We start from the raw sequence: 56,172 nt of genomic DNA, 5'->3' as shown, positions 1-56,172 counted from the left end.
ATGAAGAATCAGCCAAGACCCTCATGGATAACTATCTCGATAATGTCGAAGCGTACTGCAACAAAGCGAAGCTCCATGATCCGCTCACCGGTGAAGAAATCAATCCGGATGAAAAACTCATGCGCTCCATCGAAGAACAGATCGGGATCTCTGAAAATGCGAAAAAAGCGTTCAGGGAAGAAATCCTCATCAGAATTTCCGCCTATGCCCGTAAAGGGAAGAGATTCGACTATAATTCCCATGATCGCCTGCGGGAAGCCATCCAGAAGAAACTTTTTGCCGATCTGAAAGACGTTGTGAAGATCACGACATCTTCCAAGACGCCTGATGAGCAACAGTTGAAAAAGGTCAATGAAGTCGTGGCAAGACTCATCGATGAACACGGATATAATTCAACCAGTGCCAATGAGCTCCTCCGCTATGTAGGAAGTCTCCTTAATCGTTAAAAGGTGAGCCGTCGGTCAGGTGCCGTCGGCTTTCTTGATTATCCGGATGTACACCTCATCGGTTTAGAAACCACCATTACGGGAAATTTAGTAATAGAGGTGAAAACGGATGAAAAAAAATCATGAACAAGAACCTGAGAATGGTTCAATGGCCGGTAACATGGAAGAGATGGAGCAGCTCGGGAAGCAGATGGAGCGTCTACGTACGAATGAAGAACTGAAAGAAGATAAGAAGCAGCCCGATCCCGTACAATTCAAAGAAGAAGATAAAAGTTGAAAGAATAATCAGAATATAGTAAGCTGAATTCAAAGCCGGTATTCTTCGAAGGAAGGTGAAGGGATGTCCACACATGACAAACCGATCTTGCAGGAAGAACCTTTTAACGGTACGATGGCCAACAATCTGGATGAAGTCATACGACTTGGAAAACAGATGGAAAAGCTCCGTTCAAGTGAAGAACTCAAGCTGAATAATCGTCAGTCAGACCCGGCTCAATATGAAGAAGGATGAACAGGTGTGAATTCACACCTGTTTTTTTATTGTGCGGTGGTAGGGCTGCTGGGGATAGCATAAGTATGGACTAGGGGTTTGTACGTAGGGCTGGTCAGGTCCTGCCGCCTCCGCTTTTCTCGATGTCCAGCTCCAGGGGCTTGAGGCTCGAGGTCATAAGCTGCTCTGGTCAAAAAGGCAAAGAACGCCTTTCCGCCCAGCTCATCTTATGCTTGTCGCCTCAGAGCGAGCCCCTTCCGCTTTTCGTGATGTCCAGCTCCGGCGGGTTGACCCTCGAGGTCATAAGCCAAGCAACCCAAAAAGGCAAAGAACGCCTTTCCGGGTTCCTCGTCTTATGCTTGTCGGGTCAGATCGACCCGCCTCCGCTTTTCTAAATGTCCAGCTCCAGGGGCTTGAGGCTCGAGGTCATAGGCTGCTCTGGTCAAAAAGGCAAAGAACGCCTTTTCGCCCAGCCCATCTTATGCTTGTCGCCTCAGAGCCAGCCCCTTCCGCTTTTCGTGATGTCCAGCTCCGGCGGGTTGACCCTCGAGGTCATAAGCCAAGCAACTCAAAAAGGCAAAGAACGCCTTTCCGGGTTCCTCGTCTTATGCTTGTCGGGTCAGATCTACCCGCCTCCGCTTTTCTATCATTGTCGAAATTATTTGTAAATTTATCGATGCTTTTGCATAGGATAGAGTAATCCCCGTTTCTTTATTGACGGGAAAAATGAGTGCGGGCAGCCATCATAGTGTATGCACCGATACCGATACATGTGAAAAAAGATAAGGAGGGGAAACGTTTGAGCCAGATGGATAATCATCAATTTGTCATTTCCAAAGAAGATTGGGCCCTCCACCGCAAAGGTCATGACGATCAACAGCGTCATCAGGAAAAGGTACAGGATGCAATCAGGAATAATCTTCCGGATTTGATCACAGAAGAAAACATCGTCATGTCAAATGGAAGAGACGTTGTGAAGATACCGATCCGGTCATTGGATGAATACAAGATCCGCTATAATTATGATAAAAATAAGCACGTTGGCCAGGGGGACGGGGAAAGCCAGGTGGGGGATGTTGTCGCCAGGGATGGGAATCCCCAGCAGGGACCCGGAAAAGGGAAAGGAGCAGGGGACAAAGCCGGTGAGGATTACTACGAAGCCGAGGTCTCCCTCATGGAAATTGAAGATGCCCTTTTTAAACAGCTGGAACTGCCGAATCTGAAGAAGAAAGAGCAGGACGTGCAGACGGTTGAGCATATCGAGTTCAACGATATCCGCAAGACGGGCCTGATGGGCAACATTGATAAAAAGAAAACGATGATGTCGGCTTTTAAGCGGAATGCCATGACGGGAACACCTGGATTCCATCCGATTACAAGGGAGGATCTGAAGTTCAGGACGTGGAATGAAGTGCTGAAGCCGGAATCCAAAGCTGTCGTACTGGCAATGATGGATACAAGTGGATCCATGGGGGTATGGGAAAAGTATATGGCCAGAAGTTTCTTTTTCTGGATGACGCGCTTCCTCAGGACGAAATATGAGACGGTGGAGATTGAGTTCATCGCCCATCACACAGAAGCAAAGGTTGTCTCTGAAGAGCATTTCTTTTCCAAGGGGGAAAGCGGCGGGACGATTTGCTCGTCCGCATATCGGAAGGCTTTGGAGCTCATCGACTACAAATATGCACCGAGCAGGTACAACATCTATCCATTCCACTTCTCCGACGGAGATAATCTCACATCTGATAACGTGAGATGCGTCAAACTGGTGGAGGAGCTTATGAAAGTATCGAGTATGTTCGGATATGGGGAAGTGAATCAGTACAATCGCCATTCTACCCTGATGTCGGCATATAAAAATATTAAGAACGAAGATTTCCGCTATTATATCTTGAAACAAAAAGCGGATGTGTTCCATGCCATGAAAAGCTTCTTCCATAATTCAGGTGACAAAGCAGCACTTGCATGACCGAAGACCAGCCGGGCTGGTCTTCTTTCTTTTGGTGTAACTTTTATATCGTCAGTAGAATTTTTCCAGAGATCCCGGAACATTTGGATAGAAACTTTACATAGGGTAGTGCTAAACTAGTCATAGCGTAAAAAATATGTTCATGTGAGGTTACAGTATGAGTGTGGAGACACAGGAAATCGTTCAGTTAAAAGAAGAGGTCCAGGAACTGAAAAGAAAGCTGGTGGAAGCGGAACGCGAGATTGCGGATATTTCTGCCCCGGTCATTCCCTCCATCGTTCCTGAAACCATCCTCATTCCAATCATGGGTAGGTTATCTCAGGAAAGATTCGAGGCGATCATCACCAAAATCCTGGATGTATCCTATAATCAGGACATCAATACGATCATCGTTGATTTCTCCGGTATAAGGGAGAAGGACATCGGTGAGACGGACGTGTTCGGCATGAATATCAATAATATGGCCAAAGCGGTACAGCTTATGGGAATCGAAATCCTTTTCGTCGGGTTCACTCCGTCCCTGACCCAAATCGTGATTCAATCAGACGTAAGGGAAGTCGGACAGGTGAAAAGCTTCCTCAGTTTCAAGACGGCTCTTCAGTACTTGATGAGCGAAAAGAGTCTTTCATTCCAGAAAAAGTGATGCGAATCAGCCGAGGCTGGTTCTTTTTTTAGCGGATGGATTCCCTAAGGTTCCGGGACAATAATAAAAATGGATAAGAAAGAAGGGGATTCTGCATGAAACGATTTTTTAAGTGGGCAGGAATTCTCCTCCTCGCCTTGATTGTCATAGGAGGTCTATCCTTTTATGTTTGGTCACAGCAAACCTACTCAGCCACTTCATCGCTTGAGGAAAAAGTGGATCTCCAAAAAGCCGAGGCAAAGGATGGCAAGTGGCTGGTGTTTGAAGGAGATGGAGAAAAGGGCGTGATTCTTTACCCAGGGGCAAAGGTGGAAAAGGAAGCGTACGCCTATATTGGACAGGAGCTGTCTGATCGGGGATACACCGTGGTGATTCCAGATGTACCATTGAACCTTGCATTCTTCGGGGTGAACGTACCGGATGAAATCATGAAAGAATATAAGGGTGTGAAGGAATGGTACCTGTCGGGTCATTCTCTTGGAGGAGTGGCGGCATCAAGCTATGCTGCTGACCATCCGGACAAGGTCAAAGGGATCATTTACCTTGCATCGTACCCTGCGGAATCCACGGACTTTTCTTCCTCAGACCTATCATTTCTGAGCATCTGGGCAGAGAATGACGGACTCGCAACTAAGGACAAGATTGACAAAAGTAAATCTCTTCTTCCTGCAGATACGGGGTTTCATGAAATCCAAGGCGGAAACCACGCAGGATTTGGTGTGTACGGTGCTCAAAAAGGAGACGGGAAAGCAACCAAATCAGTCTGGGATCAGCAGGATGAAGTGATTCAAACGATTGATGAATGGATTAAGGGAAGAGCCGGATGATCGGCTCTTTTTCTATTGGGCAGGAAAAACCGCAGGTACAGACGAAATAGTAGTGGAGGAAACAGTACTGCATACAGGAGGAAACATGATGGAATCTTGGATTGACGCACAATGGACAAAGGAAAGATTGAAAGAAGCGGCCGGGATGTTTGAGTGCGATGCATCGGACGCCCGAAAGCTTGGTGATTTTGAGAACTATGTGTACGAAGTGAAAAAGGAAGGGGCTCCCTTCATCCTGAGGATCACCCATAGCTCCCACCGCACGCAAATCGAGTTGGAAGCAGAAATGAAATGGATCAACTTCCTCCATCGGCATGGATTGAACGTGTCCCTTTCCCATCAATCCAGTACAGGTAGACTTGTTGAAGAACTGCCTGGGGAAGACGGATGCTTTTTTGTCAGCTTATTCGATAAAGCACCGGGAGTAGCTGTAAAGGTGAACTCCGATCACTTTGGAGAGGAGCTCTTCGAAAAGTGGGGAAGTCTCACAGGTAAGATGCATGCCACCACAAAACACTATCGAGATCCTTCTTCAAAGGCAAGAATGGCGTGGGATGAAGATGACATCCTGAATTTCGACCGGTATCTTCCCCGGGAGGATGAAGAGATCATAGAACTTGGAAAACGGACAATCGAGGAAATCAGGACATTTCCACAATCCGAGGATACATACGGTTTGATCCACTCTGACATCCACCACGGCAATTTCTTCTACGATCAGAGGGATGGGGATCTTCATGTCTTTGATTTTGATGATAGTATGTGGTTTTACTTCGCCAGTGATATCGCCATACCACTATATTATTCAAGCTGGTCGAAGCATGGAGGTGATCCTCTTCATGTGCGTTCCGCCTTCGGGGATGGGTTCCTTCGTTCCTTCCTGCGTGGATATCAAAGCGAATGCCCGGTTTCGAAAGAATGGTTCCTCCGGATCCCACAGTTCCTCCTTCTAAGGGATTTGACCCTCTACTCCGTTTTCCACCAGAAGTGGGACCTGGCCAATATTCTTCAGGGAGAAAAAGAGCTACTTGATGGATTGAAGAAGAGACTTGAACAAAAGGAACCTATGGTCGACCTCGATTGGGAGGCCATCTACGACAACCGCTAAAATCGATTGAGGCTGGGACAAACGTGTTCTAGTCATAGTAAAACCCGAATTCATTTGCCTACGATCAGGCAAAGTTCGGGTTTTTCATTTGTTTCATGACCATTACGATTTCATTGTGTCCAGCGGTTGATTGGAGTGCAAGACGAAGACTCCTGGGGGAAAGTAGCGTATGTAAGACCCATGCCAAGTAGGCTCACGGGCCACCCGCGGAAATCTAAGTCTTGCACGGAAATCATGACCGGTACAAAGAACCTGCACTGATCGTGTTCATCATGAAATGGTACCATGGATGTTTTGTCCCAACCTTGGTTTTTGATGTGAACCATTTTTCCTTTCAGTGGTTTTTTGATATGATTCATAGGTGGAAGAAGAGGTGTAGAGAATGAAACAATCAATCGGCTTTATCGGCTGTGGAAATATGGCGCAGGCCATCATAGGCGGCATCGTCAGCTCCGGACTGGTGGATAAGACATCTGTCATGGCGAGCGCCAAAACCCGCGGAACCGTCGAGAGAATAGAAGAAAAATACGGAATCCATACCACGTTGGACAATGGAGAGGTAGCGGCATTTTCTGACTTGTTGTTCATCGCAGTCAAACCGGATCAACACCAGGAGATCCTCTCCTCCATCAGGGAGAACTTGAAGCCGGATACCATCGTCATCACGATGGCCGCAGGTATTACGCTTCATTGGATGGAATCGGTTCTATCTCCGGACTCTAAAATCGTCAGGACGATGCCGAATACGCCATCCCTTGTAGGAGAAGGGATGACAGCGTATTGTATTAATGGCAGGGTAGGAGAAGGCGAGCGTGAGATAGTCCATGCCGTTCTTGAGAGCTTCGGCAAAGCAGAAGAGTTGGACGAAAGCCTCATGGACGCCATTCCTGCCGTCAGCGGCTCGTCACCGGCTTATGCCTTCATGTTCATGGAAGCACTGGCAGACGGTGCGGTGAAAGAGGGCATCCCCAGAAAGCAGGCATATAACCTGGCAGCCCAGGCGCTCCTCGGAGCAGCAAAGATGGTGCTTGAAACGGGCAGCCATCCTGGAGAGCTGAAGGATGCGGTCTGTTCACCGGGAGGGGCTACCATCGAAGCCGTCATTGAACTTGAAAAGAGTGGCTTCAAGGGAAGCATCGTAAGGGCAATGGATGCCTGTACAAAAAAAGCAAAACAGCTGGGAAGGGAAGATTGAACATGAACGTATTGGTAATCGCTGCACATCCGCGAATGGACGAATCAATCGTCAACAAAGCCTGGGTAAAGAGGCTGGAGGAAGAGGGCGATGTGACGGTCCACGACCTTTACCGCGAATATCCGGATTTCCAAATTGACGTAACACGTGAGCAGAAGTTGGTCGAAGAACACGATAGGATCGTCCTGCAGTTCCCTTTCTACTGGTACAGTGCCCCTGCGCTGATGAAGGAATGGATCGATGCCGTGTTGACCTATGGTTGGGCATACGGCAGCCAAGGTACGAAGCTTCATGGCAAAGAACTTCTGATTGCGACGTCTACGGGTTCACCGGCAGAGGCCTACCAGGCTGGAGGAAAGAACCATTATTCCATGAGCGAGCTATTGAAGCCGTTCCAGGCAACATCGAATCTGATCGGAACGACGTTTCTTCCGGCATTCATCGAGCAAGGCGTCAGGATGCTGGATGAAGAAGGAGTGGCCCGGTCTGCCGAGAGGCTTGCGGATTATATTAAAAAGTAATAAAAAAAACGGCTCCTGGAAGCCGTTTTTTTGTGAAATCAATGCGTAGTAAACGTAACGATGAGTGAAGCCTTAACGGATATTTCACCCGGCAGGATGGCAGATTCCTGAACTGCGAGCTTCATAGGGGAAGGGAACTCAACGGATTGACCTTCTTTGATAGAAAGCGGATCAGGCACCAGCTCCTGACCAGACTGCCTGGCAAGGACCGTGGCCTTTGCCAGGGCATCCTGAAACGCTTGTTCAAGGGCATGCTGATAAAGGGCAGTGGAATGGGAGGAGAGGAACTGGATCCCTTCCACCCGGTTTGCTCCGGCCTTCACGGCGTCATCGATGATCTTTCCCGCCCTTTCAATGCTTCTAAGGTGGATGCGCAGAATATTCACGACTTCATATCCGTTAAAGATCTGCTTTCCATCTTCAAAGGAATAGCGGGGGATGATCTGATAGTTTGCCGTCTGTATATCACTTTTTGAAACTCCGTTTGCTTGAAGCGTCCCGACTATGTTCTTTATGTTTTCGTTATTTTCCTGCTGGGCTTTTTGCAGATCGGGGCCTTCAGTCATCACCCCTAATGTGAGCAGGGCTTCATCAGGCGCTCCATAAGAGGTGTGTTCTCCTGATACGGTGATGGTCCCACGGGAATCGGTCACGCGCATGTATGGAAACATCGTGTTATACACATGTGAAGGATTCGATTTTATCGAGATCGATTCCGAAATACACCCATGTGAATCCGATCCATCTCCACCCTGCTATGGACCTTCTGCCGAGGAAGACAGGGTAGAACCAGAAAGCATCCCGGTTGAGCCAGATATAGGTATAGCGGAACAGGCATCTCCGGATTGAACCCGGGTCCACGGCAAACGTCGACGTTCCTCCAGGGCCGCCCTGCATGACGGTCTTCTGAGGCTGGAAGTTAGGTGGAGGTCCAGGTGGCGGCTGATTTTGTCCACCGCCCTGAGAAGGCGATGGGGGCCCGCTGCTGCCCCCTTGCCCAGGTGGCGGGGATGGCGGGAATACATTTGGAAGTCCGGGGATGGAAGGGAAGCCACTGCCTCCGGAACCTCCTCCACCGGGAAAACCGGGTAGGAATTGTCGCTGATCGTACATAATAGAACCTCCTCCATTCATGTTGGTATCATTGTATGAGGAGGAGGTTCGTGTGTGCGTGTCTATAAATCAGAAGGGAAACCGGTACTCATGGCGTGCTTCAACGTATCAATGGATCTCTTGAATTGCTTCTGCTCCGTTTCATCCAGGGGAAGTTCGACCACCTTCCTGATGCCTTGTCGATTGATGATGGCAGGCACCCCGGTATAGAGACCGTGCTGCCCATACTCCCCATCCAGGAGAGAAGAGATGGTAAGGATGCTGTTCTCATCATTCAGTATAGCTTTGGTGAGACGGGCCAATCCCATGGCAATCCCGTAGTAGGTGGCCCCTTTTTTCTCAATGATATGGTAGGCAGCATCCCTGACGTTTTCAAAAAGGTCCTGAAGATCGCTCTGGACCTGTGGATCCGTAAGATCGACCAGGTCACCAAGGGCGCTGGCCCCGATGGTGGCGTGACTCCAGACCGGAAATTCGGTGTCGCCGTGTTCGCCCATGATATAGGCATGGATGTTCCGCGTATCAAGGTGAAAGTATTCACCCAGCAGGTAGCGTAGCCTTGCGGTATCAAGGATCGTCCCTGAGCCGATCACCCTTTCCTTTGGGAGCCCGGAGAAAGTCCAGGTGGCATAGCTTAATAGATCGACGGGATTGGTGGCCACGAGGAAGATACCATCAAAGCCGCTCTCCATCACCGAATCGACAATGGTTTTAAAGATCCGGACGTTCTTATCAATAAGATCCAACCTCGTTTCACCGGGTTTTTGATTGGCCCCAGCGGTGATCACGACAAGATCTGCATCGCGGCAGTCGCTGTAGGCTCCTGCACGTATCTTCATTGGGGAAGAGAATGCGAGGCCATGATTAAGGTCCATGGCGTCTCCCATGGCTTTTTCGACGTTCATGTCGATCATCACGAGCTCATGGACAAGATTTTGATTGAGAAGGGCAAAAGCATAGCTTGAACCGACAAAGCCTGTTCCGATCAATACGACTTTATTTGTTTTCATCTGTCATACTCCCTTTTTGATTGGATTTATGAAAGTGGTAAGTTGATGTTGATAATGTGAAGTATTTCACAAACTTATAATAGCATACTCCAAATTGAATTTCCAACACGAAATTTCGACAACTTTAAAGGGATTCCCCGAAGCTGCGGGGAATAAGTCCATAGGAGGGATGCACGATGCGTTATGAGAAAGGTGATATCAAGGTCCGGCCGCTGAAGGAAGAAGATGCCGAATTTCTTTATAACTGGCTGAACGATCCGCGGATCCTTGAGTATTACGAAGGAAGGGACAAACCCTTTACCCATGAGATGGTGAAGGAAGCTTTTTATAATGACGATAAAGAGAAGGTCGCCTGCATCGTTCAATATAAAGGGGAGAAGGTCGGTTATCTCCAATACTATCCATTGGACGATGAGACCAAGCAGCGCTATGGATATACGAATCTTGATGAATTCATCTACGGGACCGATCAATTCATAGGAGATTCACGGTACTGGAATAAAGGCGTGGGCACCCTGATGATCAAGGCCATGGTGGAATATTTTATGCTTGAAAAAGGCCTGCACCGACTGGTGATGGATCCGATGACATGGAATCGAAGGGCAATCAGATGCTATGAAAAATGCGGCTACAGCAAAGCACGGATCCTTCCTCAAAATGAGCTGCACGAAGGTGAATGGCACGACTGCTGGCTGATGGAATACATACCGGATTGAAATGGATGGGTGGATATGGAAGATGCAATGAAAAAAGCGATTGAAGCAAGACGATCAGGGAATACAGGGGAGTCGATCAGAATACTGAAAGAGCTGATCGCCCAATACCCCGACAGTGGAATCCTGCACTATCAATGTGCCTGGAGTCATGACGCATCAGGGCTTGAAGAGGAAGCCGTAGAGTATTATGAAAAAGCATTGAAATATGGGTTGGATGAGGAAGAGTCGATCGGTGCTTACACGGGACTCGGGAGCACCTACCGTGCCCTCGGGAAGTATGAAAAATCAAAAGAAGTGCTTGAGGAAGGTATTGAACGGCACGGAGACCGGGCAATGACTGTCTTCTACAGCATGACGCTGTATAACCTTGGAGAGTCGAAGAAGGCAATGGAACTGCTGTTGGGACAGCTGTGTGACACTTCTTCCGATGAATCGATTCAATCATATGCAACCCCGATCAAGTACTACAGCTTGGACCTTGATCGTACGTGGTAAAGCAATCAAACCAAAAAAGGCAGCTCCCGTCGTGGGAGCTGCCTTTCCTCTTTAATGAGGGATGAATGCCAGCTGATAGAAGAACAGCACGGCAAAGATATACACAAGGGGATGGACTTCACGCCATTTTCCTTTGGCCACTTTCAGGAGAGGGTAAGAGATGAACCCGAGTGCAATCCCTGTAGCGATGCTCGAAGTAAGAGGCATGCTTAGAATGATGAGGAATGCCGGGAAAGCTTCATCGAGCTCGTCCCATTTGATGTGGGAAATGCTTCCGATCATCAGGCTTCCTACGATGATCAAAGCTGGAGCCGTGATGGCGGATAATCCCGAAACGGCACTCACAAGAGGACCGAAAAACGCTGAAACGATGAATAGTACAGCCACTGTAAGAGAGGTCAATCCTGTACGTCCTCCTGCTGATACCCCTGCGGATGATTCAACGAAGGCACTGGTAGGACTCGTACCGAACATAGCTCCGACAGTCGTCCCGAGTGAATCAGCAAGGAGTGCTTCGCGGGCACGCGGCATTTCATTGTTTTTAAGGAGCCCGGCCTGCTGGGCAACACCGACCATCGTACCCGTCGTATCAAAGATGGTCACAAGCAAGAAGGAGAATACGACAGCGTACAAGCTGTGCTGAATCACATCGGTGAATGCAGTGATCGGGTTAGAGATGATCAGCCCTTCAGGCAGATGAGGCATGGCGACGAAGCCTTCCTTGAACGACAGGTCACCAGTGAAGAATGCAACAATGGCCGTGATGATCATCCCGATGAACAGCGCCCCATGTACATTTAGGACCATGAGGACGAGGGTGACAGCCAGTCCGATCAGAGCAAGGATGGCAGACGAAGAATGCAGGTCCCCGAGTTTAACGAGATTGGACGGATCAGCTTGGATCAGTCCGGATAAACGAAGACCGATAAACGCGATGAAGAGACCGATACCGGCTGTGATCCCATGTTTAAGGTTTTGCGGTATGGCTTCGATCAATTTCTTACGGAACGGTGTCAGCGAAAGGATGATGAAGATGATACCGGCTACGAATACTGCTGCAAAGGCAACAGAGTACGAAATATCTTCATGCCCTCCGACAACGGAATATGTAAAGTAGGCATTCAATCCCATTCCTGGGGCGATGGCAATCGGATAGTTGGCGAACAGTGCCATCCAGAGCGTACCGACAGCTGCCGAGATGATGGTGGCCATGAATACCTGGTCGAACGGCACCCCTGCATCGGAAAGGATGATCGGATTGACGACGACGATGTAAGCCATTGTTAAGAACGTGGTCAGTCCGGCAAGGATTTCTGTCTTGGTTGACGTGCCGTTTTCCTTTAATTTAAACATTAGTGTAATACCTCCAATAAAAACGAACGATTAAAAAGCACAACTACTATAATATTCGGTAATACATCGTTTTTCAATAGGTATCGACAAATTTTTTATATTTTTGTGTTGGTTCTGAAGGGGGTGGGTATTGATTGGATCTGCACATGGACGTTCCGTTCCGCTGCGGCCGGCCGCTTTCCGTGGGGAGGGAGTCTAGCCTCCTCGTGCCTGCGGGGTCTCGATCATCCCTCTATTCCCATCGGAGTCGTCCGGCCTCCGCTGCACTGCACTTTTGGTGGTAGGGGAGATGGTGATTTCCACACATTTCTCCTTATGGTTTGTGAGAGTGAGTGCTAGTCATCACAGCATTTCTTTTTGTGTGTGAATTTGCATATGGACGTTCCGTTCCGCTGCGGCCGGCCGATTTCCGTGGGGAGTGAGTCTAGCCTCCTCGTGCCTGCGGGGTCTCGATCATCCTTCTATTCCCATCGGAGTGGTCCGGCCTCCGCTGCACTGCACTTTTGGTGGTAGGGAGATGGTGATTTCCACACATTTCTCCTTATTGTTTGTGGGAATGAGCGCTAGTCATCACAGCATTTCTTTTTGTGTGTGAATTTGCATATGGACGTTCCGTTTCGCTGCGGCCGGCCGCTTTCCGTGGGGAGGGAGTCGAGCCTCCTCGTGCCTGCGGGGTCTCGATCATCCCTCTATTCCCATCGGAGTCGTCCGGCCTCCGCTGCACTGCACTTTTGGTGGTAGGAAGATGGTGATTTCGCACATTTCTCCTTATTGTTTGTGAGAGTGAGTGCTAGTCATCACAGCATTTCTTTTTGTGTATGAATCTGCATAAGGACGTTCCGTTCCGCTGCGGCCGGCCGGTTTCCGTGGGGAGGGAGTCGAGTCTCCTCGTGCCTGCGGGGTCTCGATCATCCCTCTATTCCCATCGGAGTCGTCCGGCCCTCGCTGCGCTGTGCTTTTGGTGGTAGGAAGATTGTGGTTTTCACACATTTTTACTTGTTGTTTATGAAAGTGAGTGCTACTTATTACAGCATTTTGTACTTGAATTTGGGCGTTCCGTACGGTTCTGTTTGTCCAGCACATTCGAGTTATCACCACTCTGCTGATTGGGTTCGATTAGATGCAGCGTTAATAGTATCTCCAAGTGTTGGGTATCCATGTAGGTGCCTCTTTAATTTGTGAAAAGGGTACGGGTTTCGACTTCTGAGAAGATGAAATGGGTGACGGTGTGGGCGAAGGGATTGATGTAGTCTATGAAGGCTTCGGCCTCGGTGAACGATGCAAAGTGGAGCTTGAGCATGAAACAGGCTTGCCCTGCGATCCGGTAGCAGAAGTCCACGTTTGGAAGCTCAACGATTTTTTGCTTGAATCCTTTGTAGTCCCCGTTTTTCACTGTGGCTTCGATGATGCACTGAATGTCGTTGCCGAGTTTTCCTAGGTTGACCTTCGTAGTATAGGACTCGATGACACCATGGGATTCCATCTGCTTCACCCTTTCGGAGACGGATGGGGAAGAGAGGTTGATCCGCCTTCCGAGTTCACTCATGGAAAGCCTGCTGTCCCGCATAAGTTCGTTCAAAATCTTCCTGTCGATGTCGTCAATTTTCATACGTAATGATCTCCTTCGTATTTGGGTTTAATTATTAAAGTTAAACGAGTGAATTCTTTTTGATCTGAATGTAAAAGAGTTAATTAGATTGATATGATTATTCTATAAGGAGGAGATGAAAATGACAAGGATTGCTTCAGCTGAGATAGGCGCAACACCGTTCATGCGCCTGCTTGGACATCATGAAGGGGTAATGGAACGATGGGGGCAGCTTTCTGAAGAATTGGAGGGTGACGGTCATTTGACGAAAGAGCTGAAGGAGCAGGTGAGGCGGGTATTGGCATTTCAAAATGGATGCTTATACTGCCAGGCAAAGGGAAGACCGGATCCTGGGGTGTTTGATGAAAAAACATCAGTGGCCGTCGGTTTTGCAGAAGTGTTCGGTGTGCAGGGGAGCAGGGTTCAGGATGGTCTGTTCAATGTGCTGAAGGAATCGTTCAGCGACGAAGAAATCTCGGAACTTATTGCCTTCATCAGTTTCACCTCTGCTTCCCAGACATTTGGAGCCCTCATGGATCTTCGTCCGGAAGAAAATTAAATTGCAAATATTTTGCGAATCTGGTATGATCAGTTCAATTTAACACATGTAAAGCGATGAGAGGAAATCCAGTAGCAACGATCTCCATGTTTAAGAGAGCCGGTGGGTGGTGCGAACCGGTACAAAGGTCGGGTGAATTACAATCCTTGAGCGTCCCTGCATTCGTGGGGAACGGACGAACCGTTATTCGATTGAGTGGAAGAATCATTGTCTTCAAGAAGGGTGGTACCGCGTGAGCAATCACGTCCCTTTTTGAAGGCAATTTTTTTATTTCATCATGTGTTAGAAATGATTAAGGGAGGTAACATCAATGCAAAAGCTGACAGATCAACAAGAACAAGAAGTACAGGAGCAGCTGGCTGTCTACCGGCAGGGTGTACAGGAGATCATCCCTCTCAAGGAACTTGAAAGTAAAATCAGGACATCCGTCATTGAAAATAGACCCTTGAAAATCAAACTGGGGCTTGACCCATCTGCACCGGACGTCCATCTAGGACATACGGTCGTTCTGAATAAGCTTCGCCAGTTCCAGGATCACGGCCATATCATCCAGCTGATCATCGGCGACTTCACGGGGAAAATCGGGGATCCAACGGGGAAATCCGCCGCTCGTAAACAGCTCACCGAAGATGAGGTGAAACATAATGCTCAAACATACTTTGAGCAATTCTCTAAAGTCCTGGACATGGATAAGGTGGAACTCCACTATAATTCCAAATGGTTGAGCGAGATGAAAATGGAAGATGTCATTGGATTGGCGGGGAAAATCACAGTGGCCAGACTGATGGAGCGCGATGACTTCGAAGCGAGGATCAAGGAAGGCAAACCGATCTCCCTTCATGAATTTTTTTACCCGTTGATGCAGGGATTCGACTCGGTGCAGCTTGAATGTGACATCGAGCTTGGCGGAACGGACCAGCATTTCAACGTGCTCATGGGCCGTCATTTCCAGGAGAAATTCAATAAGGAGAAGCAGGTTGTCATTCTTATGCCCCTTCTTGAAGGTCTCGATGGAGTCGATAAGATGTCAAAGTCAAAACATAATTACATTGGAATCGACGAGAGCCCTGAAGAAATGTTCGGAAAGACGATGTCACTGCCCGATCACCTTATGATGAAATACTTTGAGCTCATCACGGATCTTGCTCCTGAGAAAATCCATGAAATCAAAGCCTCTTTGGCAGCAGGACAAATGCATCCCCGTGATGCCAAGATGCTCCTCGGCAGGACCATCGTCAGGATGTACCATGGCAACGGGGCTTCCGAGCGGGCACAAGAGCAGTTCATCTCTGTTTTCCGAAAGGGAAGTATGCCCGATCAAATTCCAGAGCTGCAGTGGAACGGTATTGAAGAGATCAACATCCTCGAGCTGCTCGTCATGACTAAACTTCTCCCTTCCAAAAGCGAAGCGAGGAAGATGATCATGAACAAAGGAGTAAAGCTTGATGGAGACAGGGTGGAAGATCCACATCTTACCGTGAGGGTACAGGAAGGAATGACTCTGCAGGTCGGCAAGCGGAAATTCATCAAGCTCCTGGTTGATGGGGAATGAAGAATCAGTTTACCATCGGACAAATGTCAAAGCTCTATGATATACCAGTGAAAACCCTGAGGTATTATGATGAAATCGGGCTATTCACTCCGTATCATACGGATGGGGTAACAGGTTATCGGTATTACCGCGCCGAGCAGTTCCAGCAGCTCGATATGATCAGCTTTTTGAAAGACTTGGGAGTCCCACTGAAGGAAATCAAGCAAAAAATGGAGCACAGCACGCTGGATCAGTTTTTACACACCCTGGAGAAATACGAGGAAACCACAAGAAGGAAAATGAATGAGTTGCAAACCACTCATCGGCATCTCACCCAAAAAATTCAGCAGCTTCAGCTTGCAAAAACAACGGAACGGGGTCCTATGCTCTCCTCTTTGCCAAAGAGAAGCATCTGGAAAGAAGAGCGGTCCTTTTCTTCCCTGGGAGATATGGAAGTGCTTCTCAGGGAAATCAAGAAAACCGTCAATCATATGACGCCCATCATGGTCGGTTCCGTCGGTTTGTTTGTATCACCGGACCATATCAGCGGAGAAGAGGCGTTTGCCTATGACGGGTTGTATATCCTTCTTGAAGATGCAGAATCCGGATACGATACTTTACCCGAAGGAACGTATGCCACTGTCTACTCGGTGGAGGATCGGAGAAAGGATTCCTTCTATTATAATGAGCTGGTGAAGTTTGTATCAGGGCTGGGCCTTGAAACGGAGGGACCACTCTATACAAGGCAGATTGTCGATTCGTTCATTTCCCACATGAAGGATGAACGATTGATTGAGTATCAGATCAAAGTTCGTGATTGATTCCTATTGACCCTCCAGTTACTGGAGGGTTTAAAATGATGATGGCTATACAACATAAAGGAGAGTCATCCATGAAGGAATTAGCACACACGCAATCAAAAACGTATTTATTCATTTTTATCCTCATCATGGGCTGCCTCAGTGCATTCGGGCCCCTGACGATCGATATGTATCTTCCAGGTCTGCCTACTCTTGCCACGGATCTTGGCACCAATGCATCTACGGCCCAGCTGAGTTTGACAGCCTGCCTGATCGGGCTTGCCGCGGGACAGCTCATCGTCGGTCCCTACTCGGACATGGTGGGAAGGAAGAAACCGCTGATTGCAGCTTTGATCCTTTTCACCATTTCATCGATCCTGTGCATGTTCACCGGATCGATCTGGGGGCTTATTGTTCTCCGGTTCATCCAGGGACTTACAGGTGCTGCGGGAATGGTCATTTCAAGGGCTGGCATGCGCGACCGCTTTTCCGGTCAGGAACTGACGAAGTACTTCGCCATGCTGATGCTCGTCAATGGATTGGCGCCCATTGCAGCTCCTATAGCCGGGGGACAGCTTCTTCAAATCATGTCATGGAGGGGCATCTTCGGTGTCCTCGCCCTCATCGGGGGGATCATGCTCCTCGCCGTCTGTTTCGGATTGAATGAAACCCTTCCGGAAGAAAGACGGAAGACCGGGGGGATTTCCAGCGTTTTCAACACCTTCGGCCGTTTGATCAGGAACCGGGTTTTCATGGGCTATGTCCTGGTGCAGGGATTCGCCATGAGTGCCATGTTTGCCTATATTTCAGGATCTACCTTCGTCTTGCAGGATATTTACGGGCTTTCTCCGCAAATGTTCAGCATGATTTTCGCCTTGAACGGTCTTGGTCTCATCATTGCCACCCAGGCAACAGGAAAGCTCACTCCCGTATTCGGTGAAACGTCGCTGCTGCGGTATGGGATCCTTCAGGGGTTGACTGCGAGCGTGCTGCTCATTGCCAGCATCACGATGGAGGCATCGGTCGTATTCATTTGTATCTTCCTGTTCCTGACCGTATCCACCGTCGGAATCGTCAATACCACCGTATTCTCCCTTGCAATGAATGATCAGGGTGATAACGCAGGGAGTGCAGCTGCCCTCCTGGGACTGTTGCCATTCATTCTGGGAGGCGCTGCGGCACCCCTCGTCGGACTGGGCGACGGGGCTTCAGCGATCCCCATGGCTGTCGTCATTGCCATTTGTGAAGCGGTGGCAGTGATATCTTACTTTATCATGGTAAGAAAATCGGGATGAACCCAAGAAAGAGGTTGGGGTAAAACAAACGAAAACGATTAGTGTAGGTTCATAATACAGCTCATGATTTCCGTGCAAGACTTTGCTTTCCGCCCGTGGCTCGTGAGCCTCCCCGTCAAGCCTGCGGGATGTGAGACCCCGCAGGAGTCTTCGTCTTGCAATCGATTCAACCGCTGGAAACAATCGCAATGGTCACGAAACAAAGTAAAAACCCGAATTCATTTCCTGATCCCAGGCAAATGAATTCGGGTTTTACTATGACTAAAACATTTTTGTCCCAGTCTCTTTTTTCTTCCGTTTATACTTTAAGTATACCATGTCCATGTGGAAAGTATCAGTCTGTTTTTCCTTAAAATCCCTGCTAAAATGAGCTAGAGAAGGGGGAATGACCGTGATTGATTACAGGATTACAAGCAAAGAAGGATTTGACCCTAAGATTGGTGAACTGATTTCCATGCTCGAGCATACCAGGAGCGTGACAATGGAAGAATTAAGTGGAATCAGCCGGGAAGAGCTGGATTATGTGGACGGTCCCGGTGGAAATACCATCGGCAGTCTGCTCATGCATATAGCTGCGATCGAACGGATCCATCAGATTCTTTCTTTTGATGAGAGGGATCTGACACAGGATGAAAGTGATACATGGGGGAAGGCCCTCAACTTGGGGGAAGAGGCCAATAAGCAGTATCATGGATTGGAGGCGGCGGCCTATCTTGAGGCGCTACAAGAGGTTCGGAGTGTAACACTCGCGTCCTTTTCCCGGTTCTCGGATCAATGGCTCCAGGAAGAGAGGAAATGGGGGAATGGGGTTTCGCATAACTTCCATTATATTTGGTATCACGTCATGGAGGATGAAATCAATCATCGGGGACAGATTCGCCTTTTGAGGAGGAAGTATAGAGCGTGTTCAAACTAGTTGGATCGATGGATAACGGGCGTGGTTCCTTGTAGGGTCGCTGTGCAGGGTACTTCGTTTTCCCGTTGCGTCCTTTGTCTTTAATTTGTCAAATTCAATTCGGTGAGAAGAGGGGGAAGTGATGGTATAATAGACGTAGATTAATTTGTGAAGTATTTCACTAACTTTCGGAACGGGAGTGAAATCAGTAATGAAAGAACTACATTCACTGGTAAAAGGCAGCAGGTCGTTCATGATGACTTTATATAGCTCTTCCACTCTTTTGGGTCTCGCCATTGTAGCGCAGGCTTACTTGATTGCGGGGATTGTTGATCGGGTTTTCCTGAAGGACGCCTCTCTGACAGATGTCTGGCCCCTTTTGGCCGCATTACTCGTAGCATTCGCATTCAGGGCAATCTTCAGTTGGCTGAACGGCCGGACAGGGATCCGACTTGCATCATCTGTCAAAGGCGAAGTCAGGAAAAAACTTTTGAATAAATGGGCGCACCAGCCACTGACTGCTTCTGTTGGCAGTCAAGCGGGGAGAAAGGTCTCCGTCATCATGGATGCAGTGGACGGGCTTGATGGCTACTACAGCAAGTATGTACCGCAGCGGATCGAAACAACGCTCGTCCCATTGATGATTTTGCTCGTCCTTTTCAAAGAGCACTGGTTCACTGGCATGATCATCCTGATTACGGCCCCATTCATCCCCATCTTCATGGCCCTCATCGGAGTCAAAACGAAGGAAAAGTCAGAAGACCAGATGGAGAAGCTTGAATCGTTCTCCGGCACGTTCCTCGATGTCCTTCAGGGGTTGACGACATTGAAACTTTTCGGAAAAGGAAGGGAGAAGGGTGGAGAGATCAAGGAAAGCTCCCTGAACTTCCGCGAGGCCACGATGGAGGTGCTGAAGACGGCCTTTCTATCCTCCTTGATGCTTGAGTTCATCTCCATGCTGAGCATCGGGCTGATTGCCCTCGAAGTCGGTCTGCGTCTGATTGTATTCGACAGCATCTCATTTTACACTGCCTTCTTTGTACTCATCCTGGCACCGGAATTCTACCTTTCCATGAAGCAGCTCGGCAGTGCCTTCCATACGGGAAGGGGAAGTTCGGGTTCCGTGAAGGCGGTGAAGGATGAGCTTGAACGGGATGATGGAAAGATTGTATGGGGGGAAGACACTATCGATGCCCAGAGTGGACCACCCGTCATTGGTCTAAAAGGGGTCGGCCATTCTTATTCGGAAGGCACATTTCATCTCCAGCCCCTGACCGTTCACATCGAACCGTTCAGCAAGGTGGCCATCATCGGTGAAAGCGGCTCTGGCAAAACGACTCTCTTGCATATCCTTTCGGGATTGATTGATCCATTGGAGGGAGAGGTGGTCGTGAATGGAAAATCGAGAAGACAGGTTACAGAAAGCTCCTGGTTTGGGCTTATCGCTTATATCTCGCAGAATCCGTATATTTTTGCCGGGACGATTGAAGAGAACATGGCGGCCGGATCCCTTCACACAGCAAAGGAACTCGAGGATGCAGCTGAAAAGGCTGGACTGTCGGAACTGATCTCTACTCTGGAGGATGGATTCCAAACCGTGATCGGCGAAGGGGGCAGGGGACTGTCGGGTGGAGAGAAGCAGCGGATCGCCCTTGCTAGGGCCTTTTTGCGGAAGCCATCCATCGTCTTGCTTGATGAACCGACCACCGGACTCGATCTGAAGACAGAATCCATTCTTCAACAGTCGATCAAGGAATTATCACAGTCTTCAACAATTGTAACGGTTGCCCACAGGTTGCACACGATCCGCCATTCCGATCAGATTCTTGTGTTGAAAAAGGGAAGACTCATCGGAAAAGGTACCCATGAGGAGCTGCTCAAAGAACTGCCTGAATACGAGCGCATGATCACGGTACAAAAAGGAGTGAAGATCACATGAGAGAGTTGACTGAGATCATTCGATTAACACTGAAAGAGAAAAAAGATGTCGTCCTTTCTGCTGTCTTCGGTGCGGTGGCCGGTCTGACATCCGTCGGGGTTTTCGCTTTGAGTGGATATATGATTTCCCAGGCGGCACTTGAAGTGCCCCTTTATGTCCTGACCATCATGATTGCTCTTATGAAGCTTTTAGGCATCCTGAAGGCAGTGACAAGATATGCGGAACGATATTATTCCCACCGTGCGACGTTTACGATCCTTGCCAACTTGAGGGCATCGATCTTTGAACGGTTGGAAACCATTGCGCCGACGATTTTTCAGCGATACAAAAGCGGTGATCTCCTTGCTCGGATTGTAGGGGATGTGGAGAGCCTGCAGAACTTCTTCCTGAGGGTCTTCTATCCGCCCCTTGTCATGGTGATTGTATTCATGGCCACGATTCTCTTCACCCTCTTCTACTCAATGCCGACGGGAATCTTGCTGATCGTGGGTGTCCTGCTCACCGGTTTCTTGATTCCATCCATGGTCACCCTCAAACAAAGGAAAATTGAATCACGGGTGAGGGATAGCCGAAGTGAGCTATCTGCCGGCACGACAGAATTCCTATACGGCTTCAGGGAACTGAAGATCCATCAGCAATTGTCCCATCAGGAAGAGGCGCTCGGCGGTGCTTCCTCTACGTATGTGGAAGAGCAGGATTTGGAAAGTCGCCACTCCTTATTCAGTCATACCATCAACCTTCTCGTCTCCCTGCTGATCACGTGGTTCGTATTGGTTGCTGGAGTGTACGCCGTCGGGGAAGGGACACTCGATGGTGTCCTACTCGCGATGCTCGTCATGATTTCACTGACCGTCTTTGACGAAGCGATTCCGATGGCGACCCTTCCTTACCACTTGGAAGATTCAAGGAAGGCTTCCAAACGCCTCGGAGAAATCCGAGGGGCAGAGCTTAAGGAGCGGAGGAGTGAAGAGGCTCCTGATCATGCGCCATCCTTCAGAATGGAAAAGGTGGGATTCACGTTTGAAGGAGGGGAGAGGCCATCGATCTCGGGTGTTGATCTGTATATACCGGAAGGGTCGAAGACGGCTGTCATCGGTGCATCGGGTTCCGGGAAATCGACGCTACTGAATCTGCTTCTAACCTTCCACACACCGGATGAAGGTCAGATCCTGTTGGATTCCCACCCCCTTGATGCCATTAAACAGGAAAGCCTTTGGCAAAGAGCGGCCGTCATCCTTCAGGAAAACCACTTCTTTCATGGATCGATCAGGGATAATCTGTTGATTGCCGGGGAGGTCGATGATGAAGAGTTGGAAAGGGTACTTTCAAAAGTGAAGCTTCCATTCGGGTTGGAGGATACTGTGACTGAAAAAGGCGGTAACCTATCAGGAGGGGAAAAGCAGAGGATGGCCATTGCGAGGGCGATCTTGAAAGGCGGCCCACTTTGGATAATGGACGAGCCGACTTCCTCCATCGATCCCATGCTCGAAGCTGAACTGATGGACGTTATTCTCCAAGAGGCGGAGCATAGCACGCTTCTTCTCATCAGTCATCGACTGACAGGGCTTGAAGAAATGGATCAGATCGTGGTGATGGAAGAAGGAGAAATAGCGGAAATCGGCAACTATCGGGAGCTGATGGACCAAAAAGGGTATTTCTATCACATGAAGGAAATTGAGAAGAACGTAATCTTCCAGTAGAAGCAATCCATCCCACAGATAGTCGAATAGAAAAAAATCCGAACGATCATGCAGCATTCCGTGAAGGAATCGAGATCGTTCGGATTTTTATGTTAGAGTATGCGACAAAATGCCGTGCGCAAAATGATCACTCAGCCCACTGAATCAGATTCATAGGCTCAAGACGATCAGATTTTCTCGCTTCTTGAAGCGGCTTGCCGACAGTGATCAGCATGATCGGAATATAGCGCTGTGATACATTGAATTCTTTTGCGAGGGCGGCAGGGTCGAATCCGCCGATCGGACATGTATCCCAGCCTTTGGCTTTTGCTGTAAGCATCAGCTGCATGGCGGCAAGTGAAGCGTTGCTGAATGCTGCATCGCGTGCGTACCCGGGACGTGTATATGCACCGTCGATCTGTCCTTTCAAAACATCTTTGATTTCCTGTGTCATTTCCCCTTTGGCAACAGCCGGATCGAATACTGGATCAACATTGCGATTCGCTTCCAAATCACCAAGGACAGCGATCACGGCAGAAGCATCGAGTACCTGCTGCTGGTTGAATGCAATCGGAAGAAGTCTCTTTTGAACCTCTTTAGAGTCGAAAACAAGGAAATTCCAGTGTTGCAGATTCCATGCAGATGGAGCTTTCCCTGTTGTTTCCAATAGGTGTAGAAGTTCTTCACGGGGAATTTCTACTGTTGGGTCATATACTTTGACTGAGCGGCGCTCTTCAATAACCTTAAAGAATGAATCCATCTTTTATCCTCCTTGATGTAAACCATATATAGTATGATAGAAAGCAATACTGCTACTATATCGAACAAACGCTCAGTCAGTCAAGATAAGGTCTGCAGCATGGGTCTACAGGAAGAAATCGGAGATGGGTTCAATCACCTCCCGTTCCTCCTTATCCAACGCGAAGTATGAGCCGCAAATGATGATGACGCATAAAAGTGGTAAATACAGGACTCCAAGCATGCAATCAGCTCCTTTTGATTGGCGGTGAATTCAATATATGTGATGAAACGCGTTTCAGAGCAAGTGTTTATTTTCATGAAAGGGTGAAAACCTTTGACCAATATTCGCAAAGTGGCCGAGACGGCCGGTGTATCTGTATCCACCGTATCCCGCGTGCTGAACGGGCATCCGTATGTAAGGGAGGACAAACGCCGCATCGTCCTTGAAACCATCAAAGCCCTCAACTATACACAAAATGCCAATGCAGTCCATCTTTCAAGGGGGAAGACGAACAGCATCGGCGTCGTCCTTCCATACCTGAATCTTCCCTATTATGGCGAGATCCTTCAGGGGATTGCAGAAGAAGCCCTCAAAGCAGACTACCATCTGCGCCTCTATCAGACGAATTATGAAGCGCATGCAGAACTTGATGCGTTTGAAGCACTGCGCATGAAGGAAGTCGACGGGTTGATCATTGCATCAAGGACGAATGGCCTCGAAGAATTGAAGGGCTTCATGGAGGGAGATCGTCCGATTGTCTTTTGTGAAAATCTCGAATCGGATTCCCTCCGAAGCGTGTATATCGATCACTATCAGGCGATGGGCAGGGCCCTGTCCTATCTTCAGGAAAAAGGCTACCGGAAGATCGGTCTATGCATTCACCGTTTAAGCGGTAAGAATAGCGAAGACAGGATGCGTGCCTTCAGGGAGCATCCGGGGATCGAGGTAAGGAATGAATGGATCTTTACGGGTTGCTATCACATGGAGGACGGCTGCAGGGTCTTAGGGGAATGGGTGAATCTCAAGGAGCGTCCGGAGACACTTGTGATCACGAGCGATCAGGTGGCGGCTGGTCTTCTCAGTGAGGCGGGGAGAAAGGGTGTGAACATCCCTCGGGAGCTTGCCATCCTTTCGTTCGACAATCACCCCATCAGCGAGCTCATGGGGATCACCTCGTTTGACGTTCCTTCCAGATCCCTTGGGAGAGAGGCGTTCCGGATGTTCCTGCAGGAAGGAGCGGCGCGGACCGGTTTACAAACGACTCTATTCGAACGGGGCACGGTTTAAAAGGAATGTGACCATAACCTGCCTGATGCCATATGTTATAGATAGGACGCAAGAGGAGGAATGAACATGATGCGGGCGGTGAAACTGCTCATGGAGCTTGTGGCAGTAGCTGTAGGTGTGGGGTTGGTGATGACCATGCTTTCAGTGGAGCGTACCCGGACGGAAACTCCGAAGGCAGGGAGGGACGTAACGGCGTTTCCCGTTACACGGTTTGGGATGAAAGTGTGGATGCGAAAATCGCGTGAATCAAGCATGGAACGTTAAATCCTACTTTATCGGTAGGATTTTCTGTGTTACATTGAAGCTAATCGAAAAATTGAGGTGAAGGAAATGGGAAAGATACATATCATTCATGAAAACAGCGAATGGACAGATCATTTGATTAAGAGGATGGACGAGCTTGGATTGGACTATGAAGAGTGGTTCTTAGATAAGGGAATGGTTGATTTGACTGCAGCCCCGCCTGAAGGGATCTTCTACAATCGGATCAGCGCTTCTTCCCACACGCGTGATCACCGCTATGCACCCGAGCTGACGGAAAGTGTGCTTGCGTGGCTTGAGCTTCACGGGCGCAAGGTGTTGAATGGAACCAGGGCCATCCGCCTTGAAGTCAGCAAGGTCAATCAGTATACCGCTTTGAAGAAAGCAGGGATCGCCGTGCCGGCTACCATTGCTGCGGTAGGAAAAGAGGCCATCATGGATGCCGCCCGCCGTCTGGGTGCTCCTTCATTCATTACGAAGCACAATAGGGCAGGAAAGGGCCTTGGCGTTCAGTTATTCCACTCCATAGAAGCATTGGAGAGCTATGTGAACAGTGCAGAGTTCGATGAGCCACTGGACGGGATCACGCTCATCCAGGAATACATCAAGTCCCCGGACTCCAGCATCACACGCTGCGAATTTATTGGGGGAGAATTCATCTATGCAGTGAGGGTCGATACGTCCGAAGGCTTCGAATTATGTCCTGCCGATGCGTGCCGCATTGAGGATCTTGCCTGCCCGGTTGGGGAGAGGCCCAAGTTTGAAATTATCAAGGACTTTGATGAAGACATCATTGACGCGTATAAGGCTTTCTTGAAAGAGAATGAAATTGCCATCGCCGGTATCGAATTCATCCGTGATCGAGAAGGGAATTTATATACATATGATGTGAACACCAATACGAATTACAACCGTGATGCAGAAGAGAAAGAAGGGGTGTTCGGCATGCTTGAACTGGCGCGATACCTTGGCAGGGAGCTCCAACAATCATAAGGCGTCCATTTTTTTGATAGGGTCATATGATTCCATAATAAAGTAACCATGACGATGTGGTTGTGGTAGAATTCTCATATACGATACCATTTGAAAGGGAACAAGAGATTCATATGATTATCTTCAATCAAGACGTGGTCAATAATTTTTTCTATATCCTTCTCAGCATCTTCCTCGTCTTTTTTCTTGTAGAGAAGCGATTCATCCGGGGAATCTGTACGAAGATGATCACGTTCCTATCATTGAGCGGTGCGATGATCCTTTGCATGCTGTCACCGATTTATATGAAACCCTACTGCATACATGATCTCCGGATGATCCCATTCGTCCTCGGGATCATGTATGCCGGGCCATACATGGGCCTTGCCCTTTTTCTGTCCCTTCTGGCAGGGAGAACATTCATTTACCAGTGGAGCTGGACATCGTTTGTCATCTATGGAGTGATTTATATCCTGACCGTTGCAGCCTTGAAGCTTTTCCGTTTTGATGCAATGAAAAGCCGGAGACGGATTCTTTTTTCTGTCTGCCTGTTCACGATCCATTCCATCGTTGCAGCTTCCATTGCCACAGTGATGACGGAATTCAGGGTGGACGGTTCATACATCTTGAACTTCATCCTGATGCCCTCAGTCGGTATGCTCTTTTTTACATACATTTGTGAGATCCTGGTCAAGCAGGTACAGGTGAAGCATACCCTCATGAAGATTGAAAAGATGGAAGTCCTTTCTCAGCTTGCCGCCAGCATTTCACATGAGGTGAAAAACCCCCTGACCGTCATTAAGGGGTTCCTCCGCCTTCTGCATCAGGAGCATCTGTCGTCTGAGAAGAAGCTGGAATATTTAAGCATTGCTTCATCCGAACTAAACCGTGCGGAAGATATTATCAATGATTACCTTACCTTTGCCAAGCCTTATCCCGAAGTCATCGAAGAGATCCCCATCGGTGCCCATCTGCAGAAGCTGATGGAAATCATCGGACCCATGAGCCACCAGCATTCGGTGAAGATCGAGGCAGGAATAGAAGAGGCAGTCATTATGGGAAATGCACGGACCTTTCAGCAGGCCTTCCTTAATCTCATGAAAAATGCCGTGGAGGCCATGCCGAAGGGGGGGACCCTGACAATCCGGACGATGAGGGAGAAGGGCCATGTGTGCATAAGCGTCTCCGATACAGGCGTGGGCATGACGAAATCTCAGAAACGAAGACTGGGTGAACCCTACTTCTCCACAAAAGATTCAGGCACCGGACTCGGTCTCCTCATTTCATATCGGATCATTGAAGCCATGAACGGGAAGGTCAGTGTCACCAGTTCGCCAGGACACGGATCGGAATTCAGGATCACGTTTCCGACAGCAGACTAAAAAAACGCCATCAGGCGTTTTTTTAGTCTGTCAGTCTCTTATGTCCAGGATGGGGCGAAGCTCTTGGATGTCATGGATGATGTAATCTGCTTGACTGTCGGATATGGGCTTGTCTGTATACAGGCAGGCATCTATACCTGCGTTCTTTCCTGCCATGATATCAAGGTCACGGTCGCCGATCATTATCGCTTTTTCAGGAGCGATGGCATGCTTGGATAAAAGGTGAAGGATGGCATCGGGACTCGGCTTTCGTTCGAATCCGTGTTCTTCGGTGATGAAATCTGTAAAGAACTCAGCCAAACCGAATGTCTTCAGCATGGTGACAGCGGATTCACCCCGGTGGGTGTAAAGGTAGTTATGTCTTCCGGTTTTGTGGATCTGCCCGCATAGGCGCGCAATCCCTTCGAAGGGCTTTGCATCAAGTTCCCTTGATTTGCGTTCTTCATGATAGTCACTCAGGAAGGCTTCATCAAACCTGTGAAGCTCCTGATAATGGTGGATGGCCGTAGACATGGAGATGCGCATAAGACCCATGATCTCTTCGAGCGGCTCGCTGATTCCGTTTTTCTCTAAGGTGACCCTGAATGAATCGGCCATGATCGGATATGTATCGAATAATGTGCCGTCAAAGTCCCACATGATATGTTGGTACATCTGTTTTTCCACCTCCGCAATATGCGTTTACTCCAGCGTATCACAGAGCATTGCTTTCTTCCAGAAAATAGGTCGAGATCAGGCAGGGAGTGAAATTAGGTATTGTGCCGGAATGAATGTTCTGATAATATATACTTCTGCTCCCAACGCCCTACATATATTTCCAGTGTCGGTATGCAGAGAGTCGTTACCTCTGCAGTACCATTTCTCCATTGCGGATCACAATTTGGAAGGAGAACGCCATGACAAAGGAAAAACCACTTCATCCCGATTTTACAATCGAACAAGAACGACTCGACTTCACTAAAAGGTACATTGACGTAGTCATCGAGACCTCACAAACAAGCAAAGAACAGTATAAAGAGAATATGGAAAAAGCCTTCGGTGATATCGACTGGGGGGAATCGAGTGCTGCCTACATCGATCTACTCACGAATGCAAGCTTTTTTGAAATGTCTAAAGAGGAGCTCGATTCCCTTGAGAAGGCCCGAAGCAAGCCTTATTTTGCCCGTATCGATTTCCGTCATGATGGATCTCAACAGTTTGAAAAGCATTATATCGGAAAAACCTCGCTCTACCAGAGGGATAATCAGGAACAGATCATCGTGGACTGGAGATCGCCGATTGCAAACCTCTACTACGAGGGGAGGATCGGGGACGTATCCTATGATGCAGAAGGTGAAACATACACTGGCGATCTTTCACTGAAGCGCCAATACATGATAGAGGAAGGCAAGCTCGAAGAAGTCCGCGACATCGATTTGACGACGACGGATGAACTGCTTCAGGACTCTCTTGCCAAAAGTTCGAGTAACCGGCTCACCGAAATCATATCCACCATCCAGGAGGAACAGAACCGGATCATCCGTGCCGATCTGAATAAACCCATCATCGTACAGGGGGCGGCTGGTAGCGGCAAGACGACCATTGCCCTCCACCGGATCTCATACTTCATCTACAACTATAAACAATTTTTCGATCCATCCCAGCTCATGATCCTCGCACCCAGCAATCTATTCATCGACTACATCTCAGAAGCCCTTCCCGATCTTGGGGTGGAGAATGTGCGGCAGACGACGTTCACCGACTATGTACAGACGTGTCTTGAGCGGGAGTTGAAACTCGCACCGGATGATAAACTCATACGGTTCATCGAATCGGATTCTCCCGGCAAGGAGGACCTTGCATGGATTTCCGGATTCAAAGGTTCAAGGACGTTCAGGAAGATCCTTGAACAGTATGTGGAGGAAATCGAAGAGAGATTTTATACCTCCAAGGATTTCTATGTGGATAAATATAAGCTGTTCACAGCAAAGCGTTTCACCCATCTATTCAAAGAGGAGTATACGTATCTGCCGGTCTACCGAAGGATCACTAAACTCAAGTCCCTTCTTCAGAATGTTGTCAGGTCGAACAAGGCCGAGATGATCACAAAAGTGGAGGACTTTTTTGACGCCCGCATTGAAGCGGCTTTATCCAGAAGGAGCGAGAATCGGAAGGCTTATGTCACAAAAGCCCTCGATACGAAGCTTGAACGCCTAGAAGAACTGAAAAAAGCGATCAGGACAAGTGTGACAGGCTATATGAAGCAATTCGAACGGAAGCAGCTGGATCACTATTTCAAGGAATTATTTTCAGATCCCGGGCGCCTGGTTTCCTATTCAGGTGGTGAGCTCTCACATGAACGAGCCGACCTGGTATGTTCCTATACGTTGAAACTGGCCAATAAGAAACAGTATGAGTCAGAGGATCTGGCCATCCTGTTGTTCCTGCAAACCCACCTTTACGGCATCGATAAATATGTGAAAGCGAAGAACATCGTCATCGATGAAGCCCAGGACTATAGCTATCTGCAGCTCTATGCATTGAAAAAAGCCCTGGGAACCGATATGTTCACCCTTGTAGGGGACCTCGCACAGGGAATCCATTCGTATAGGGGGCTTCAATCTTGGGAACCGGTCTACCGGGAAATCTTCCCGCGTGCCACGTATACAGAACTTCAGAAAAGCTATCGAACCACGGTGGAGATTATGGAAGAAGCCAATAGGCTGCTCACACTTCTTCCTTACGAATTCCCAAAGGTGAATCCCGTCGTTCGCCACGGGGAATCACCCGTAAAGAAGGTGGTCAGCTCAAGTGAAGAGATCGGTGATGAGGTGGGGCATCTTGTCGCATCAGGAAAATCGGAAGGATTCCAGACGTTCGCGGTCATCTGTAAGAGCATGAAGGACTGCAAGGCAATTGCTCGTATCCTGGAAGAACGGTCGGGACTGAGGGTAAAACTCTTGGAAGAACAGGAATCGATTCCGAAGGACCGCGTGGTCGTGGTCCCTTCTTACCTTTCTAAGGGGCTTGAATTCGATTCGGTGGTTCTCGTTGCCATGGATGAGCGCTATGATCCTTCCAATGAACTTGATATCAAGTTGCAGTACGTAGGCATGACCCGCCCGCTTCACCAGCTGACCTTTATCAGCACATCATCCGACAGTTTCATAGGATGACTGACAAGTCGAAATATTCGCTTTCCGAAATAGAGATTTTGTACAATGGAATCAGGAGGGATCATCTATGATTAAAAACCTTGCAAGTACGAAGACGTTACATAATGGCCTGGAAATTCCGTTTGTGGGTCTTGGGGTCTATCAAATGAAAAACCCGGAAGAAACGGTCAATGCCGTTCGGACGGCTATTGAAACGGGATACCGTTCCGTCGATACGGCTGCCGTTTACGGTAATGAAGAGGAAGTCGGGCAGGGGGTAAGGGATTCCGGAGTCAACCGTGAAGAACTTTTTATCACGTCGAAGGTATGGAATGCCGATCAAGGCTATGACACAACGCTTCGGGCATTCGATGAGAGCCTGAAGAAGCTTCAGATGGACTACCTCGACCTTTACCTGATCCATTGGCCGGTGGAGGGGAAATACAAAGATACGTGGAAAGCCCTTGAACGGCTACATGGTGAAGGGTTGATCAAGTCGATCGGGGTAAGCAACTTCCATCAGCATCACCTTGAAGATCTTTTGGCCGGAAGTAATGAAAAACCGGTCCTCAATCAGATTGAAACACATCCGCGCCTGAGTCAGGAGCCATTGAGGGAGTTCTGTTCGTCCCACTCCATTGCCGTCGAAGCGTGGTCACCGATTGCGCAGGGGCGTGTGCTGCACGAACCGACGCTGAATCACATCGCCAAGAAGCACGGGAAGTCAGCGGCTCAGATTGTCCTAAGATGGCATCTTCAGAACGATGTGATCATCATTCCGAAATCGGTTCATGCTGAGCGGATCGAAGAAAATGCAAATCTGTTCGATTTTGAACTGTCTTTGGATGAAATGAATCAGATCAACAGTCTGAATCAGAATGAACGGTTCGGCCCGGATCCTGATCATTTTGATTTTTAATGGCAGGTTGGGATAAAAGTGTAATGACGAACACGATTCGTGTAGGTTCTTAATACCGTTAATGATTTCCATGCAAGACTTTGCTTTCCGCGGGAATCTTCGTTTTGCACTCCAATCAATCGCTGGAGGCAATGTCATGAAACAACATAAAAACCCGAATTCATTCCCTGATCGCAGGCAAATGAATTCGGGTTTTCCTATGACTAAAACACGTTTTATTTTTTTGTCGTACCGTACTTATTTATCTTCATGCGTCCGTCTGATGATTCAATCCTCCCAGTTAAGCTCGGCAATGTCTGAACACGATGCATGGCATGAAATCGTTTCCCCGGTCAGTGGGTGGGGGAATACGATGGAGGAGGCGTGAAGGGCCTGTCGCTTGTAAACGGGTGTGCCGTCATAGAGGAGATCTCCCGCCAGAGGATGGCCGAGTGAACTCAAATGGACCCTGATCTGATGGGTCCTGCCGGTTTTTAGCTGGAGAGTCAGGCATGTCTTGTCTTTTTGTTTGGAGACGACTTTAAAGTGTGTAATGGCCTCCTGCCCGCTGGCTGACACCCTTCTTCTGGTAGGGTGGTGACGGTCTCTTCCGATGGGATCAGTGATGGATCCTTTGTTTTTCTTAAGTGAGCCTTGGGCTACGGCGTGGTAGGTTCGCTTGACCTTTCTCTCTGAGAGAAGGCGGTCCAGGATGGCCTTGCTCAATGGATCTTTCGCGAATACGACGGCACCGGACGTATCTTTGTCCAGACGATGGATGTGAAGCACATTCGATGATTTTCCAGAAGCCTGGATATGGAAGGCCACCAGATTTGCGAGGGTGTGCGTGTCATCAGGACCGTTCGGATGGGTGTCGATGCCCGCGGGCTTATTGACGACGATGACGTGTTCATCCTCATATAGGACATCAAGCTCCCCGTATGTCGGATTCACATTTAGTTCCAAGCCTTTAAATAAAGGGAGTTGCAGCCGGTCTCCTCCTTTTAGAGGCTCATTCCACCCGGCAACCTCACCATTGATTTTTACTTCCTTGCTCATTCGCATGGAGTGAATCCACTTTTTAGGTGAATTCCACTTATCTTTCAGAATCATTTCAATCGTTACATTTTTCCAATTACTAGGGATGGTTAGTTCAAATTGATCACCTATACGTCTTGTTTTCATCAAAAAGCTCCTTTGTACGACAAAATTCATGGTTGGATGTGTGTGTTTCGGTCTATATCTTTGTGTTTATCGATGTCGCCGTGGGTATAATTACCACCTGAGCCCTCATAGAACTATGTTATCCTTAATATAATCCATTACATAAAGATTACAATCATGACAAAAAAGGTGGGCTACAGGTGAAAATCTTAATCGCGTCGACTCCCGAACAAGAAGAGCAGATTCAGGAGCTAATCGAGTATATGTATTGTACCGTGTTTCCTGATTATTTCACAGACGATGAAATTAGACAAATGGATGACTTGAAGGTATTACATACCCATGTGCATGAAGTGGAATATGTAGGAACGCTGAAAGAAGCGTTTCAGATCATCTCAAGTCTTCAAACACTGATTGCCATCATTGAAACAGGTAGTGAAGAGAGGGTTTATAGAGAAATGTTCGCTCATAATGCCGGGATCCTTCGGGGATTTGGGATATCTTTTCCTTTCTCATTTGATCAATTCTCTGAAGGTCATGACTGCGATAATCATATCAGCCTGTATGCAAAGCCGGCTAATCAACTATTAATTTGATTTTATCAGAATAATCAATTAAATAGGTTTAGCATCATCAATGAGGGGTAAACATCTACTACCAGTAATCTTGAGAATTCCTCATATTCTCGATCAGAAATTCCTCCTCATTGAAAGGAGCTGACCCGTGAAGGGCCAGCTCCTCTTTTTTATTCTTTTACATATTCATTGAAGAATGCTTCGAACTCTTCCTTCGGCTGCTCACCGACTAGCCTAGCTTCCTCTTTACCACCTTTGAAGTGGACAAGGGTCGGTGTCGCTTCGATGTTGTAATCATCCCATCCCTGTTGGAATTCCAGTAGGTTGTATTGAACCATATCCACATCCATATCTTTTGCGAGTGGGGCAAGGGTAGGGGTTGTACGTTTACAGTGAACGCAGTCTGAAGCATAGAAGTATACGGTCACATCTTCTTTGCTATCCAGCTTTTCTTTTAAGTCATCTGGCAAGATGACGTTCTGGTAGTTCGGGTCGTCCAGCAGATCGACGGTAGCCGGGTTTAGTTTATCTTTTTTAAACATGTTGCCTTCTGCTTTCTGACTGTTCTGCATGCTTGTGATAATGGCGATCCCTCCGAAGAGTAGAACGACGACGGCAAGAAAAATGATGACTTTCTTCAATTAGTGATCCTCCTTCAGTGTTTTCAGAACCAGCAGGCTCATGATGAAAATGATGATGAAGCCTGTGAGGGCAAGGAATGGGATCGTGACAAATCCCATCCAATTGATGTATTCACCTGTGCAAGGCACCCTGCCGCAGGCCGGGGCATTGTCGGACAGGAAGCTTACTTTTTGAATCGAATAGTGATAAAGGGAAACCAATGTACCGATGCCGGATAAGATCATGGAATATAAGGCCATTTTGAAGTCTTTCCGTACATAAGCGACCCCGAGTATGATCACCATGGGATACATGAGGATTCGCTGGTACCAGCAAAGCTCGCACGGCTCGTACTTCATGATCTCAGAGAAGTACAAACTGCCAAGCATGGCAATCAGGGAAGTGGCCCATGCGGTGAAGAATAGAGAATCCGCTTTTTTATTCATTCCTTTCTCCTTTCTTCAAGTATTCTATCAAATTATAGTATGGGTATATTATAAATGTAAAATGCGAAATTTTTGTGTGGGATTATAAAAAAATCATGACGATTGAACGAATCATCGTTTCATGCATATCCATCGAGGGATTTTTCTTCTCCTTCAATCAAGGTCTTTGATAGAATAGACATGAAGTTCGTTTAAAACGAGCAGGATATGTGGTATATAGGATAGATGAAGAAGGAGTCGATCACGAATGGCAGAAAAGCTCGATTTATCCCAATTTGAGAAAAAAATGATTATCCGTCCCATGCAGCACGGGGACATTGAACATATCATCAAGATGCAGGAAGTCTGCTTCCCGGGAATGGACCCGTGGAAGGTGGAGCATCTTGAAAGTCACCTGGATATCTTCCAGGAAGGACAGCTCGTCGCGGTACTCGATGGCGAAATCATCGGTTCCTGCTCGAGTCTCATCATCAACTTTGATGAGTACGACGATCGTCACACATGGGACGACGTGACGGACAACGGGTATATCACCAACCATAACCCGGAAGGCTATAACCTCTATGGAATCGAAGTCATGGTTCACCCTGAATATCGACGGATGAAGGTCGGTCACCGTCTGTATGAGGCAAGGAAGGAGCTTGCCCGTCAGTTGAATCTGAAGAGTATCATCATCGGGGGGCGCATCCCGAACTTCTATAAGCATTCGGACGAAATGTCGCCGAGGGATTATGTGGACGCGGTTAGCCTTCATAAAATCTATGATCCGGTGCTTTCCTTCCAGCTTCTGAACGGATTCACCCTCATGCGGATCAACCCGAATTACCTTCCGGATGACAAGCGATCACAGAAGTATGCGACCCTCATGGAGTGGAACAACGTAGATTATCGCCCATTGAGCAAGCGCCACTTCAAGACGAGTCACCCCGTCAGGATCTGTGTGGTCCAATACATGATGAGGAAGATTTCATCCTTTGAAGAGTTCGCCAACCAGGTGGAATACTTTACCGATGTAGCGAGCGATGCAAAGTCAGATTTCGTCGTCTTCCCTGAGATCTTCACGACGGAGTTGATGTCGTTTTTGAACATCAAGTCCCCGAGTCTTGCCGTTAGGAAGCTTACAGATTTCACCGAGGAGTATATCGAGCTCTTCACGGATCTTGCAGTGCGATATAATGTGAACATCATCGGCGGATCCCACTTCGTGAAAGAAGAGAACGATGAAATTTACAATATCTCCTACCTCTTCAGACGCGATGGAACGATCGAAAAGCAGTACAAGATCCATATCACACCGAATGAGCGGAAATGGTGGGGAATCAGCGCCGGTGATACGGTGCGCGTATTCGATACGGATTGCGGCAAGATCGCCATCCAGATCTGCTACGATATCGAATTCCCCGAGCTTGCCAGGATCGCGACGGACAAAGGGGCCAAGATCATCTTCACCCCGTTCTGTACCGAAGACCGCCAGGGATACCTCAGGGTGCGGTATTGTTCACAGGCACGTGCGGTTGAGAACCAGATCTATACCGTCATTTCCGGTACGGTCGGCAACCTGCCTCAAACGGAAAACATGGACATCCAATACGCCCAGTCCGGCATCTTCGCTCCATCCGATTTTGAATTTGCCCGTGACGGGATCGTAGGGGAAACCAACCCGAACATCGAGATGGTCATGATCGGGGATGTGGACCTTGAAGTCCTTCGCCGCCAGCGTCAATCAGGGACGGTCCGTCAGCTGAAAGACCGGCGTCATGATGTGTACGGCATCTCCTACAAAAAATGAATGATCAAGACCCTGCCCTGAAACCGGCAGGGTCTTTTCCGTAGTGTGGGACGCAAACACAGCGAGAGGTAAAAGACCTGTTAGCCATCCTGTTTCCGCTTTTTGTATTTTTGAAAATTATCCCACTGAACCGGGTCAAAAGTATGCTACTATAGAAAAGCAAACCCTGCTCCTCCAATGAAGGAGGATTTACGGGTGTTGGGCTAGAATAATACAAACACAGAGCCTATTAGGAGGGGATTCAGATGAGTTGGAAAGCAGCATGGGAAAAGTGGAGTGGATTCTCTGGACTAGATGAAGAGATGGGGAATGCCCTTCTTTCGATCAATGATGATGAGAAAGCCCTCGAAGACGCATTCTATAAAGACCTTGAGTTCGGTACTGGTGGCATGCGAGGAGAAATCGGACCTGGAACGAACCGGATGAATGTATATACCGTCAGGAAGGCATCTGAAGGATTGGCCCGTTACATAGAAGATCAAGGGGAGGAAGCGAAGCGGCGGGGCGTGGTGATCGCGTATGATTCACGGCATAAGTCACCTGAATTCGCCATGGAGTCTGCCAAGACCTTGGCGACTCACGGTATCCAGACCTATGTGTTCGATGAATTGGCTCCGACACCGGAGTTATCTTTTGCCCTCAGGACGCTCAATGCTTTCTCGGGAATTGTCGTCACGGCGAGTCATAACCCCCCTGAATATAATGGATACAAAGTATATGGTGAGGACGGGGCACAGCTTCCGCCCCATGAAGCAGATGAAGTGATAAGAAGGGTCAATGAAGTAGAGGATGAGCTGGTGATCAAGGTGCTTCCTGAAGAGGAATTGAAGCAAAAAGGCCTGATCAAGATGATCGGGAAAGAAATTGATCAATCCTATCTCGAGCATCTTCTCACGATTTCGGAAAAACCACAGATCGCTGCGGAAGTCGATTTAAAGATCGTCTTTACACCCCTTCATGGAACAGGTCTGAAAATGGCAGAACGCGGCCTTGAGGCTCTTGGCTACAAGCATGTCCATATCGTCAGTGAGCAGGCTATTCCGGATCCGGAATTCACAACGGTTGCTTCGCCCAATCCGGAAGAAAGGAAAGCGTTCGAATATGCCATCCGTCAAGGGAAGGAAATCGATGCTGATATCCTGATCGCCACCGATCCGGATGCAGATCGCCTGGGAGTTGCAGTGAAAGGCGGAAGCGGGGAGTATATCCTCCTTACGGGTAATCAGACAGGCGCGATCCTGATGGACTATGTATTGGCAAGGAAGCAGGAGAAGAATCAGCTCCCGGCCAACGGACGGGTATTCAAGACGATCGTCACGTCGGAACTTGGGCGGAAAGTAGCCGAGCACTATGGCGCTTCTGTCGAGGATGTGTTGACAGGGTTCAAGTTCATCGGAGAAAAGATCAAAGCATACGAACAATCGGGCGAACATACCTTCCTGTTCGGCTATGAAGAAAGCTACGGGTATTTGATCGGTGATTTTGCACGTGATAAAGATGCCATCCAGGCCGTCCTCATGGCAGCGGAAGCAGCGGCCTACTATAAGGGGCAGGGGAAAACACTCCAGGATGTACTGAATGAATTGTATGAGCGTCACGGTTATTATCAGGAGGGACTGCAAAGCATGACCCTCAAAGGGAAAGAGGGAGCCGAACAGATCCAGGGCATCCTGAAGGATTTCCGATCTGATCCCCTTAAAGAAATTGCCGGAAGAAAGGTGGTCACCGCTGAAGATTATGCAAGCGGTGAGCGGACCAATCTGCTGACAGGCGAAAAAGAAACCATCGATCTTCCTTCTTCGAATGTGTTGAAATACTTCCTTGATAATGGGTCTTGGGTATGTCTCCGTCCATCGGGAACCGAACCGAAAATCAAGTTCTATTTCAGCGTGGTCGGTGCCACCAAGCAGGAGAGCGATGAATTGCTGCACGTCATCCAGGAAGACTTCATGGTGAAAGTCGAAGGGAAGATGCAAGCGAAAGCAGGGAAGGCTTAATGCCTTCCTTCTTTTTTTGTGGAAAGTCATACAAAAGTCGTAGCGGGTCTTGAGACCTTAAGCGAATGCCGATTGGCCGGAAGGAGTTATACTAGAGAGGAAAAGAAAGGGCGAATACGATGAACGAAGGATCAAACATCGAACTTTTAAAGGAAATTGCCGAATTATTGAATACCGAGACCGAAATGGAATCCATGATGAGCGAAGCATTGAATAAGCTGATCAATGGGACGGTCTTCACGAGCGGCTGGATCTTTTTCATTGATCATACAGGGAAACATGAAATGGTCTCTCATCAGAACCTTCCAGCATCCTTGACAGAACGCGGATGTGAGCGGATGAAAGAAGGCGGTTGCTGGTGTGTCAACCGATTTATCAAAGGGAAGCTTACCAAGGCGACGAATATCATTGAATGCCTGCGAATTGAAAAAGCAATCGAAGAAGATCCGAATGCGACAAACGATATCCTCTATCATGCGACGGTTCCCCTTCAGTCCGGGCAGGAATCGTTTGGCTTATTGAATATGGCAGCACCGTATAAGACCCATTACTCCCAGGAGGAGCTTGCTCTTTTGGAATCTGTCGCTTTTCAGATCGGCTCTGCCATCAAGCGGATCACCTTGACGAAAAAGGAGCAGGAACTTGCCCTGATCGGGGAAAGGAACCGATTGGCCAGGGACCTCCATGATTCCGTCAATCAGCTGCTCTTTTCCCTCACATTGACGGCAAGGGGCGGTTCGGCTATGACGGGTGACCAGGATGTCAAGGATACGTTCCAGACGATCCAGGGCATGGCGCAGGAAGCTCTGTCAGAAATGAGGGCCCTGATCTGGCAATTGAAGCCTCACGGACTTGAGAACGGACTCGTCCAAGCAGTCAGGGGCTATGCGGATATGCTCGGGCTGAAGCTTGATGCGGAGATAAAGGGACTGGCATGTTTGGATTCAAAATATGAAGAAGCGCTCTGGAGGGTAAGCCAGGAGGCCCTGAATAATTGCAAGAAGCATGCAGGTGTCCAGTCAGTGCGATACCGGTTGACGAGGAGGAGTGACCTTGTCGAGCTGATCATTGAGGATGATGGCTATGGCTTCCACTACGATCCCTCCAATTCCCTCCCTTCCGTGGGTCTCCAGGGAATGAAGGAGCGGATCAAGGCAGTAGGAGGCAGCCTCACCATCGATTCGGCACTCGGAAAGGGCACGGTCCTCTCCGTCAAGATACCATGTTAGGAGGTAGAAGGGATTGATCAAAATATTGATTGTCGATGACCACCACGTTGTCAGGAGGGGGCTTGCCTTCTTCTTGAAGACCCAGAAAGATATGGACATCATCGGCGAAGCGAAAAACGGGAAAGAAGCGGTCGAAATGGCTGCATCCCTCGTTCCGGATATCATCCTCATGGATCTTATGATGCCGGAGATGGATGGAATCGAAGCGACAAGAAGAATCAAATCGGTCAACCCGGGAATCCAGATCATGATGCTCACGAGCTTCTCGGATCAAGACCAGGTTGTTCCTGCCATCGAAGCAGGGGCGGGAGGATATCAGCTCAAGGATATTGAGCCTGATGAGCTGGTGAAAAGCATCAGGAAGCTCCTGTCCGGGGAGAATTCCCTTCACCCGAAGGCGACGAATCATCTTCTGACCAGAATCACCAAAAAAGAACCACCCAATAAGATTCATGAGCTCACGAGAAGGGAATCTGAGGTGCTCAAGGAATTGACCAAAGGAAAGAGCAATAAAGATATCGCCTCGAGCCTTTTTATCACAGAGAAGACGGTGAAGACCCATATCTCCAATATCTTTTCTAAACTTGAGGTGACAGACAGGACGCAGGCAGCCCTCTACGCTGTTAAAAATCAGCTTGCATGGAAGGATGAATGAGCATGAATATCACAGTCATCAACGGAACGCCGAGAAAGCAAGGGAGGACAGGCATCGTAGCCCGTTACTTGTCCAAACAGTACGGATGCAGCCTGATCGACCTTAGCGACGGGAGCATCCCTCTATACACAGGGGAACGGGAGCAATCCGAACTGGAAGCGGTCCGGTCGTTGAAACAGAAGGTACAGGACGCAGATGCTGTCATACTTTGTTCCCCCGAGTATCACAGTGGAATGAGCGGTGCGTTGAAAAACGCCATGGACTTCATGGACAGCGACCAATTTGCCCATAAGCCCGTTGCCATCATCGCGTGCTCGGGAGGAGGGAAAGGCGGCATCAACTGCCTGACGAATCTCCGGACCGTGAGCCGGGGTGTGTATGCCAACGTCATCCCAAGGCAGCTGGTTCTTGATCCTCACTGTTTTGACCGGGAAAAGGATACGCTTTTACCTGATCCTGCAGCATTGGTCGAAGGCATGATGAAGGAACTGATGGTTTACGCAGAAGCGCATGCATCCATACGCGGGAAGCTTGTCCAGCCCTGAAAAATTGAAAAACCGACCTGTAGTGTCAGGCCGGCCGGTGGAATTCTCTTGTTTACATTTTGACAGCATCGACTTCCAGTGGTTGCTCTTCACTGTAGGTGATGTTGGCATGTTCGATATAGCGTAAAAGCGTATATAGGCTGCGTTCCACAACCGTATAATCGTGCGAAAAGTGATAGGCATGCAGGAAATGTTCGATCCTCTTTGAGAGAAGGTCGTCCTTCGTCCTCACCATCAAGATCAGCAGGTTATCCCATTCTGACCGATGAGTGTAGTATAGCGCCTTGTCGTAGTCCACTTTATCCACTCTGGTTCCCTCCTTCTGAAGGGGTACTGTTAGTGTATGGAGACATACGGGGGAACTTCCTCAGCAAAACTTGGCACTGTGGATTCTTCTGCTTCTCCTTATTTTGGGTGAATAAAGTCCCCTTCCTACCCTCATTCTAAAGGTAAAAGAACAAGAGGTGAGATACATGAAGAAGCCCCTTCTTATCATTTGCCTGCTGTCCATCCTGTTTCCATGCTTAGCCAATGCAACAGAAGTGGACTATAAAAAATTCGGCCGGATCGCTTCCGTCGTCGTCAAAGAAGACTATCCAGGACAGGCCGTCAAGGATTATCACTACCTGGGCCGAAAGCAACTGACGAGCGAAAAGGTATCCGATACATTCGAGTTCACCGTACAGGAGAATAACAGGGATAAAAGGGTATTGATCATCGTCGTACATGACCTGGAGAATGAGAAAACGCTGAACATCACGGTCCATGAATGAAATGCCTCCCTTTGGGGAGGTTTTTTTACGACTTACTATAGTGAATCAGGAAAAAAAAACCTGCATGGAGAATGGGATGTCTGGTATAATGGATGTTATCAATGAAAAGAAGGGAGATTGGCAATCCGATGTGAGTACAGCTTTTTTTCTAGCCTGAAAATTGAATAATGGGAGGAAAAAAAGATGCATTCCATCGCATTTCGACATCTCTGGTTCGGTCAGGCGTTGGCCAATCTTGGCGACGTCTTATATATTGTGGGACTGATTTCGGCAGTTTATGCCATGACGGGGTCGGCCGTTTATATGACTGCAGTTCCACTGATCATCACCTTTTCCCGCTTCGTGAGTTCCGTGGCGGCACCGCTCCTTATGAACAGGGCCACGCTCAGGACACTTCTTGCCTGGTCGCAGGCAGGGAAGACAGCATTGTTGTTCACTGTTCTGTTCGCCCTGCAGAGTTCTTCCGTTTGGCCGCTGCTCTTGCTGGGGGCGGGAATCGCTTTTCTGGACGGATGGGCGCTCCCGGCGCGTAATGCCTTCGTCCCCTATCTCGTCAAAAGGGAAGAACTGATGGGGGCAAACGGTTTCTTATCGACCGTCGATCAGATCATCCAGTTTTCCAGCTGGGCCCTTGGAGGAGTATTGCTCTCCCTTATCGGGGTTGATTATCTCTTTGTCACCGTATTCATTCTGTTCCTTGTCAGTACGGTCTACATGTTCCGGCTTCCGGCAGCCCTGAAGCCCAATCTCGAAGAACGGAAATCATGGTGGGCGCAGCTTGGTGAAGGATGGGTGCTGGTGAAAGAGAAAAAAGGACTGGTACCGGTATTTTGCGTGTATGCCCTTGAGTCCATCGCGGCCACAGTGTGGATCGCCGCTGTTCTTTACCTGTATGTGGATCGCCAGCTTGGTAAGGGAGAAGAATGGTGGGGATTCATCAACAGCGCCTTCTTTATCGGCCTGCTTCTTGCATCCGTCGTCATCTTCCGCTATCACGGGATGTTCAGCAGAAAGCGGGCGTCCGTTTTGCCCCTGACCATCATCATGACATCGGTCATCACCCTTTTCTTTGCTTGGAATGAACTGGCGATTTGGGCCCTCGTCCTTTCTCTGTTGTTCGGTTTATTCGATCAGCTGAAGACGATCATACTCCAGACGTATCTTCAGGAGAGCGCGCCACCCGATGAACTGGGCAAAATCTATGCAGCACAGGGAACGATGACGACCCTGCTGTTCGGTCTCTCTTCCGCAGGTGCAGGTCTGCTGGTGGAGAGCTGGTCGATTCCAGTTGTCTTCACCTTCTCGGGCATCCTTCTCGCTCTTTCAATCATTCCGATGATGGTATTCTTGAAGAATGAATAAGCTTCAACCACGTGTCGTACCGGCACGTGGTTTTTTCGTATGTCAGAAGTCAATTGCTCCCGGTTCCTTTCATCAAATGGCCGACCTTATCATACAGTTAGATAAGAGTGATATTAAGGGGGATGGCGATGAATTTAGAGGAACAGCGACAGTTGCAGCATGCAATCGCTGAAATTACCGAGATTGCTTCAGGATTTGGATTGGACTTTTACCCAATGAGATACGAAATTTGTCCTGCCGACATCATTTATACATTCGGTGCTTACGGGATGCCGACCCGTTTCTCCCATTGGAGCTTCGGCAAGCAGTTCCATAAGATGAAGCTTCAGTATGATCTGGGACTGAGCAAGATTTATGAGCTTGTCATCAATTCGGATCCATGCTATGCCTTCCTGCTCGATTCAAATTCATTGATACAAAATAAATTGATCGTCGCTCATGTCCTGGCACACTGTGATTTCTTCAAGAACAATGTGAGATTCCAAAACACGAAGCGGGATATGGTCGAGAGCATGTCGGCGACGGCAGAGCGGGTGAGGCAGTATGAAATCGAACACGGGAAGCAGGAGGTTGAGAACTTCCTTGATGCAGTCCTTGCAGTCGATGAACATATCGATCCTTCCCTCATGAGGCCCAAACTTTCGTGGACAATGGATGATGTGGAGTGGGTGGAGGAAGAAACGTCGCCAGTCACTCCGTACGATGATCTCTGGTCCCTGGATGAAAAGCCGAAAAAGGTCCAAAAGAAGAAGGTGAAGAAGAAGTTCCCCCCTCAACCTGAAAAGGATATCCTGCTCTTCATCGAACAGTACAGCCGTGAGCTGACCGATTGGCAACGGGATATCCTGACGATGATGAGGGAGGAAATGCTCTATTTCTGGCCTCAGCTCGAAACGAAAATCATGAATGAAGGCTGGGCGTCCTATTGGCATCAGCGCATCATCAGGGAAATGGACCTCACATCGGGTGAATCCATTGAGTTTGCGAAGTTGAATGCAGGGGTCGTCCAGCCGTCACGGACGCAGATCAACCCTTATTACCTAGGATTGAAGATCTTTGAAGATATCGAGGACCGCTATAATCATCCGACAGAAGAGATGAAGAAGCGGGGCGTGAAGGAAAACTCGGGAAGGGAAAAAATGTTCGAGGTGAGAGAAATTGAATCCGACATTTCTTTCCTGAGGAATTACCTTACGAAAGACCTCGTGACAAGGGAAGATATGTATCTATTCCAGAAGCAGGGGAAGGACTACAAGATCGTTGACAAAGAGTGGACCCATGTAAGGGATCAGCTTGTGGGCATGAGGGTGAACGGAGGATTCCCGTACATCACGGTCGATGACGGGGACTACATGAAGAGTGGTGAACTGTACCTTAAGCACTGGTTTGAAGATGTGGAGCTCGACATTAAATATTTGGAGAAAGTGCTGCCGTATCTTCATCAGCTATGGGGGAGACCGGTCCATATGGAGACTCGGGTGGAAGGAAGGAATATGCAGTTCACCTATGATGGTCGGAGTGTTCAAAGAAAATATTTGTAATCTACGGGGGCCGGAGAGCCCCTTTTTTCATGTTTCAGGTACAGCTCGGGAATCTTGTTCTAAAATCAGGCCCCCCTTTATAAAATGAAGCAAGGAGGCGATTGTATGGCTGAAGTCGAAGTATTCATTGGAGATCTGGAAGATCCTGCTTTTCAGTATGAGGGCGGTGATTGGAATCATAATTATCCGAAGAGGATCAGTCCGTTCCTTCCTGATGGATCCGATCTCTTTTACAGGATCCTGGATGGCATCTACAAGAAAGAGTTGGTGGGGAGACAGACGGATTGGGGAAGCCACACGTGCCTGCTCTATCCTCATGAAATGATCCAGGTGCTGTCGGGTCATTACGCGGATAAGAGAACCGGGGAAGATGTCGAAAAACTGTTCAGGATGATCCTTGATCTTGATCCAGGGATTCAATACGGCCTTGTGGCCTGTGAAATGGGATAGGATGGACCCTTTTCTCCCACTGGGAAATCAACCTCGCATTAGGAGTGAAAGAAGAAGGGAACCTGCCCATATTGCATGGTTTAAAACCTCCCGTAATTGGGGTATACACCTCAATTGGAGGGGTTGAAAATGTTACACCAAGAAAATGAACTGAGTACAACCGTAAATTCAAAAAAAGACTTCTACATTCAACAGCTCTTACGAATCGGAGTATATAAATATAAAGATCAACAGCTGTATGAATTACCAATGGGAGAGCTTCAGGAAGTGTATCTCGACTTCTATGTAGCTCCTGATAATAAGAGAAAATAAAAATGACGATCTGTAGAGATCGTCATTTTTATTTTGGGTTGAAGCCTATGCTTGTCGCCTCAGAACGACCCGCCTCCGCTTTTCTTTCATGTCTAGCTCCGGCGGGTTGAGGCTCGAGGTCATAAGTCAAACCGTCCAAAAAGGCAAAGGGCGCCTTTCCGAACGGTTCGCCTTATGCTTGTCGCCTCAGAACGACCCGCCTCCGCTTTTCTTTATGTCCAGCTCCGGGGGCTTGAGGCTCGAGGTCATAAGCCGTGCTGATCAAAAAGGCAAAGAACGCCTTTCCGCTCAGCCCGTCTTATGCTTGTCGCCTCAGAGCAAGCCCCCTCCGCTTTTCTTTATGTCTAGCTCCGGCGGGTTGACCCTCGAGGTCATAAGTCAAGAACCCCAAAAGGCAAAGAGCGCCTTTCAGGGTTCTCGTCTTATGCTTGTCGGGTCAGAACACCCCCGCCTCCGCTTTTCTTAAGGGACTTCGTGTCCCATTGAGGCGTGGAGGATTTCGAACCATTGGTCGTGGTTGAGGGTGATGTTCAGTGAGTTGATGGCTGATTGAATTCGTTCTTTTTTGCCCGATCCGACAATCGGCATGATGCGTGCAGGGTGTGTGAGGAGCCAGGCGTACAGGATTTCGTCGATTCCGTTGGCACCAGTTTCGCCTTGTACTTTTTCAAGTGCAGCGCGCAGGCGGTCTGCTTTTTCATCGCCTTGTTTGAAGATGGCTCCTCCGGCAAGTGGTGACCAGGCCATTGGTGGCACCTTCTTCTCCTGACAAAGGTTCAGCGTGCCGTCTTCGATGTTTTCAAGCTCGTAAGCAGATAGTTCGATCTGGTTGGTCACAAGCGGGAAAGGAAGATGTGCCTGAAGCATGGACCATTGGTGATGCTTGAAATTCGAGACACCGAAATGTTTAACCTTACCGGCGTCTTTCAACTGAGTGAAGGCGTCTGCAACTTGTTCAGGGTCCATGAATGGATCGGGACGGTGAATCAGCAGGACGTCGATATAATCTGTTGACAGGTTCTTCAGTGACTGATCCACAGATTCAAGGATATGGGACTTCGATGTATTGTAATGGTGGGTACGGTGCTGCGGTCGTTGTTCGGAAGGAATGACGATTCCGCATTTAGTGACGATCTCCATCTGGTCCCGCAAAGAAGGCTTCAGTGAAAGAGCCTCTCCGAATAGCTCTTCACATTTGTACGAGCCATATAAATCTGCGTGATCAAATGTTGTAATGCCTTGTTCCAGGTCATGCTGGATCAGTGAGAGGGTTTCTTCTTTTGTATAATCCCAGTCTGCAAGCCTCCAAAAACCGTGGATGATTCTTGAGAAACTGAGGTCTTCAGTGATTTTTATTCTTTCCATGGAGCATTCCTCATTTCATGCAATTGGTATGTATGGTTGTTTGTGCAGTCATACTAATGAATATCTTACTACACAGATGGGTGGAACACGAAATGCTAGACCTCATTTCCGCATTTTTTTCTGAGGAAGATGCAGAACGGTTCAAGGTGAAAAGGGTAGGTGAATGCGTATGGGTGGTGGACGGCCCAGGGGGCACTTTTTATCTGAAAAGGAGGATGGAGATGGACTTGGAAGAGAAGATCACCACATATCTTCATCGCTGTTCCATCATGGCGGAGTTGCCTCACCCAACACGACAAGGAGGATTCATTACCTGGTCGGGTGAATGCGGGTACGCCCTATACGCATGCATTCCAGGAATCCGCCCTGGATGGGATGCTTCGAACATGTCTGCTATCGGGACCTATTTGGCCAATCTTCATGCGGTCTTCATGCACTTTCCGTCCGAGAGAGTCAAAACATGGGACATCTCCCTTCATACGATGGAGTGGATCCAGCAATGCAGCCATTCTCCAGCCATCGACTGGGCACGGTCCCTTATGATTCCATTTTGCAGTCAGGATCTTGAGGGAGGAAAGCAGCTTGTGCATGGTGATGTTCATCCCGGGAATCTCCTTATCGATAAAGAAGGGGAGGTTGGCATCATCGACTTTCACCGGCTGCGTGTCGCCCACCGAATGGCGGACGCAGCCTATTTCTGCACCCACCTCATCATTCACAATGGCATATCCCTGCCATTGATCACTGCATTCTTAAAAGGTTACGGTGCTGAATCCCCTTTTAAGGAAGGGGAGGTTGCACAATTCATGCATCATCTTACCATGTTCATCATTCAATATGCCTTTTACCTTGGGCAGGCAGACGATCCCTTCGCTTCATTATCCCAGCTCACAGCGGTATCCGAAGCGGTTCACGATCTGATGTCCCCTCCAAGAAATACTTGAAAACCTTTTGATACTATGGCAAAGTTAGGAATGAAGATAACGCCCGATATCGTGATTATTGTAGGGGGACCGGTGTGGCCGGTTGAGAGTGCATCCATCAGATGCTGACCCTTTGAACCTGAACTGGCTCATACCAGCGTAGGAAACAGATCGTAGACAGAATTCTTGTTTAATGATGCGTCCTAGGCAAATGAGCCTCGGGCGTTTTTTTCTGTACATATTTAGTGAAGGGGCGTATGCATCTTGAGAAAATGGCTCATGGTCGTAAGTGCAATCCTCCTGCTGACTGCATGCAGTTCAGGCGGAACTGAAAAAGAAAAACTCAAAAAGGTATCGGTCGTCCTTGATTGGACCCCGAATACAAACCATACCGGTTTGTATGTGGCAAAAGAAAAAGGATATTTTGAAAAGCAAGGACTCGATGTCGACATCATCATGCCAGGTGAAGCAGGTGCGGACCAATTGGTAGCATCGGGAAAGGCGGATTTTGGCGTGGGGTATCAGGAAGGTGTCACACAGGCAAGGGTTCAGGATGTACCGATCGTCTCGATTGCGGCCATCATACAGCATAATACATCGGGCTTTGCAGCACCGAAAGACAAAGGGATCACCAAGCCTGAAGATTTCGAAGGCAAGACATACGGTGGATGGGGTTCTCCCGTAGAGGAAGCCGTCATGAGCTCGATCATGAAACAGGAAGGGGCCGACGTGAAGAAGGTCAACTTCGTGAATATGGGGGATACTGACTTCTTTACGGCTGTGAAAAGGGATATCGACTTTGCCTGGATCTTTTATGGCTGGACGGGGATTGAAGCCGAACTCCGTGGGGAAGAACTTGATATGATGTACGTCAAGGATTACTCGGATAAGCTTGACTACTACACCCCTGTCCTCACGACGAACGAATCACATATAGAGGATGATCCTGACACGGTCAAGGCATTCCTGAAGGCAGCAACGGAAGGATATGAGTACAGCATCGAACATCCGGATGAAGCAGGCAAGATCCTCCTAAAAGAAGCACCCGACCTTGATGAAGAGCTCGTCATGAAAAGCCAGGAATGGCTTGCACCGAAATACAAAGACGATGCGGAGAGATGGGGAGAGCAGAAAGCGGAAGTATGGAAGAATTACGCTGATTGGATGTTCGATAATGGACTTCTCGATAAGAAACTTGATAGTCAAAAAGCCTACACAAATGAATTTTTACCTGGAGAGTGAGCATAAATGGCAAATGCATTGGTCAGTATTCAAATCATCCCGAAAACGAAGAATGGTGAAGATGTCATCCCTTATGTCGACGAAGCGATCGCAGTCATAGAAGAATCGGGAGTGCATTATGAAGTGAATCCATTGGAAACGACAATGGAAGGTGAACTCAGCGAGTTGTTCAAGATCGTGGAGCGCATGAATGAGAAGATGATCGCAAGGGGAAGCGTGAATGTCATCTCTCAGATCAAGGTTCTCTATCAGCCTCAAGGCATCGAAATGACGGATCTTACCGGTAAATACCGTTCATGATGAACGGAATCAGGAAGGGATGGCGGCCGGTTTCGGCCCTCATCCTTTTATTCATCTTCTGGCAGGTGGCGGTGACGGTGTTCACCATCCCCCAATGGTTGCTGCCATCCCCTATGAAGGTTATTTCCGAGGGCATGGCTTCATGGGACTCCTTCCGTATCCATCTTACTTCTACAGTCGGGCTCTCCGTTTCCGGCTTCTTGATCGGATGTGCTGCGGGTCTCGCTGTGGCTGTCACACTGCATCTTCTTCCAGGGGTGAGGGAAGCGGTCTATCCGCTGATGATCTTATCGCAAAATGTGCCCATCATCGTACTCGCCCCACTTTTGGTCATATGGTTCGGTTTTGGCCTGCTGCCTAAGTTCCTGGTAATCACGCTTGTGTGCTTCTTTCCGATAGCAGTCTCCACCATGGACGGGTTCAGGCAGACTGGACGCCATTATATTCACTATATGAAAATGGCTGGGGCAACCAAGGGGCAGATCTTCAGGAAGGTGGAGTGGCCCCATGCCCTTCCATCCATCTTCTCAGGTCTGAAGATTGCGGCCACATACAGCGTCATGGGAGCTGTCATTTCTGAGTGGCTTGGGTCTCAGAAGGGAATCGGTGTCTATATGACGCTTGCATCCTCGGCATTCAGGACCGATCGTGTATTCGTGGCGATCTTCGCCATCATGATCTTGAGCTTGTTGTTTTTCACGGTCATCGTCCTCCTGGAGCGATGGTGTGTGAAAGGGAAGAAGGAGGAATTGAAATGAGTCAGCTACACATCAAGTCTTTATCGAAGCAATTCGATCATCACCCTGTCCTTCGGGATCTATCCCTTCAGGTTGAAGAAGGGGAGTTCGTGTCCATCCTTGGCCCTTCAGGCAGCGGGAAAACTACACTCTTTCATTTGATTGGCGGGATGATGGAACCTGAAGAAGGCTTCATCATTCTCAACGGGGAGAATATCAACGGTAAGACCGGGTTCATCAGCTACATGCCGCAGGATCAAGCGTTATTACCGTGGAGAACGGTTCTCGGAAATGTGATCCTGGGTCAGGAAATTCACGGGAGGAAAGACGAGGAACAGGCTAGAAAGTGGATCGGGCGTGCAGGACTTTCAGGTTATGAGGGGGCGTATCCCGATGAGCTCTCCGGTGGGATGAAGCAAAGGGTCGCTTTCATCAGGGCCTTGATGAGTCCGCAATCCCTGCTGTGCCTTGATGAGCCGTTCTCCAGTCTCGATGAGTTCACAAGGCTCGACATGCAAAAATGGCTCATGGATATTTGGGAAGAGGATAAGAGATCAGTTCTCTTCATCACCCATAACATAGACGAGGCACTTTTCCTGTCTGATCGCATCATTGTGTTATCGGGGAAGCCTTCGAGCGTGCAGAAAGAATTCAGGGTGCCCTATCCGCGCCCAAGGGACGAAGGGATCATTTTAAGCGCGGAATTTCTTGAGCACAAAAAAGAAATCTTCAGGGAGTTGACGAAGCATGTTCAGCATGATTGATGCCCATATCCATTGGGATGGGTATTCTCCCGGGCAACGTTCTGTAATCCTTGATTCCCTCGATCGCCATGGGGTTAAGGCGATGATTGCTGTGGGGATGGACTTGAAGTCGAGCAGGGAAACATTGGACCTGTCCTTGATCGATGGGCGGGTGAAGGCGGCAGCCGGGTTCCACCCGGAACAGGAGCTTCCTTCTACAGAAGAAATCGAGGAGATCTTCACCTTCCTAGATCAGCATGCGGAATCACTGGTTGCCGTGGGGGAGGTGGGTCTCCCTTATTACAAAATGCAGGATGATGCGACCCTTGAAATGAAACCCTATGAAGAATTGCTGGAGAGGTTCATTGTGAAGGCGAAGTCCCTTGATAAGCCTGTCGTCCTCCATTGCATTTACGAGCATGCCAGTGTAGCGTGTGATCTGTTGGAGCGTCATTCGGTGGAGAAGGCGCATTTTCACTGGTTCAAAGGGGACGAAGCGATTCTTGAGAGGGTGCTGTCCAATGGATATAAATTGTCGGTCACTCCGGATGTGATGTATGAAGATGAGATTCAAAAGATCGTGCAAAAAGCCCCGCTTGATGCCATCATGGTTGAAACCGACGGCCCCTGGCCGTTTGAAGGGCCATTTAAAGGGCAGATGACCCACCCCAGTATGATGAGAAAAACCATTGAATGCATAGCCTCAATCAAAAAGCTGGATGAAACCGAGACTGCCGAGAGGATCTTTACCGAAACAAAGCAATTTTACAGGCTCTCCATGTAAATGGAGAGTTTTTTTGGTATAAGCAGGTATTTCCAACATATTTGATCCCGCGTAGGAAAAAATGAAAAGGAATACGTAGGAAATGGGTGAACCCAATGGAAATCAACAATCAAAATGCTATCTATCAGGCGGGTGATATCGTCTATGTCATCTACCGCAACCCCCACACTCAAAGCGTGGCGAATGTCCAGGCTGCAGCTGTGGTCAATGACCCGGAACATCCGGAAGAACTTGCTCTGTTCATGTACGAAACTTATTATCCATTGACGAATGAGGTCGCTGTTTACGCTTCAGAAGCAGATGCTGAAGCAGCTTATACACAATCATTCGGTCAGATGTAGGAGGACGAAATGCTGAAACCATTCATGCCCCAATTGGTCTACTTTGAACCAGGGGCCCTGGAGTATCCCCTGGGGAAACAGCTAAAAGAAAAGTTTGAGAAACTGGACGTGGAAATCCGCTACACCACTTCCCACAATCAGGTGCGGAATCTGCCGGGAGAAAACCACTTCCAAAAATATAGGATTGCAAAATCGACCCTGGTAGTCGGTGTCAGGAAAACCTTGAAATTCGACACTTCAAAACCTTCCGCAGAATATGCAATCCCATTCGCCACAGGGTGTATGGGGCATTGCCATTATTGCTATCTTCAAACAACGATGGGAAGCAAACCATATATAAGGACCTATGTGAACGTGGATGAGATTTTTGACGCAGCCGATCAGTATATCAAGGAGCGTGCGCCTGAATTCACACGATTCGAGGCGGCCTGTACGTCGGATATTGTAGGGATTGACCATATCACGCATACGCTGAAACGCGCAATCGAACACTTTGGGGAATCAGAACATGGAAAGCTCCGGTTCGTGACGAAATTCCACCATGTCGATCACCTTCTCGATGCGAAGCATAATGGAAAGACACGCTTCAGGTTCAGCATCAATGCCGATTACGTCATCAAGAATTTTGAACCTGGTACATCGCGATTGGATCAACGGATCGAGGCTGCTGCGAAAGTGGCGGAAGCAGGGTACCCACTCGGCTTCATAGTAGCACCCATCTATCTTCACGAAGGATGGGAAGAAGGGTACAAAACCATGTTTGAACACCTTGAAGCCACTTTGCCCGCATCCGCCAAAAAAGATCTCACGTTCGAATTCATCCAGCATCGGTTCACGAAACCTGCAAAACGGGTGATCGAGAAGAATTATCCTATGACAAAACTTGAACTCAATGAAGAAGAACGACGCTATAAGTGGGGGAAATACGGGATAGGGAAATACATTTATCAGAAAGATGAAGAGCAGGATATCAAAGATCATCTATACAGCTATATGGAGAAAGCGTTCCCTGATGCTAAACTTGAATATTTCACATAAAAAATGACCGCCATGATCGTCATGGCGGTCAATTCATCCTGATGGAGGGAAGCAGGGATTCAAGGTCCCTGACCTTCATCGCGATTTCGTCACAAATTTCCTGGAAAAATACCCATTCCTCCAAATCGGAGGTAGAACGTTTCTGCGGGTTGGGAAGATTCCAATGGATGACTTTTTCTTTCCATTCTTCGGGTACCTTGATGGCGTCGTCCAATTCTTCGTCGTAGATCGTGACAATAAGGGATGCACCGGCGAGTTCGTCAATTTGAATGGGATCCCTTCTAAGGGTGTCTATATCAATGCTATATTCCTTCATGGCAAGGGTACTAAGGCTTTTTTTACGATTTTTCCTTGTTAATCCAGCACTTTTAAAGGCCCAGCCGGACATGTCAAGCCTTCCAGCCCAACCTTCAGCGATGGAGCTTCGATCCTGGCCAGGTGAAAGAAAGTAAACGGTATTTTTCATTCTATCAAGTTCCTTTCTCGAATCATCATGCTGTTACTTATTATCTACCCCGATATGCTCGTTTTAATCATGGTATGTATTAGTATTTATTGTGAATTCGTTTCAGCATCCACTTCCGGTCGGGTTTCATACCTGTTTCCTCCTGATTCTAGTAAATTAGTAGAGTTTCTTCCATCGAGTAAGAAAATCCTAGATTAAAAAAACGGTTTCATATAAAATTGTATAGGGTAAAGATTACGAATTATCTTTATATATTTTTTTAGGGAGGTACCATATGAAACTGAACCTGACAACAAAGATTATCTTGGCCCTGATTTTGGGTGCCATAGTAGGGTTGCTACTCAATCTATTCGCTAAGGACTGGTTCGATGTCCTTGACCCATATCTATTGACCCCGCTGGGACAAATCTTCCTAAACTTAATCAGCATGCTTGTCGTACCCATCGTTTTCCTATCCATCGTCCTTGGGACAGCAGGATTGGGAGATCCGAAGAAGCTTGGAAGGATCGGAGTCAAGACTGTATCATTCTTCTTGATCACTACGTGCATCGCGATTGTGATCGGTCTTCTCATGGCCTACGCGATCGACCCGGGAATGGTCGAGGGCATCGATAAATCACAGGCGGAGGGGTATAAGACAGAAGAGGCTCCACCTGTAGGAGAAACCTTGTTGAATATCATTCCGAAGAACCCGATTGCTTCAATGAGCGAAGGCAATATGCTCCAGATCATTGCATTCGCCATTTTCGTAGGACTCGGTCTGACCGCACTTGGTGATAAGACGAAAGGGATATTAAAGCTCTTTGAACAAGGTAATGATTTGATGATGTATCTCGTGGGCATTGTCATGAAGTTTGCACCTTATGGAACATTCGGCTTGCTTGCTTCAGCCATCGGAAGCCAAGGGCTAAGCGCCCTTAAAGCTATGTGGCTGTACTTCCTAGTCGTGCTTCTCGCCCTCATCGTACACGGTGTGGTGACCTATGGTTCAGCGGTGGGCTTCCTCGCAAAGAAGAATCCGCTATGGTTCTTCAAGAACTTCAGCCCGGCCATGAGTGTGGCTTTCGGGACATCCAGCAGTAATGCCACGTTGCCCGTTTCCATGGAAGTAGCTCAAGAGAAGTTGAAGGTATCCAAAACAGTCAGTTCTTTTGTACAGCCATTAGGCGCCACGATTAATATGGACGGGACCGCCATCATGCAGGGGGTGGCGACAGTGTTCATCGCACAGGTCTATGGAATCGACCTTTCCATGGAGCAGTTGGTCACCGTTGTCCTCACCGCTGTTCTTGCAAGTATCGGTACGGCAGGGGTGCCTGGCGTCGGGCTCATCATGCTTGCCATGGTGTTAAACAGCGTCAACTTGCCGGTAGAAGGGATTGGGTTGATCCTGGGGATTGACCGACTCCTTGACATGGCGAGGACCGCAATCAACATTTCTGGTGATGCTGCATGTGCCTTATACGTTTCAGAGTCTGAAAAGAAGCGCACCATCAAAGAACAGCGCGGCGAATCTGTCAGATCATAATAGGTACCAGTCAAAAAAATCCGGACCATGTCCGGATTTTTTTGTTTTTTAGGGAAATACAGAAAAAGGGTTTAACTCCATTTAAAATAGGTTAAGGAAAAAGTACTATGACCAAGGGAGGCAGTCATGCTCTTTTTTGAATAAAAAACCTCGAGGACCCTCTTCCTATCACCCCTCATTTCGTCATGATTTGAAATAAATTTAAATAATTCGACATGAATATTTATCGGATAATCAAAAAAAACCCTTTCGTTTTACGCGTTTTTTACGCATAATTATACAAAAAATGAATTGCGTATGCTCAATTAAATTTTCATTATTCCAGAAATGTGTTAAGATTTATCTTGTGTCTCAGAAAGAGGAGATTATTGCAGAGGAGATTTAAAATTGCATACGTGATTCAAAATTTTGAATAAGGAGGAAGCGTGATGGCAGACAGCTTAACAATGGCAACCTGGCTTTGGCTCTTAATTCCGATGCCTCTATTGATTATTTTTTCAATTATCACTTTATTAACCGAAAAGACAAAGGAGTAGATTATGGACATTAATATCGAAACATTGACAGCGATCATCATTTACCTTGTAGGGATGCTGATCATCGGGTATTTAGCAGCAAAATTAACTAGTGATCTATCAGATTATGTTTTAGGTGGAAGACGCTTGACCGCAGGAGTGGCAGCACTCAGCGCAGGTTCATCCGATATGAGCGGGTGGCTCATGCTCGGACTGCCGGGAGCGGTTTATGCTTCTGGGATGGGGTCGATCTGGCTGGCGATCGGGCTTGCAATCGGTGCATACCTTAACTGGCAGTTCATTGCTAAGCCATTCAGAGTGTATACGGAAGTAGCGAAAGATTCTATCACAGTCCCGGATTACTTCGAAAATCGATTCCGCGATCACAGCAAAGTACTTCGAGTTTTTTCTGCAATAATCATCCTCATTTTCTTTACATTCTACACATCTTCAAGTCTGGTAGGTGGAGCCATTCTCCTGGAGCAATCCTTCGGGATGAATTATCAGCTGGCCCTTTGGGTCGGAGCGGGTGTCATCCTCTCTTACACGTTCTTTGGAGGATTCCTGGCCGCAAGCTGGACGGATTTCATCCAGGGAATCCTGATGTTCCTTGCTCTCATCATCATTCCGATCGTAGCCATCATCGAGCTTGGCGGGTGGAGTGAAACGGTCAGCAAGGTTGGAAGCATCGATCCATCCCATCTCAACGTCTATACGGGAGCAACCTTTGCATCCGTCGTATCGCTCCTTGCATGGGGGCTCGGATATTTCGGTCAGCCTCATATCATCGTTCGATTCATGGGGATCAAATCGACCAGGGAGATACCTAAGGCAAGATTGATCGGGATGACGTGGATGGTTGTTTCCCTCTTCGGGGCAATCTTTATTGGATTTACCGGCTTTGCGTATTTTGCAGATAATCCATTGGGTAATCCGGAAACAGTGTTCATCTCGTTTTCACAAATCTTGTTCAACCCTTGGGTTGCCGGTTTCTTACTCGCAGCGATTCTCTCAGCAATCATGAGCACGGTAGATTCTCAGTTGCTGGTATCTTCAAGTGCGCTTGCACAGGATTTTTATAAAGCCATCTTTAGGAAAGAGGCAAGCAAGAAGGAAGAGATGCTTGTTGGAAGAATTTCTGTCTTGGTCATCGCCGTCATCGCGATTTTCCTTGGTTATAATCCCAACAGTTCTGTATTACAACTTGTCAGCTATGCATGGGCAGGATTCGGGGCGGCATTCGGTCCTCTGATCATCTTCAGTCTCTTCTGGAAACGAATGACGCGTAATGGAGCCCTTGCAGGAATGTTAGTCGGTGCTGTAACGGTCATCCTGTGGGCAATACCCGAAGACGGTTTCTTAGGGATCTATGAGCTTCTGCCAGGTTTCATTTTCTCCTCATTGGCCATTATCATCGTCAGTTTGACAGGAAAAGGACCGGACAAAGAAGTCATAGAGGAATTCGAGCTTGTACAAACAAAATTGAAACAATAGGTTCAATAAGAGGAGACCTGTCGAATGACAGGTCTCCTTTGCTATTTCTTTATTTCGTCAAAACGGGACAGTGCACGCTCTCTGGCAGCTTTATGGTCGACGATCGGCTCGGGGTAGTCTTTCCCGAGGGTGATCCCCGCCTTTTCCAATGTGGAAGCGGGGGCCTTGGAAGGCTCTTGGATGTACTTGTCCGGCAGCTCGCTGATTTCAGGGACCCACATCCGGATATAGTCACCATTGCCATCAAATTTCTCTCCTTGCAGAGTGGGGTTGAAAACCCTGAAATAAGGGGAGGAGTCCAGTCCAGATCCAGCTACCCACTGCCAGCCCATGGAATTGTTTGCAAGATCCGCATCGATCAACGTATCCATGAACCATTCGGCTCCTCT

General features: G+C 48.2%; 60 protein-coding genes, 1 riboswitch and 1 other annotated feature (2 of these 62 cut by a window edge). Of the genes, 46 read left to right on the top strand and 14 right to left on the bottom strand.

The annotated features are described in order from the left end of the window. The 10 genes from ACNA6I_RS09645 to ACNA6I_RS09600 all read left to right on the top strand — a co-directional run. A protein-coding gene (locus ACNA6I_RS09645; RefSeq protein WP_048004489.1) for a PrkA family serine protein kinase crosses the window boundary here: on the top strand, window positions 1-446 show its final stretch. Its footprint begins 1,450 nt before the window's first position; 446 of the gene's 1,896 nt are visible here — the last part of the coding sequence; its start codon lies off the left edge, out of view; its stop codon occupies window positions 444-446. A gap of 109 nt (window positions 447-555) precedes the next feature. Then, window positions 556-723: a hypothetical protein gene (locus ACNA6I_RS09640; RefSeq protein ID WP_162838956.1), complete on the top strand. Its 168-nt coding sequence runs from the start codon at window positions 556-558 to the stop codon at window positions 721-723. Between the two features lie 63 nt (window positions 724-786). After that, complete coding sequence (locus tag ACNA6I_RS09635; RefSeq protein ID WP_156183351.1) at window positions 787-957, top strand: hypothetical protein; 171 nt, start codon at window positions 787-789, stop codon at window positions 955-957. A gap of 122 nt (window positions 958-1,079) precedes the next feature. After that, a complete protein-coding gene (locus ACNA6I_RS09630; RefSeq protein ID WP_416313198.1) occupies window positions 1,080-1,331 on the top strand; it encodes a hypothetical protein in 252 nt (83 codons plus the stop codon). Window positions 1,332-1,744: 413 nt separating this feature from the next. After that, on the top strand, window positions 1,745-2,905 hold the full coding sequence (gene yhbH / locus ACNA6I_RS09625) for a sporulation protein YhbH (protein ID WP_370296723.1): 1,161 nt from the start codon (window positions 1,745-1,747) through the stop codon (window positions 2,903-2,905). A gap of 157 nt (window positions 2,906-3,062) precedes the next feature. Then, the gene (locus ACNA6I_RS09620; protein ID WP_048004487.1) at window positions 3,063-3,548 is read left to right on the top strand and encodes an STAS domain-containing protein; all 486 of its coding nucleotides are present in this window, start codon (window positions 3,063-3,065) and stop codon (window positions 3,546-3,548) included. A 95-nt stretch (window positions 3,549-3,643) separates the two neighbouring features. After that, window positions 3,644-4,375: an alpha/beta fold hydrolase gene (locus ACNA6I_RS09615; RefSeq protein ID WP_048012898.1), complete on the top strand. Its 732-nt coding sequence runs from the start codon at window positions 3,644-3,646 to the stop codon at window positions 4,373-4,375. After that, window positions 4,347-5,483: a phosphotransferase enzyme family protein gene (locus ACNA6I_RS09610; protein WP_251529172.1), complete on the top strand. Its 1,137-nt coding sequence runs from the start codon at window positions 4,347-4,349 to the stop codon at window positions 5,481-5,483. Before ACNA6I_RS09615 ends, ACNA6I_RS09610 begins: the two co-directional genes overlap by 29 nt. A gap of 382 nt (window positions 5,484-5,865) precedes the next feature. Next, window positions 5,866-6,678, top strand: coding sequence for a pyrroline-5-carboxylate reductase (gene proC, locus ACNA6I_RS09605; protein WP_416313197.1), 813 nt, complete (start codon window positions 5,866-5,868; stop codon window positions 6,676-6,678). A gap of 2 nt (window positions 6,679-6,680) precedes the next feature. Then, complete coding sequence (locus ACNA6I_RS09600; protein WP_048004483.1) at window positions 6,681-7,199, top strand: NAD(P)H-dependent oxidoreductase; 519 nt, start codon at window positions 6,681-6,683, stop codon at window positions 7,197-7,199. A 38-nt stretch (window positions 7,200-7,237) separates the two neighbouring features. Here the strand turns inward: ACNA6I_RS09600 and ACNA6I_RS09595 are convergent, their stop codons facing one another. From ACNA6I_RS09595 to ACNA6I_RS09585, 3 genes are all read right to left on the bottom strand, one after another. Continuing rightward, the gene (locus ACNA6I_RS09595) at window positions 7,238-7,870 is read right to left on the bottom strand and encodes an SIMPL domain-containing protein (RefSeq protein WP_159129514.1); all 633 of its coding nucleotides are present in this window, start codon (window positions 7,868-7,870) and stop codon (window positions 7,238-7,240) included. A gap of 4 nt (window positions 7,871-7,874) precedes the next feature. Next, window positions 7,875-8,312, bottom strand: a complete 438-nt coding sequence (locus tag ACNA6I_RS09590) for a hypothetical protein (RefSeq protein WP_048004482.1) — start codon at window positions 8,310-8,312, stop codon at window positions 7,875-7,877. A 62-nt stretch (window positions 8,313-8,374) separates the two neighbouring features. After that, a complete protein-coding gene (locus ACNA6I_RS09585; RefSeq protein WP_048004481.1) occupies window positions 8,375-9,322 on the bottom strand; it encodes an L-lactate dehydrogenase in 948 nt (315 codons plus the stop codon). 176 nt (window positions 9,323-9,498) lie between these two features. On the opposite strand from ACNA6I_RS09585, the gene ACNA6I_RS09580 reads away from it, so the two are divergent. Further along, window positions 9,499-10,038: a GNAT family N-acetyltransferase gene (locus tag ACNA6I_RS09580; RefSeq protein ID WP_048004480.1), complete on the top strand. Its 540-nt coding sequence runs from the start codon at window positions 9,499-9,501 to the stop codon at window positions 10,036-10,038. Window positions 10,039-10,053: 15 nt separating this feature from the next. After that, complete coding sequence (locus tag ACNA6I_RS09575) at window positions 10,054-10,533, top strand: tetratricopeptide repeat protein (protein WP_048004479.1); 480 nt, start codon at window positions 10,054-10,056, stop codon at window positions 10,531-10,533. A gap of 51 nt (window positions 10,534-10,584) precedes the next feature. Here ACNA6I_RS09575 and ACNA6I_RS09570 read toward each other — a convergent pair whose 3' ends face one another. After that, window positions 10,585-11,886 (bottom strand): NCS2 family permease, encoded by a 1,302-nt coding sequence (locus ACNA6I_RS09570; protein ID WP_048004478.1) that lies wholly within the window; start codon window positions 11,884-11,886, stop codon window positions 10,585-10,587. A gap of 1,171 nt (window positions 11,887-13,057) precedes the next feature. Further along, window positions 13,058-13,495: an Lrp/AsnC family transcriptional regulator gene (locus tag ACNA6I_RS09565; RefSeq protein WP_048012902.1), complete on the bottom strand. Its 438-nt coding sequence runs from the start codon at window positions 13,493-13,495 to the stop codon at window positions 13,058-13,060. A 121-nt stretch (window positions 13,496-13,616) separates the two neighbouring features. Here ACNA6I_RS09565 and ACNA6I_RS09560 point away from each other — a divergent pair, with 121 nt between their 5' ends. The 7 genes from ACNA6I_RS09560 (at window position 13,617) to cydC (ending at window position 22,193) form a co-directional block, all read left to right on the top strand. Continuing rightward, on the top strand, window positions 13,617-14,033 hold the full coding sequence (locus ACNA6I_RS09560; protein WP_048004476.1) for a carboxymuconolactone decarboxylase family protein: 417 nt from the start codon (window positions 13,617-13,619) through the stop codon (window positions 14,031-14,033). Window positions 14,034-14,080: 47 nt separating this feature from the next. After that, window positions 14,081-14,286 (top strand) — a binding site (T-box leader). A 57-nt stretch (window positions 14,287-14,343) separates the two neighbouring features. After that, the gene (gene tyrS, locus ACNA6I_RS09555) at window positions 14,344-15,585 is read left to right on the top strand and encodes a tyrosine--tRNA ligase (protein ID WP_252266330.1); all 1,242 of its coding nucleotides are present in this window, start codon (window positions 14,344-14,346) and stop codon (window positions 15,583-15,585) included. Beyond that, window positions 15,582-16,385 carry a MerR family transcriptional regulator gene (locus ACNA6I_RS09550; protein WP_416313196.1) on the top strand — a complete coding sequence of 268 codons (804 nt, stop codon included), beginning with the start codon at window positions 15,582-15,584 and terminating at the stop codon, window positions 16,383-16,385. The genes tyrS and ACNA6I_RS09550 overlap by 4 nt, the downstream gene beginning before the upstream one ends. A 71-nt stretch (window positions 16,386-16,456) precedes the next feature. Beyond that, window positions 16,457-17,659 (top strand): multidrug effflux MFS transporter, encoded by a 1,203-nt coding sequence (locus ACNA6I_RS09545; protein WP_416313195.1) that lies wholly within the window; start codon window positions 16,457-16,459, stop codon window positions 17,657-17,659. Between the two features lie 391 nt (window positions 17,660-18,050). Beyond that, entirely contained in the window at window positions 18,051-18,575 is a 525-nt protein-coding gene (locus ACNA6I_RS09540; protein WP_252266333.1) for a DinB family protein, read from the top strand. 190 nt (window positions 18,576-18,765) lie between these two features. Beyond that, window positions 18,766-20,493, top strand: coding sequence for a thiol reductant ABC exporter subunit CydD (cydD, locus tag ACNA6I_RS09535; protein ID WP_416313194.1), 1,728 nt, complete (start codon window positions 18,766-18,768; stop codon window positions 20,491-20,493). Then, on the top strand, window positions 20,490-22,193 hold the full coding sequence (gene cydC, locus ACNA6I_RS09530) for a thiol reductant ABC exporter subunit CydC (protein ID WP_416313193.1): 1,704 nt from the start codon (window positions 20,490-20,492) through the stop codon (window positions 22,191-22,193). The genes cydD and cydC overlap by 4 nt, the downstream gene beginning before the upstream one ends. A 127-nt stretch (window positions 22,194-22,320) precedes the next feature. On the opposite strand, the gene ACNA6I_RS09525 is transcribed toward cydC, so the two are convergent. Further along, entirely contained in the window at window positions 22,321-22,932 is a 612-nt protein-coding gene (locus ACNA6I_RS09525; protein ID WP_048004470.1) for a nitroreductase family protein, read from the bottom strand. A 315-nt stretch (window positions 22,933-23,247) separates the two neighbouring features. Here ACNA6I_RS09525 and ACNA6I_RS09520 point away from each other — a divergent pair, with 315 nt between their 5' ends. From ACNA6I_RS09520 to ACNA6I_RS09505, 4 genes are all read left to right on the top strand, one after another. Beyond that, window positions 23,248-24,201, top strand: a complete 954-nt coding sequence (locus ACNA6I_RS09520) for a LacI family DNA-binding transcriptional regulator (RefSeq protein WP_048004469.1) — start codon at window positions 23,248-23,250, stop codon at window positions 24,199-24,201. 66 nt (window positions 24,202-24,267) lie between these two features. After that, window positions 24,268-24,465, top strand: a complete 198-nt coding sequence (locus ACNA6I_RS09515; protein ID WP_048004468.1) for a hypothetical protein — start codon at window positions 24,268-24,270, stop codon at window positions 24,463-24,465. 66 nt (window positions 24,466-24,531) lie between these two features. Continuing rightward, entirely contained in the window at window positions 24,532-25,455 is a 924-nt protein-coding gene (locus tag ACNA6I_RS09510; RefSeq protein ID WP_048015417.1) for an ATP-grasp domain-containing protein, read from the top strand. A 113-nt stretch (window positions 25,456-25,568) separates the two neighbouring features. Next, complete coding sequence (locus tag ACNA6I_RS09505) at window positions 25,569-26,816, top strand: ATP-binding protein (protein ID WP_416313192.1); 1,248 nt, start codon at window positions 25,569-25,571, stop codon at window positions 26,814-26,816. A 30-nt stretch (window positions 26,817-26,846) separates the two neighbouring features. Here the strand turns inward: ACNA6I_RS09505 and ACNA6I_RS09500 are convergent, their stop codons facing one another. Beyond that, complete coding sequence (locus ACNA6I_RS09500) at window positions 26,847-27,470, bottom strand: HAD-IA family hydrolase (RefSeq protein ID WP_048004465.1); 624 nt, start codon at window positions 27,468-27,470, stop codon at window positions 26,847-26,849. A 242-nt stretch (window positions 27,471-27,712) separates the two neighbouring features. Here ACNA6I_RS09500 and helD point away from each other — a divergent pair, with 242 nt between their 5' ends. Together helD and ACNA6I_RS09490 are read left to right on the top strand one after the other, a co-directional pair. After that, the gene (helD, locus tag ACNA6I_RS09495; RefSeq protein ID WP_252266339.1) at window positions 27,713-29,971 is read left to right on the top strand and encodes an RNA polymerase recycling motor HelD; all 2,259 of its coding nucleotides are present in this window, start codon (window positions 27,713-27,715) and stop codon (window positions 29,969-29,971) included. A 67-nt stretch (window positions 29,972-30,038) separates the two neighbouring features. Further along, window positions 30,039-30,869, top strand: a complete 831-nt coding sequence (locus ACNA6I_RS09490; RefSeq protein ID WP_048004463.1) for an aldo/keto reductase — start codon at window positions 30,039-30,041, stop codon at window positions 30,867-30,869. Between the two features lie 267 nt (window positions 30,870-31,136). Here the strand turns inward: ACNA6I_RS09490 and ACNA6I_RS09485 are convergent, their stop codons facing one another. Continuing rightward, window positions 31,137-32,033, bottom strand: coding sequence for an RluA family pseudouridine synthase (locus ACNA6I_RS09485; RefSeq protein WP_048004462.1), 897 nt, complete (start codon window positions 32,031-32,033; stop codon window positions 31,137-31,139). 179 nt (window positions 32,034-32,212) lie between these two features. Between ACNA6I_RS09485 and ACNA6I_RS09480 the strand changes: the two genes are divergently transcribed. After that, window positions 32,213-32,608 (top strand): YhcU family protein, encoded by a 396-nt coding sequence (locus ACNA6I_RS09480; RefSeq protein WP_048004461.1) that lies wholly within the window; start codon window positions 32,213-32,215, stop codon window positions 32,606-32,608. A 149-nt stretch (window positions 32,609-32,757) separates the two neighbouring features. Here the strand turns inward: ACNA6I_RS09480 and ACNA6I_RS09475 are convergent, their stop codons facing one another. After that, on the bottom strand, window positions 32,758-33,228 hold the full coding sequence (locus tag ACNA6I_RS09475; protein WP_048004460.1) for a thioredoxin family protein: 471 nt from the start codon (window positions 33,226-33,228) through the stop codon (window positions 32,758-32,760). Next, on the bottom strand, window positions 33,229-33,654 hold the full coding sequence (locus ACNA6I_RS09470) for a disulfide oxidoreductase (protein ID WP_048004459.1): 426 nt from the start codon (window positions 33,652-33,654) through the stop codon (window positions 33,229-33,231). Between the two features lie 247 nt (window positions 33,655-33,901). On the opposite strand from ACNA6I_RS09470, the gene ACNA6I_RS09465 reads away from it, so the two are divergent. The 5 genes from ACNA6I_RS09465 (at window position 33,902) to ACNA6I_RS09445 (ending at window position 39,869) form a co-directional block, all read left to right on the top strand. Further along, window positions 33,902-35,443, top strand: a complete 1,542-nt coding sequence (locus tag ACNA6I_RS09465; protein ID WP_416313191.1) for a GNAT family N-acetyltransferase — start codon at window positions 33,902-33,904, stop codon at window positions 35,441-35,443. Window positions 35,444-35,688: 245 nt separating this feature from the next. Continuing rightward, window positions 35,689-37,440: a phospho-sugar mutase gene (locus ACNA6I_RS09460; RefSeq protein WP_048015422.1), complete on the top strand. Its 1,752-nt coding sequence runs from the start codon at window positions 35,689-35,691 to the stop codon at window positions 37,438-37,440. A 119-nt stretch (window positions 37,441-37,559) separates the two neighbouring features. Next, window positions 37,560-38,669: a GAF domain-containing sensor histidine kinase gene (locus tag ACNA6I_RS09455; protein WP_048004456.1), complete on the top strand. Its 1,110-nt coding sequence runs from the start codon at window positions 37,560-37,562 to the stop codon at window positions 38,667-38,669. A gap of 13 nt (window positions 38,670-38,682) precedes the next feature. After that, a complete protein-coding gene (locus ACNA6I_RS09450; RefSeq protein ID WP_048012907.1) occupies window positions 38,683-39,324 on the top strand; it encodes a response regulator in 642 nt (213 codons plus the stop codon). 2 nt (window positions 39,325-39,326) lie between these two features. Next, window positions 39,327-39,869, top strand: coding sequence for an NADPH-dependent FMN reductase (locus ACNA6I_RS09445; RefSeq protein ID WP_416313190.1), 543 nt, complete (start codon window positions 39,327-39,329; stop codon window positions 39,867-39,869). A gap of 52 nt (window positions 39,870-39,921) precedes the next feature. Here ACNA6I_RS09445 and ACNA6I_RS09440 read toward each other — a convergent pair whose 3' ends face one another. Then, window positions 39,922-40,176 carry a YhdB family protein gene (locus ACNA6I_RS09440; protein ID WP_048004453.1) on the bottom strand — a complete coding sequence of 85 codons (255 nt, stop codon included), beginning with the start codon at window positions 40,174-40,176 and terminating at the stop codon, window positions 39,922-39,924. A gap of 166 nt (window positions 40,177-40,342) precedes the next feature. Between ACNA6I_RS09440 and ACNA6I_RS09435 the strand changes: the two genes are divergently transcribed. From ACNA6I_RS09435 to ACNA6I_RS09415, 5 genes are all read left to right on the top strand, one after another. Further along, window positions 40,343-40,642 carry a DUF3889 domain-containing protein gene (locus ACNA6I_RS09435; protein ID WP_416313189.1) on the top strand — a complete coding sequence of 100 codons (300 nt, stop codon included), beginning with the start codon at window positions 40,343-40,345 and terminating at the stop codon, window positions 40,640-40,642. A 183-nt stretch (window positions 40,643-40,825) separates the two neighbouring features. Next, the gene (locus tag ACNA6I_RS09430; RefSeq protein ID WP_048004451.1) at window positions 40,826-42,004 is read left to right on the top strand and encodes an MFS transporter; all 1,179 of its coding nucleotides are present in this window, start codon (window positions 40,826-40,828) and stop codon (window positions 42,002-42,004) included. 128 nt (window positions 42,005-42,132) lie between these two features. Then, window positions 42,133-43,545 carry a SpoVR family protein gene (locus tag ACNA6I_RS09425; RefSeq protein WP_048012910.1) on the top strand — a complete coding sequence of 471 codons (1,413 nt, stop codon included), beginning with the start codon at window positions 42,133-42,135 and terminating at the stop codon, window positions 43,543-43,545. Between the two features lie 105 nt (window positions 43,546-43,650). Continuing rightward, complete coding sequence (locus ACNA6I_RS09420; RefSeq protein ID WP_048004449.1) at window positions 43,651-43,995, top strand: hypothetical protein; 345 nt, start codon at window positions 43,651-43,653, stop codon at window positions 43,993-43,995. A 129-nt stretch (window positions 43,996-44,124) separates the two neighbouring features. Beyond that, window positions 44,125-44,307 carry a Fur-regulated basic protein FbpA gene (locus ACNA6I_RS09415; RefSeq protein WP_048004448.1) on the top strand — a complete coding sequence of 61 codons (183 nt, stop codon included), beginning with the start codon at window positions 44,125-44,127 and terminating at the stop codon, window positions 44,305-44,307. 462 nt (window positions 44,308-44,769) lie between these two features. On the opposite strand, the gene ACNA6I_RS09410 is transcribed toward ACNA6I_RS09415, so the two are convergent. After that, window positions 44,770-45,672, bottom strand: coding sequence for an aldo/keto reductase (locus ACNA6I_RS09410; protein ID WP_048012911.1), 903 nt, complete (start codon window positions 45,670-45,672; stop codon window positions 44,770-44,772). 17 nt (window positions 45,673-45,689) lie between these two features. Here ACNA6I_RS09410 and ACNA6I_RS09405 point away from each other — a divergent pair, with 17 nt between their 5' ends. From ACNA6I_RS09405 to splB, 8 genes are all read left to right on the top strand, one after another. Next, a complete protein-coding gene (locus ACNA6I_RS09405) occupies window positions 45,690-46,616 on the top strand; it encodes a phosphotransferase (RefSeq protein ID WP_082824342.1) in 927 nt (308 codons plus the stop codon). Window positions 46,617-46,668: 52 nt separating this feature from the next. Beyond that, window positions 46,669-46,778, top strand: a riboswitch (TPP riboswitch). A gap of 81 nt (window positions 46,779-46,859) precedes the next feature. After that, on the top strand, window positions 46,860-47,837 hold the full coding sequence (locus tag ACNA6I_RS09400) for an ABC transporter substrate-binding protein (protein WP_063191425.1): 978 nt from the start codon (window positions 46,860-46,862) through the stop codon (window positions 47,835-47,837). A 6-nt stretch (window positions 47,838-47,843) separates the two neighbouring features. Further along, window positions 47,844-48,137, top strand: a complete 294-nt coding sequence (locus ACNA6I_RS09395) for a thiamine-binding protein (RefSeq protein ID WP_048004444.1) — start codon at window positions 47,844-47,846, stop codon at window positions 48,135-48,137. After that, window positions 48,134-48,895 carry an ABC transporter permease gene (locus ACNA6I_RS09390; protein WP_048015430.1) on the top strand — a complete coding sequence of 254 codons (762 nt, stop codon included), beginning with the start codon at window positions 48,134-48,136 and terminating at the stop codon, window positions 48,893-48,895. Before ACNA6I_RS09395 ends, ACNA6I_RS09390 begins: the two co-directional genes overlap by 4 nt. Further along, on the top strand, window positions 48,892-49,638 hold the full coding sequence (locus ACNA6I_RS09385) for an ABC transporter ATP-binding protein (RefSeq protein ID WP_063191424.1): 747 nt from the start codon (window positions 48,892-48,894) through the stop codon (window positions 49,636-49,638). Before ACNA6I_RS09390 ends, ACNA6I_RS09385 begins: the two co-directional genes overlap by 4 nt. Beyond that, window positions 49,622-50,401, top strand: coding sequence for a TatD family hydrolase (locus ACNA6I_RS09380; RefSeq protein ID WP_063191423.1), 780 nt, complete (start codon window positions 49,622-49,624; stop codon window positions 50,399-50,401). The genes ACNA6I_RS09385 and ACNA6I_RS09380 overlap by 17 nt, the downstream gene beginning before the upstream one ends. Before the next feature lie 95 nt (window positions 50,402-50,496). Beyond that, window positions 50,497-50,742 (top strand): transcriptional regulator SplA domain-containing protein, encoded by a 246-nt coding sequence (locus tag ACNA6I_RS09375; protein ID WP_048004440.1) that lies wholly within the window; start codon window positions 50,497-50,499, stop codon window positions 50,740-50,742. Between the two features lie 9 nt (window positions 50,743-50,751). Further along, window positions 50,752-51,780: a spore photoproduct lyase gene (gene splB / locus ACNA6I_RS09370; protein ID WP_048004439.1), complete on the top strand. Its 1,029-nt coding sequence runs from the start codon at window positions 50,752-50,754 to the stop codon at window positions 51,778-51,780. 28 nt (window positions 51,781-51,808) lie between these two features. On the opposite strand, the gene ACNA6I_RS09365 is transcribed toward splB, so the two are convergent. Beyond that, window positions 51,809-52,246, bottom strand: a complete 438-nt coding sequence (locus ACNA6I_RS09365) for a hypothetical protein (RefSeq protein ID WP_048004438.1) — start codon at window positions 52,244-52,246, stop codon at window positions 51,809-51,811. Between the two features lie 274 nt (window positions 52,247-52,520). Here ACNA6I_RS09365 and ACNA6I_RS09360 point away from each other — a divergent pair, with 274 nt between their 5' ends. Together ACNA6I_RS09360 and putP are read left to right on the top strand one after the other, a co-directional pair. After that, complete coding sequence (locus ACNA6I_RS09360) at window positions 52,521-53,774, top strand: dicarboxylate/amino acid:cation symporter (protein WP_048004437.1); 1,254 nt, start codon at window positions 52,521-52,523, stop codon at window positions 53,772-53,774. A gap of 539 nt (window positions 53,775-54,313) precedes the next feature. Further along, window positions 54,314-55,783, top strand: coding sequence for a sodium/proline symporter PutP (gene putP, locus ACNA6I_RS09355; protein WP_048004436.1), 1,470 nt, complete (start codon window positions 54,314-54,316; stop codon window positions 55,781-55,783). Between the two features lie 41 nt (window positions 55,784-55,824). Here the strand turns inward: putP and ACNA6I_RS09350 are convergent, their stop codons facing one another. Then, on the bottom strand, window positions 55,825-56,172 hold the 3' portion of the coding sequence (locus ACNA6I_RS09350) for a cryptochrome/photolyase family protein (RefSeq protein ID WP_416313188.1). 1,047 nt of this gene lie beyond the right edge of the window; the window shows 348 of its 1,395 coding nt (coding positions 1,048-1,395); its start codon lies beyond the right edge, outside the window; the stop codon is at window positions 55,825-55,827.

It is taken from the genome of Rossellomorea sp. FS2 (assembly GCF_047915635.1).
Taxonomy (GTDB): Bacteria; Bacillota; Bacilli; order Bacillales; family Bacillaceae_B; genus Rossellomorea; species Rossellomorea marisflavi_A.
This window is presented reverse-complemented; position numbering and strand designations above follow the sequence as displayed.

Excerpts from the sequence above, each read along its gene's own strand:
- ACNA6I_RS09640 (WP_162838956.1), top strand. The coding sequence starts at position 556 with ATGAAAAAAAATCATGAACAAGAACCTGAGAATGGTTCAATGGCCGGT.
- ACNA6I_RS09635 (WP_156183351.1), top strand. The coding sequence starts at position 787 with ATGTCCACACATGACAAACCGATCTTGCAGGAAGAACCTTTTAACGGT.
- ACNA6I_RS09630 (WP_416313198.1), top strand. The coding sequence starts at position 1,080 with ATGTCCAGCTCCAGGGGCTTGAGGCTCGAGGTCATAAGCTGCTCTGGT.
- yhbH (WP_370296723.1), top strand. The coding sequence starts at position 1,745 with ATGGATAATCATCAATTTGTCATTTCCAAAGAAGATTGGGCCCTCCAC.
- ACNA6I_RS09620 (WP_048004487.1), top strand. The coding sequence starts at position 3,063 with ATGAGTGTGGAGACACAGGAAATCGTTCAGTTAAAAGAAGAGGTCCAG.
- ACNA6I_RS09615 (WP_048012898.1), top strand. The coding sequence starts at position 3,644 with ATGAAACGATTTTTTAAGTGGGCAGGAATTCTCCTCCTCGCCTTGATT.
- ACNA6I_RS09610 (WP_251529172.1), top strand. The coding sequence starts at position 4,347 with ATGAATGGATTAAGGGAAGAGCCGGATGATCGGCTCTTTTTCTATTGG.
- proC (WP_416313197.1), top strand. The coding sequence starts at position 5,866 with ATGAAACAATCAATCGGCTTTATCGGCTGTGGAAATATGGCGCAGGCC.
- ACNA6I_RS09600 (WP_048004483.1), top strand. The coding sequence starts at position 6,681 with ATGAACGTATTGGTAATCGCTGCACATCCGCGAATGGACGAATCAATC.
- ACNA6I_RS09595 (WP_159129514.1), bottom strand. The coding sequence starts at position 7,870 with ATGTTTCCATACATGCGCGTGACCGATTCCCGTGGGACCATCACCGTA.
- ACNA6I_RS09590 (WP_048004482.1), bottom strand. The coding sequence starts at position 8,312 with ATGTACGATCAGCGACAATTCCTACCCGGTTTTCCCGGTGGAGGAGGT.
- ACNA6I_RS09585 (WP_048004481.1), bottom strand. The coding sequence starts at position 9,322 with ATGAAAACAAATAAAGTCGTATTGATCGGAACAGGCTTTGTCGGTTCA.
- ACNA6I_RS09580 (WP_048004480.1), top strand. The coding sequence starts at position 9,499 with ATGCGTTATGAGAAAGGTGATATCAAGGTCCGGCCGCTGAAGGAAGAA.
- ACNA6I_RS09575 (WP_048004479.1), top strand. The coding sequence starts at position 10,054 with ATGGAAGATGCAATGAAAAAAGCGATTGAAGCAAGACGATCAGGGAAT.
- ACNA6I_RS09570 (WP_048004478.1), bottom strand. The coding sequence starts at position 11,886 with ATGTTTAAATTAAAGGAAAACGGCACGTCAACCAAGACAGAAATCCTT.
- ACNA6I_RS09565 (WP_048012902.1), bottom strand. The coding sequence starts at position 13,495 with ATGAAAATTGACGACATCGACAGGAAGATTTTGAACGAACTTATGCGG.
- ACNA6I_RS09560 (WP_048004476.1), top strand. The coding sequence starts at position 13,617 with ATGACAAGGATTGCTTCAGCTGAGATAGGCGCAACACCGTTCATGCGC.
- tyrS (WP_252266330.1), top strand. The coding sequence starts at position 14,344 with ATGCAAAAGCTGACAGATCAACAAGAACAAGAAGTACAGGAGCAGCTG.
- ACNA6I_RS09550 (WP_416313196.1), top strand. The coding sequence starts at position 15,582 with ATGAAGAATCAGTTTACCATCGGACAAATGTCAAAGCTCTATGATATA.
- ACNA6I_RS09545 (WP_416313195.1), top strand. The coding sequence starts at position 16,457 with ATGAAGGAATTAGCACACACGCAATCAAAAACGTATTTATTCATTTTT.
- cydD (WP_416313194.1), top strand. The coding sequence starts at position 18,766 with ATGAAAGAACTACATTCACTGGTAAAAGGCAGCAGGTCGTTCATGATG.
- cydC (WP_416313193.1), top strand. The coding sequence starts at position 20,490 with ATGAGAGAGTTGACTGAGATCATTCGATTAACACTGAAAGAGAAAAAA.
- ACNA6I_RS09525 (WP_048004470.1), bottom strand. The coding sequence starts at position 22,932 with ATGGATTCATTCTTTAAGGTTATTGAAGAGCGCCGCTCAGTCAAAGTA.
- ACNA6I_RS09515 (WP_048004468.1), top strand. The coding sequence starts at position 24,268 with ATGATGCGGGCGGTGAAACTGCTCATGGAGCTTGTGGCAGTAGCTGTA.
- ACNA6I_RS09510 (WP_048015417.1), top strand. The coding sequence starts at position 24,532 with ATGGGAAAGATACATATCATTCATGAAAACAGCGAATGGACAGATCAT.
- ACNA6I_RS09505 (WP_416313192.1), top strand. The coding sequence starts at position 25,569 with ATGATTATCTTCAATCAAGACGTGGTCAATAATTTTTTCTATATCCTT.
- ACNA6I_RS09500 (WP_048004465.1), bottom strand. The coding sequence starts at position 27,470 with ATGTACCAACATATCATGTGGGACTTTGACGGCACATTATTCGATACA.
- helD (WP_252266339.1), top strand. The coding sequence starts at position 27,713 with ATGACAAAGGAAAAACCACTTCATCCCGATTTTACAATCGAACAAGAA.
- ACNA6I_RS09490 (WP_048004463.1), top strand. The coding sequence starts at position 30,039 with ATGATTAAAAACCTTGCAAGTACGAAGACGTTACATAATGGCCTGGAA.
- ACNA6I_RS09485 (WP_048004462.1), bottom strand. The coding sequence starts at position 32,033 with ATGAAAACAAGACGTATAGGTGATCAATTTGAACTAACCATCCCTAGT.
- ACNA6I_RS09470 (WP_048004459.1), bottom strand. The coding sequence starts at position 33,654 with ATGAATAAAAAAGCGGATTCTCTATTCTTCACCGCATGGGCCACTTCC.
- ACNA6I_RS09465 (WP_416313191.1), top strand. The coding sequence starts at position 33,902 with ATGGCAGAAAAGCTCGATTTATCCCAATTTGAGAAAAAAATGATTATC.
- ACNA6I_RS09460 (WP_048015422.1), top strand. The coding sequence starts at position 35,689 with ATGAGTTGGAAAGCAGCATGGGAAAAGTGGAGTGGATTCTCTGGACTA.
- ACNA6I_RS09455 (WP_048004456.1), top strand. The coding sequence starts at position 37,560 with ATGAACGAAGGATCAAACATCGAACTTTTAAAGGAAATTGCCGAATTA.
- ACNA6I_RS09445 (WP_416313190.1), top strand. The coding sequence starts at position 39,327 with ATGAATATCACAGTCATCAACGGAACGCCGAGAAAGCAAGGGAGGACA.
- ACNA6I_RS09435 (WP_416313189.1), top strand. The coding sequence starts at position 40,343 with ATGAAGAAGCCCCTTCTTATCATTTGCCTGCTGTCCATCCTGTTTCCA.
- ACNA6I_RS09430 (WP_048004451.1), top strand. The coding sequence starts at position 40,826 with ATGCATTCCATCGCATTTCGACATCTCTGGTTCGGTCAGGCGTTGGCC.
- ACNA6I_RS09425 (WP_048012910.1), top strand. The coding sequence starts at position 42,133 with ATGAATTTAGAGGAACAGCGACAGTTGCAGCATGCAATCGCTGAAATT.
- ACNA6I_RS09420 (WP_048004449.1), top strand. The coding sequence starts at position 43,651 with ATGGCTGAAGTCGAAGTATTCATTGGAGATCTGGAAGATCCTGCTTTT.
- ACNA6I_RS09415 (WP_048004448.1), top strand. The coding sequence starts at position 44,125 with ATGTTACACCAAGAAAATGAACTGAGTACAACCGTAAATTCAAAAAAA.
- ACNA6I_RS09410 (WP_048012911.1), bottom strand. The coding sequence starts at position 45,672 with ATGGAAAGAATAAAAATCACTGAAGACCTCAGTTTCTCAAGAATCATC.
- ACNA6I_RS09405 (WP_082824342.1), top strand. The coding sequence starts at position 45,690 with ATGCAATTGGTATGTATGGTTGTTTGTGCAGTCATACTAATGAATATC.
- ACNA6I_RS09395 (WP_048004444.1), top strand. The coding sequence starts at position 47,844 with ATGGCAAATGCATTGGTCAGTATTCAAATCATCCCGAAAACGAAGAAT.
- ACNA6I_RS09390 (WP_048015430.1), top strand. The coding sequence starts at position 48,134 with ATGATGAACGGAATCAGGAAGGGATGGCGGCCGGTTTCGGCCCTCATC.
- ACNA6I_RS09385 (WP_063191424.1), top strand. The coding sequence starts at position 48,892 with ATGAGTCAGCTACACATCAAGTCTTTATCGAAGCAATTCGATCATCAC.
- ACNA6I_RS09380 (WP_063191423.1), top strand. The coding sequence starts at position 49,622 with ATGTTCAGCATGATTGATGCCCATATCCATTGGGATGGGTATTCTCCC.
- ACNA6I_RS09375 (WP_048004440.1), top strand. The coding sequence starts at position 50,497 with ATGGAAATCAACAATCAAAATGCTATCTATCAGGCGGGTGATATCGTC.
- splB (WP_048004439.1), top strand. The coding sequence starts at position 50,752 with ATGCTGAAACCATTCATGCCCCAATTGGTCTACTTTGAACCAGGGGCC.
- ACNA6I_RS09365 (WP_048004438.1), bottom strand. The coding sequence starts at position 52,246 with ATGAAAAATACCGTTTACTTTCTTTCACCTGGCCAGGATCGAAGCTCC.
- ACNA6I_RS09360 (WP_048004437.1), top strand. The coding sequence starts at position 52,521 with ATGAAACTGAACCTGACAACAAAGATTATCTTGGCCCTGATTTTGGGT.
- putP (WP_048004436.1), top strand. The coding sequence starts at position 54,314 with ATGGACATTAATATCGAAACATTGACAGCGATCATCATTTACCTTGTA.